At 54.3% G+C, this 57,671-nt stretch carries 49 protein-coding genes (1 of these 49 running past the window's edge); 17 read left to right on the top strand and 32 right to left on the bottom strand.

What is annotated here, in order from left to right:
* Positions 1-925, bottom strand: partial view of an aminotransferase class I/II-fold pyridoxal phosphate-dependent enzyme gene (locus Q1Q75_RS12950; protein WP_300671271.1) — the 5' portion only. It extends 284 nt beyond the left edge of the window; 925 of the gene's 1,209 nt are visible here — the first part of the coding sequence; its start codon is at positions 923-925; its stop codon lies beyond the left edge, outside the window.
* Positions 926-1,020: 95 nt separating this feature from the next.
* Positions 1,021-2,331: a histidinol dehydrogenase gene (hisD, locus tag Q1Q75_RS12945; protein ID WP_300671269.1), complete on the bottom strand. Its 1,311-nt coding sequence runs from the start codon at positions 2,329-2,331 to the stop codon at positions 1,021-1,023.
* Positions 2,332-3,388: 1,057 nt separating this feature from the next.
* Here hisD (Q1Q75_RS12945) and Q1Q75_RS12940 point away from each other — a divergent pair.
* The 7 genes from Q1Q75_RS12940 (at position 3,389) to Q1Q75_RS12910 (ending at position 13,218) form a co-directional block, all read left to right on the top strand.
* A complete protein-coding gene (locus Q1Q75_RS12940) occupies positions 3,389-4,738 on the top strand; it encodes a uroporphyrinogen decarboxylase family protein (protein WP_300671266.1) in 1,350 nt (449 codons plus the stop codon).
* Positions 4,739-4,972: 234 nt separating this feature from the next.
* Complete coding sequence (locus Q1Q75_RS12935) at positions 4,973-6,718, top strand: ASKHA domain-containing protein (protein ID WP_300671264.1); 1,746 nt, start codon at positions 4,973-4,975, stop codon at positions 6,716-6,718.
* A gap of 505 nt (positions 6,719-7,223) precedes the next feature.
* Positions 7,224-8,660, top strand: a complete 1,437-nt coding sequence (locus Q1Q75_RS12930; RefSeq protein ID WP_300671262.1) for a trimethylamine methyltransferase family protein — start codon at positions 7,224-7,226, stop codon at positions 8,658-8,660.
* Positions 8,661-9,174: 514 nt separating this feature from the next.
* On the top strand, positions 9,175-10,545 hold the full coding sequence (locus tag Q1Q75_RS12925) for a monomethylamine:corrinoid methyltransferase (protein WP_300671260.1): 1,371 nt from the start codon (positions 9,175-9,177) through the stop codon (positions 10,543-10,545).
* Positions 10,546-10,692: 147 nt separating this feature from the next.
* On the top strand, positions 10,693-11,346 hold the full coding sequence (locus Q1Q75_RS12920; protein ID WP_300671258.1) for a B12-binding domain-containing protein: 654 nt from the start codon (positions 10,693-10,695) through the stop codon (positions 11,344-11,346).
* 190 nt (positions 11,347-11,536) lie between these two features.
* Positions 11,537-12,430: a GTP-binding protein gene (locus tag Q1Q75_RS12915; protein WP_300671256.1), complete on the top strand. Its 894-nt coding sequence runs from the start codon at positions 11,537-11,539 to the stop codon at positions 12,428-12,430.
* A 35-nt stretch (positions 12,431-12,465) separates the two neighbouring features.
* Positions 12,466-13,218, top strand: a complete 753-nt coding sequence (locus Q1Q75_RS12910; protein WP_300671253.1) for a DUF1638 domain-containing protein — start codon at positions 12,466-12,468, stop codon at positions 13,216-13,218.
* Positions 13,219-13,267: 49 nt separating this feature from the next.
* Here the strand turns inward: Q1Q75_RS12910 and Q1Q75_RS12905 are convergent, their stop codons facing one another.
* The 7 genes from Q1Q75_RS12905 to Q1Q75_RS12875 form a co-directional block, all read right to left on the bottom strand.
* A complete protein-coding gene (locus Q1Q75_RS12905) occupies positions 13,268-13,495 on the bottom strand; it encodes a VF530 family protein (RefSeq protein WP_300671250.1) in 228 nt (75 codons plus the stop codon).
* Between the two features lie 709 nt (positions 13,496-14,204).
* Entirely contained in the window at positions 14,205-15,515 is a 1,311-nt protein-coding gene (hisD, locus tag Q1Q75_RS12900; protein ID WP_300671247.1) for a histidinol dehydrogenase, read from the bottom strand.
* A gap of 395 nt (positions 15,516-15,910) precedes the next feature.
* The gene (locus tag Q1Q75_RS12895; protein WP_300671245.1) at positions 15,911-16,048 is read right to left on the bottom strand and encodes a hypothetical protein; all 138 of its coding nucleotides are present in this window, start codon (positions 16,046-16,048) and stop codon (positions 15,911-15,913) included.
* Positions 16,049-16,178: 130 nt separating this feature from the next.
* Positions 16,179-16,889: a DUF2293 domain-containing protein gene (locus tag Q1Q75_RS12890; protein WP_300671242.1), complete on the bottom strand. Its 711-nt coding sequence runs from the start codon at positions 16,887-16,889 to the stop codon at positions 16,179-16,181.
* Positions 16,890-16,914: 25 nt separating this feature from the next.
* On the bottom strand, positions 16,915-17,745 hold the full coding sequence (locus Q1Q75_RS12885) for a hypothetical protein (protein WP_300671239.1): 831 nt from the start codon (positions 17,743-17,745) through the stop codon (positions 16,915-16,917).
* Between the two features lie 50 nt (positions 17,746-17,795).
* The gene (locus Q1Q75_RS12880; RefSeq protein WP_300671236.1) at positions 17,796-18,623 is read right to left on the bottom strand and encodes a hypothetical protein; all 828 of its coding nucleotides are present in this window, start codon (positions 18,621-18,623) and stop codon (positions 17,796-17,798) included.
* A gap of 216 nt (positions 18,624-18,839) precedes the next feature.
* Positions 18,840-19,607 (bottom strand): hypothetical protein, encoded by a 768-nt coding sequence (locus Q1Q75_RS12875; protein ID WP_300671233.1) that lies wholly within the window; start codon positions 19,605-19,607, stop codon positions 18,840-18,842.
* Between the two features lie 256 nt (positions 19,608-19,863).
* Here Q1Q75_RS12875 and rapA point away from each other — a divergent pair, with 256 nt between their 5' ends.
* The 3 genes from rapA to Q1Q75_RS12860 all read left to right on the top strand — a co-directional run bounded on the left by rapA (position 19,864) and on the right by Q1Q75_RS12860 (position 24,202).
* Positions 19,864-22,656, top strand: a complete 2,793-nt coding sequence (gene rapA, locus Q1Q75_RS12870) for an RNA polymerase-associated protein RapA (protein ID WP_300671231.1) — start codon at positions 19,864-19,866, stop codon at positions 22,654-22,656.
* Between the two features lie 215 nt (positions 22,657-22,871).
* Positions 22,872-23,345, top strand: coding sequence for a hypothetical protein (locus tag Q1Q75_RS12865; RefSeq protein WP_300671228.1), 474 nt, complete (start codon positions 22,872-22,874; stop codon positions 23,343-23,345).
* Positions 23,342-24,202 (top strand): DNA ligase, encoded by an 861-nt coding sequence (locus Q1Q75_RS12860; RefSeq protein WP_300671225.1) that lies wholly within the window; start codon positions 23,342-23,344, stop codon positions 24,200-24,202. The genes Q1Q75_RS12865 and Q1Q75_RS12860 overlap by 4 nt, the downstream gene beginning before the upstream one ends.
* 4 nt (positions 24,203-24,206) lie before the next feature.
* On the opposite strand, the gene Q1Q75_RS12855 is transcribed toward Q1Q75_RS12860, so the two are convergent.
* The 5 genes from Q1Q75_RS12855 to Q1Q75_RS12835 all read right to left on the bottom strand — a co-directional run bounded on the left by Q1Q75_RS12855 (position 24,207) and on the right by Q1Q75_RS12835 (position 29,500).
* Complete coding sequence (locus Q1Q75_RS12855; protein WP_300671223.1) at positions 24,207-24,779, bottom strand: manganese efflux pump MntP family protein; 573 nt, start codon at positions 24,777-24,779, stop codon at positions 24,207-24,209.
* A 188-nt stretch (positions 24,780-24,967) separates the two neighbouring features.
* Positions 24,968-26,452, bottom strand: a complete 1,485-nt coding sequence (locus Q1Q75_RS12850) for a sensor domain-containing diguanylate cyclase (RefSeq protein ID WP_300671220.1) — start codon at positions 26,450-26,452, stop codon at positions 24,968-24,970.
* A 160-nt stretch (positions 26,453-26,612) separates the two neighbouring features.
* The gene (locus Q1Q75_RS12845; RefSeq protein ID WP_300671217.1) at positions 26,613-26,945 is read right to left on the bottom strand and encodes an AzlD domain-containing protein; all 333 of its coding nucleotides are present in this window, start codon (positions 26,943-26,945) and stop codon (positions 26,613-26,615) included.
* Entirely contained in the window at positions 26,942-27,649 is a 708-nt protein-coding gene (locus Q1Q75_RS12840; RefSeq protein WP_300671215.1) for an AzlC family ABC transporter permease, read from the bottom strand. The genes Q1Q75_RS12845 and Q1Q75_RS12840 overlap by 4 nt, the downstream gene beginning before the upstream one ends.
* A gap of 507 nt (positions 27,650-28,156) precedes the next feature.
* Positions 28,157-29,500 carry an outer membrane protein transport protein gene (locus Q1Q75_RS12835; RefSeq protein WP_300671212.1) on the bottom strand — a complete coding sequence of 448 codons (1,344 nt, stop codon included), beginning with the start codon at positions 29,498-29,500 and terminating at the stop codon, positions 28,157-28,159.
* Between Q1Q75_RS12835 and Q1Q75_RS12830 the strand changes: the two genes are divergently transcribed.
* The gene (locus Q1Q75_RS12830) at positions 29,478-29,609 is read left to right on the top strand and encodes a hypothetical protein (RefSeq protein WP_300671210.1); all 132 of its coding nucleotides are present in this window, start codon (positions 29,478-29,480) and stop codon (positions 29,607-29,609) included. The two genes, Q1Q75_RS12835 and Q1Q75_RS12830, sit on opposite strands and share 23 nt — an antisense overlap.
* 341 nt (positions 29,610-29,950) lie before the next feature.
* On the opposite strand, the gene Q1Q75_RS12825 is transcribed toward Q1Q75_RS12830, so the two are convergent.
* The 18 genes from Q1Q75_RS12825 to tmk form a co-directional block, all read right to left on the bottom strand.
* A complete protein-coding gene (locus Q1Q75_RS12825; protein WP_300671207.1) occupies positions 29,951-30,535 on the bottom strand; it encodes a TetR/AcrR family transcriptional regulator in 585 nt (194 codons plus the stop codon).
* A gap of 239 nt (positions 30,536-30,774) precedes the next feature.
* On the bottom strand, positions 30,775-33,396 hold the full coding sequence (locus Q1Q75_RS12820) for a transporter substrate-binding domain-containing protein (RefSeq protein ID WP_300671204.1): 2,622 nt from the start codon (positions 33,394-33,396) through the stop codon (positions 30,775-30,777).
* Positions 33,393-34,343 carry a UbiA family prenyltransferase gene (locus tag Q1Q75_RS12815; protein ID WP_300671202.1) on the bottom strand — a complete coding sequence of 317 codons (951 nt, stop codon included), beginning with the start codon at positions 34,341-34,343 and terminating at the stop codon, positions 33,393-33,395. Before Q1Q75_RS12815 ends, Q1Q75_RS12820 begins: the two co-directional genes overlap by 4 nt.
* Positions 34,336-34,947 carry a cytochrome c oxidase subunit II gene (gene coxB, locus Q1Q75_RS12810; protein WP_300671200.1) on the bottom strand — a complete coding sequence of 204 codons (612 nt, stop codon included), beginning with the start codon at positions 34,945-34,947 and terminating at the stop codon, positions 34,336-34,338. The genes Q1Q75_RS12815 and coxB overlap by 8 nt, the downstream gene beginning before the upstream one ends.
* Before the next feature lie 66 nt (positions 34,948-35,013).
* A complete protein-coding gene (locus tag Q1Q75_RS12805) occupies positions 35,014-35,286 on the bottom strand; it encodes a cytochrome C oxidase subunit IV family protein (protein WP_300671197.1) in 273 nt (90 codons plus the stop codon).
* Between the two features lie 76 nt (positions 35,287-35,362).
* On the bottom strand, positions 35,363-35,959 hold the full coding sequence (locus Q1Q75_RS12800) for a cytochrome c oxidase subunit 3 family protein (RefSeq protein WP_300671195.1): 597 nt from the start codon (positions 35,957-35,959) through the stop codon (positions 35,363-35,365).
* A complete protein-coding gene (locus Q1Q75_RS12795) occupies positions 35,956-37,590 on the bottom strand; it encodes a cbb3-type cytochrome c oxidase subunit I (protein WP_300671192.1) in 1,635 nt (544 codons plus the stop codon). Before Q1Q75_RS12795 ends, Q1Q75_RS12800 begins: the two co-directional genes overlap by 4 nt.
* 12 nt (positions 37,591-37,602) lie before the next feature.
* Positions 37,603-38,442: an SCO family protein gene (locus Q1Q75_RS12790; protein WP_300671189.1), complete on the bottom strand. Its 840-nt coding sequence runs from the start codon at positions 38,440-38,442 to the stop codon at positions 37,603-37,605.
* On the bottom strand, positions 38,439-38,981 hold the full coding sequence (locus Q1Q75_RS12785) for a DOMON domain-containing protein (RefSeq protein WP_300671187.1): 543 nt from the start codon (positions 38,979-38,981) through the stop codon (positions 38,439-38,441). The genes Q1Q75_RS12790 and Q1Q75_RS12785 overlap by 4 nt, the downstream gene beginning before the upstream one ends.
* 11 nt (positions 38,982-38,992) lie before the next feature.
* A complete protein-coding gene (locus tag Q1Q75_RS12780; RefSeq protein ID WP_300671184.1) occupies positions 38,993-39,418 on the bottom strand; it encodes a DUF2231 domain-containing protein in 426 nt (141 codons plus the stop codon).
* A 366-nt stretch (positions 39,419-39,784) separates the two neighbouring features.
* On the bottom strand, positions 39,785-40,441 hold the full coding sequence (locus Q1Q75_RS12775) for a class I SAM-dependent methyltransferase (protein ID WP_300671182.1): 657 nt from the start codon (positions 40,439-40,441) through the stop codon (positions 39,785-39,787).
* Positions 40,442-40,532: 91 nt separating this feature from the next.
* Entirely contained in the window at positions 40,533-42,806 is a 2,274-nt protein-coding gene (locus tag Q1Q75_RS12770) for a DNA translocase FtsK (RefSeq protein WP_300671180.1), read from the bottom strand.
* A gap of 6 nt (positions 42,807-42,812) precedes the next feature.
* On the bottom strand, positions 42,813-44,495 hold the full coding sequence (locus Q1Q75_RS12765; RefSeq protein WP_300671177.1) for a ribonuclease J: 1,683 nt from the start codon (positions 44,493-44,495) through the stop codon (positions 42,813-42,815).
* A gap of 83 nt (positions 44,496-44,578) precedes the next feature.
* On the bottom strand, positions 44,579-44,911 hold the full coding sequence (locus Q1Q75_RS12760; protein ID WP_300671175.1) for a hypothetical protein: 333 nt from the start codon (positions 44,909-44,911) through the stop codon (positions 44,579-44,581).
* A gap of 217 nt (positions 44,912-45,128) precedes the next feature.
* Positions 45,129-45,317, bottom strand: coding sequence for a ferredoxin (locus Q1Q75_RS12755; RefSeq protein WP_300671173.1), 189 nt, complete (start codon positions 45,315-45,317; stop codon positions 45,129-45,131).
* Positions 45,318-45,490: 173 nt separating this feature from the next.
* A complete protein-coding gene (locus Q1Q75_RS12750) occupies positions 45,491-46,411 on the bottom strand; it encodes a hypothetical protein (RefSeq protein WP_300671171.1) in 921 nt (306 codons plus the stop codon).
* A gap of 93 nt (positions 46,412-46,504) precedes the next feature.
* Positions 46,505-48,802, bottom strand: coding sequence for a cysteine synthase (locus Q1Q75_RS12745; protein WP_300671169.1), 2,298 nt, complete (start codon positions 48,800-48,802; stop codon positions 46,505-46,507).
* A 13-nt stretch (positions 48,803-48,815) separates the two neighbouring features.
* The gene (tmk, locus tag Q1Q75_RS12740) at positions 48,816-49,460 is read right to left on the bottom strand and encodes a dTMP kinase (RefSeq protein WP_300671166.1); all 645 of its coding nucleotides are present in this window, start codon (positions 49,458-49,460) and stop codon (positions 48,816-48,818) included.
* Between the two features lie 419 nt (positions 49,461-49,879).
* Between tmk and lptD the strand changes: the two genes are divergently transcribed.
* The 6 genes from lptD (at position 49,880) to metG (ending at position 57,388) form a co-directional block, all read left to right on the top strand.
* Complete coding sequence (gene lptD / locus Q1Q75_RS12735) at positions 49,880-52,150, top strand: LPS assembly protein LptD (protein WP_300671163.1); 2,271 nt, start codon at positions 49,880-49,882, stop codon at positions 52,148-52,150.
* A gap of 50 nt (positions 52,151-52,200) precedes the next feature.
* Positions 52,201-52,719 (top strand): transcription termination/antitermination protein NusG, encoded by a 519-nt coding sequence (locus Q1Q75_RS12730; protein ID WP_300671160.1) that lies wholly within the window; start codon positions 52,201-52,203, stop codon positions 52,717-52,719.
* Between the two features lie 205 nt (positions 52,720-52,924).
* Complete coding sequence (locus tag Q1Q75_RS12725) at positions 52,925-53,200, top strand: HU family DNA-binding protein (protein WP_092211940.1); 276 nt, start codon at positions 52,925-52,927, stop codon at positions 53,198-53,200.
* Between the two features lie 207 nt (positions 53,201-53,407).
* On the top strand, positions 53,408-54,424 hold the full coding sequence (holB, locus tag Q1Q75_RS12720; RefSeq protein ID WP_300671147.1) for a DNA polymerase III subunit delta': 1,017 nt from the start codon (positions 53,408-53,410) through the stop codon (positions 54,422-54,424).
* 144 nt (positions 54,425-54,568) lie between these two features.
* Positions 54,569-55,378, top strand: a complete 810-nt coding sequence (locus Q1Q75_RS12715) for a stage 0 sporulation family protein (RefSeq protein WP_300671144.1) — start codon at positions 54,569-54,571, stop codon at positions 55,376-55,378.
* Between the two features lie 81 nt (positions 55,379-55,459).
* Complete coding sequence (metG, locus tag Q1Q75_RS12710) at positions 55,460-57,388, top strand: methionine--tRNA ligase (RefSeq protein ID WP_300671141.1); 1,929 nt, start codon at positions 55,460-55,462, stop codon at positions 57,386-57,388.
* Positions 57,389-57,671 lie beyond the last annotated feature (283 nt).

The raw sequence follows: 57,671 nt of genomic DNA, 5'->3' as shown, positions 1-57,671 counted from the left end.
TGGAACTGCCCACAAAAACTTCTTTTTCAGGACGCTTGGGACAGGTGATGCCGGGGATCGTGTTGAACCCGGCTTCCAGGACACGGTAACGCTCGTTCCAGCGTTTGCACTGGTTGTCCAAATTGCGAAGCTGAAATCGAAGCAATGAAGCGCGGAGGTTGTCCATGCGGCTGGAGTAGTTGGGGGTAAGCTTTTTGATATTTTCAAACACCTCCATACCGGGCCTTGACGTATGCCCTTCGTAGAGCATGTAGGAACCGGAATGGATAATGGCACGAGCAATGACCTCGGGGTCGTCGGTAGTAAGCAATCCACCTTCACCTGAGTTCATATGTTTATAAGTCTGTGTGCTGAAGCAGCCCACGTTGCCATAGGAACCGGACTTCTTTCCGTCCCAGGTAGCACCCATGGTGTGAGCGCAATCTTCAATCAAAACCAGCCCATGCTTTTCACAGATAGCCATCAAACGATCCATATCGGTCAAATGGCCACGCATGTGAGAAATAAGGAACCATTTCACATCAGGGTCTGCAGCTTTTTTATCGAGGTCTTCCAAGTCAATGGTGTAATCATCGGTGATCTCAACCAGAACAATTTCAGCACCTGCGTTATGGATGGCACCGGGAACCGGGGCCAGCGTATACGCATTGCAGAGAATTTTATCACCGGGCTCAACCCCGACACTTTTCAACGCAAGGTACATGGCCATGCCGCATGACGCGCAGGAGAGACAATACTTTGCGCCCATGTAGGCGGCAAACTCCTCTTCAAGAAGAGCGGCTTCGCCCTTCTCACCGGCACTGACATTGTAACGGTGAAGTTTTCCGGTGCGCATAATTTCAACCGCGCGCTCAATGGACTCTTCACTGATGGCTTCCTGCTGAGTAAATTCCTTGGTAAACCGTTTAACAGATGCGTTTCCCATGCGACCTCCTGAATATCACAAAATCAGGAGTGAGGAGCAACACATCGCTCCCCACCCCATACAATCAACCTTCGGCAATAAACGCCGAGCAGACCCTAGTACTTGGTCTGATTGTACACTTCGAAATCCCACTCTTCGCCAGGATAGAACTTACGCAGACGCCAATCACAGGCGCGGGCGTGACCTTCCATGCCTTCCACGCGGGAAAGACGGGATGCGGCGCCACTGATCACACGGTTGGCTTCGGGTGTGATCTCCTGGTAAGTCATGATCTTGAGGAACTTATGAACGTTCAGGCCACCAGAGGTGTAACCGGCTTTCTTGGTAGGGAGGATATGGTTGGTACCGGAGCACTTGTCACCCTGGGGTACGGTGCTGCCCTCGCCAAGGAAAAGTGAACCGTAATTGGAAAGATTATTCACCCACCAATCCAGATCTTCAGCCATCACCTGGACATGCTCAGATGAGTACTCATCACTCACCTTCACCAGTTCTTCACGGTTTTCACAGAGAACGATCTCTCCGAAATCCCTCCAGGAAGTGGCGGGAGTTTCGGGGTCGGGCATGTCAGCAATCACCTTGGGCATCAGCTCGTTGACTTTCTCGGCCAGCTCGCGGCAATCGGTGTGGAGCCATACAGGAGAATCAAGACCATGTTCTGCCTGAGAAACGAGGTCGACAGCAACGGTCATGGCATCAGCTGTCTTGTCGGCAATCACAGAAGACTCTGTGGGGCCGGCAAACACGTCAATGGCACAGCGGCCGGTACCGGCGAGGATCGCCTTGGCTTCGGCAACATAGGCGTTACCAGGGCCAACAAGGATGTTGGCGGGCTTGCCGGTAAAGAGACCGTAAGCCATGGTAGCAATCGCCTGGACGCCGCCCATTTCGATGATAATATCAGCGCCGGCAATATGCATGGCGTAAACCACGGCAGGTGCGATGCTGTCGCCACGGGGAGGGGAGCAGGCAATGACGGTTTTAACACCGGCTGCCTTGGCAGTGGCCACACTCATGATGGCTGAACAGGCGTGGGCAAAACGACCGCCGGGAACGTAGCAGCCAGCCACTTCCATGGGGAGGACTTTCTGACCGAGACGCACGCCTTTAATGGTCTCTTTTTCAAATTCAACGATGCTCTCACGCTGAGCCTTGGCGAAACCAGACACCTGGTCGAAGGCAAACTGGAGGTCATCCTTGACACTCTGAGGAACCTGATCGATCAGGGCCTGTTTTTTTTCTTCAGAAAGGACGAAATCCCCTTCCCAGTTGTCAAATTTTTTGGCCAGGTCACGAACGGCCTCTTCCCCACGAGTTTCAATGTCCTTGAGGATGCCTTCGACGATCACACGCTTCTGATCGCTCACGTCTTCGAAGCTGAGCTCTGCTTTTTTAATGAATTCCATTGTAAAAAAATCTCCGTAGCTAAATCGCTCTCTATATTTGAAGTCAGAAATTTCCCATTGGTATGGAAGTAAATTTGCCAATCCCAGAGCACATTGTCAATGATTTTATAAAATCTTTTTAAAGATTTTTTTAAACTTTCGTTAAAACATTTTGATCGAAGCCTGGGGCATCGGACCAAATGCCTTGTAAATCAAGAGATATACAGAATAAGACCCAAACATCTATTTTACGATACTGCGGAAATCAGGAAGCGAAACAGTGGTTACCCGCTTCGCGGCCCATTTATTTTCAGCGGTCCTTTTCAATCAACCCCCGTCGTAACCAAAGCGGGAACATCATAACACAAGACCTATCCGCCACACATATTTAAATGGTATAAGTTAAGATTGATCCCATATTATAAAATTTGCTGTAGTTTTTCCCACATAGCTCATGTATTGATGCTTAATCGCAGGCGAAGGGGCCATCTCGGTATGCTTTTTGTATATAAACTCTTTTGAAACGCAATAAGCCTGCGGAAAACGACCTTGCGGTCCGAGCACGTCAGGGGCGTCCCCGAGCGTCACAAACCGTCCACTCCCGTACCTTGCAAAGAAGACAGGCACAAACCAGAACGTAGAGATGATTTTTTCATGAAACATCGAAATGGTAATTATGCGAACAATTCGCAATCGTCCAACAAGCCGGCCACCCGCCCCTTGCCCCCCCGCAGCCACCACCGGGAGGATCGTCGGAACGCCTACCCACTTACCTCAACAAGAACACCTCTCAAAACGGCTGGTTTTTCGAGGATTTCTACAAGTCATTTAGTCATTTTTGCCCCTCTGCCCCACAGCGAGAATGGCACCCAACCCCTCTCAAGATTTGCGTAAAATATTTTATAAAATATGTTTTAACATTTCATTGAATTTTTTTTATAAAAGCGCTTGACGGCATAATAAAAAAGACTCATAAAGTAATTAAAAGCCCCGAAGGAACATTTTCATCAGCCCTGTTTTCATCGGGGCTCAACATGACAATTATAAGCCATGACGCTTAGATTTCAGGAGGTCTATAATGAACGGTAAGTCTCTCATCTTAAAAGCACTCAACCATGAAGAAGTTCCCCGCACACCTTGGGTCCCCTATACTGGAGCCCAGATCGCAAACCTCAAGGGGTATGCTGCGGATGAAATTTTTAAAGATGTCGATAAACTCGTGGAGTGCCTGTTGGAAGCCGATGCACAATACGATCCCGACGGACTGCCCGTCATGTTCGACCTGCAGGTTGAGGCTGAAATCTTAGGGTGTGACCTCAAATGGTATCCCAATACCCCACCCACCGTTTACACACACCCCCTTGCCAGCGACTTCACCATCCCCACGCAGCACCTGACCCGGGAAGATGGACGCATTCCCATTATCCTGGAAGCCACAAGGCGGCTGAAAGAAGCCAAGCCCAACATTGCCCTGTACGGATTGGTTTGCGGCCCCTTCACCCTGGCCTCGCACCTTCGTGGTACCAATATTTTCATGGACATGTACGACCAGCCTGAAAAAGTAAAAGAGCTGATTAATTACTGTGAAGAGGTGGTCAGTGAATATGCAGGCTTTCTGGTTGAAGCAGGGTGCGACGTCATCGGCGCCGTTGACCCCCTCGTCTCCCAGATCTCCCCTGTCTCCTTTGACCAGTTTCTCTCTGAGCCCTTCTCTGCCTTCTTTGATAAAGTGCGCGCACAAAACGTGCCCTCCACCTTCTTTGTCTGCGGCGATGCCACCAAAAACATCCCCGGCATGTGCAAGACCCTTCCGGACGCCATCGCCATTGATGAAAACGTGGACATCGTGGCCGCCAAAAAAGTCACCGATGAACACAATATCCTCATTTCCGGCAACCTTCAGCTCACCATCACCATGCTTTTCGGCACCCAGCAGGACAACCAGCAGGCAGCCATCGAGTTAATGGATGCCCTGGGTCAGAAAAACTTCATCCTCGCCCCCGGCTGCGACATGCCCTTTGGCGTTCCCCCGGAAAACATTGTGGGTGTCAGCATGGCCGTCCACAACAAAGAGGCCGTCCGAAAAGCCCTCGAGACCTATGTAAAAAAAGATGAGCTCCCTGAAATCGAACTGCCCGATTATGACAGCCTGGACCATGTCCTCATCGAGGTTGTGACCATCGACTCTCAGACCTGCGCCGCCTGCGGCTACATGGTGGCCTCCGCCAATGACGCGGCCGCCCCCTTCGGTGACAAGGTGAAGGTGGTGGAACGCTCCATCATGTACCCCGAAAACGTCAGCTTCATGAATAAAATTGGCCTCGCCAATGCGCCAGCCATGCTCGTCCATGGTGAACTCAAACACGTCTCCCTGATCCCCACCAGCGAGACCCTGACGGCTGAAATCAACGCCGCCATGAAAAAGTAAGAGAACCCGGCAGTGGGAATCGCCTGCAGCGTTTCCCACTGCCTTCTCTGATGGCTTCACCACAGACCAACCGGGTGGATTGATAGAAGGACACAACCGATCGTAAACCTCCCTCTTTGACCTATCCCCCCTTAAAATAACGGGCATTCTCCACCGCCTTGTCCTCACCTCGATAGAGGCCACTCCAGACCGAGAATCCCACAATTTTCATTCGTCCACCGCAGGAACATACCCATGACTGTTACCATCACCGTCACCCACGACCAAAAAAAGAGTTCCCTTGTCGTCCCCAAAGACAAACCCATTGTCGGTTCGCTTCGCGAAGCCCGGCTCATCGTGGCGCCCTGCGGCATCGGTAAATGCGGAAAATGCCGAATTTTATGCGAGACGACCCCCTCCGACGAGGAAAAAAGCCACCTGACCCCCATGGAACTTGAGGCCGGAGTACGCCTCGCTTGTTATACATGGCCCTCAGAAGGCATGAACATCACCATCGCAGACAGGCAGGACCTCAAGGTCCTGACCCGGTTCCGCACCTCGGAATATACCCTGGAACCCGCCCTGACCAAAAAATTTTTCCAGGCACCTGCCCCTGCGATCCTCGACCAGGAACCGGACATTGACCGCCTGATGAAGAGCGTCGGCGCAACCGAGAACGCCCTCTCCCTCGACCAACTTCGGAAACTCCCTGATTTCCTTCGTCGCCAGTCCTTTTCAGGGTACGCTCTCCTCTCCAATGAGACCCTTGTGGGCTACAGCGATAAAGCAGACCACCTGGGGTTGATCGTGGACATCGGAACCACCACCGTCGCCGGCATGATCGTGGACCTGACCACAGGTAAAACCCTGGCCGTCAGCGGTTCCCACAATGCCCAGGCGCCTTTCGGTGCCGATGTCATGACCCGCATCCAATACTGCATGGAACACAGCACCGACGCGCTGAATTCTGCCATTATCGATCAGCTGAACTCCATGCTGGCAGGCCTTCTCACCCGCTGCGACGTCAATGACGTCAGCCTGATCGCCCTGGCCGGCAACACCACCATGATGCACCTCCTGTGCGGCATAGACCCTGAGTTCATCAGCAAGGCCCCCTTTATTCCGGCCACCTTGAGCGCCATGCAGATGCCTGCCCGCGACCTGGGTATTCTCTCCGATAGCCGAGCCTTGCTGCTCCCCGGAGTTTCCGCATATATCGGGGCGGACATCGTCGCCTCCCTTCTGGCCACGGGTGCCGTTGGCAAAGACAAAAACTTTCTCATGGCCGACATCGGCACCAACGCTGAGACCGTTCTCTACGCAAACGGGACCTGCTATGCCTGCTCAGCGGCCGCCGGTCCCTGCTTTGAAGGGGCCAACCTCAGCTGTGGTATGCCGGGCCAGCCCGGTGCCATCGACTCCGTCTTCCAGACTGATGAAGGATTTGGGCTCACGGTGATTGACGATCGTCCAAGCACCGGGCTCTGCGGTTCTGGCGTCATCGATGCCATTGCCCTGCTCCTGGATGAAGAGGCCATGGATGCCACCGGGCGTCTTCAGTCACGCGGAACCCTCGCAGACTCCATCGAAGGAGAAAAAAATCAAATCCGGTTCAACCTCACCCCGCGGGTCTTCCTTACCCAAAAGGATATCCGGGAAGTCCAGCTGGCCAAGGCCGCTCTCCGTGCCGGCATCGAAATTCTCATGCAGGAAGCAGGGGTCACCTGCGATGACATCGACACCCTGTACCTTGCCGGAGGCTTTGGTTCTGCCATACACCCGGAAAGCGCTACGCGCATCGGCATGATTCCCCACGGGCTCCTGAACAAAATTTCTGTCCTGGGCAATGCCGCCTCCTTCGGTGCCCTTCGTTATGCCACAGAAAAAAAGGGGATCGAAACGGCAGACACCATTCGCCACCACACGCGGCACATTGAACTGTCCGCCCACAAATCCTTCAGCTCCGAATACATGAACCGCATGATCTTCGCAGAGGATTAGCCTCCTCACGGATAAAACGGGGTCCCGTCTTTTTCTTCAGAAGACCGATCTCCGTCAGTCAAAAATCTGGCATGAATGTTGCTCATTATAAAGTTAAGACATTGAGGGATCTCCGAAGCGCTCACAAGCACAAAGCAACGCGTCGGACAGCCCGGAGGCATAAAAGCCTGCCATTCAAGGTAATCAGGGGAAATCAAACCATTTTCAACCCCTGTTAAGCCACCCCGAGGAGGAGAGATCCTCCCCGCTGAGGGCAGGCCCCAGAAAGAGGGAATTCGATTTTATAGTAGAACTTCGAAACTTTCTAAAACCCCCGCTTACATGCCGCCGGGAACACCCCCAGGGAGACATCGGGAAGACAAAAAAAATAAGCGATTGCCTATGAGGCCGGCCTTTTTGTCACCCGGCTCCGAAATCGAACTTTTATGAAAAAAAGACATTCATCAGTACGTGGTCCCGGTCAACATTCGATGGCCCACACATAACTTGAGGAGGTTGTTTTTAGATGCTGAAATCCAACAGATTCAGACTTGCGGACGATAAGATGCTCGACGAAATCCATGAAGCCACCGTGGAGGTTCTTGAAACCTGCGGCGTGGATTTTGAAGATGAAACCGCCCGTCAGATCATGAAAGATGGTGGGTGCGAGGTAGACGGATGGCGCATCAAAATTCCCCGTGCCATCCTTGAAAAGACCATTGAGTTAGCGCCCAGCTCCTTCATGTTCCACGGCCGCAATGAAGAACAATCTTTTCTGGTGGGTGAAGGTCAGAGCCGCCCCCACACCGACCCCAGCTTTGGCGCCGTTCGAATCAACGACATAGAAACCGGCGACCGCGACTGCACCATGGAAGACATGAAAAACTTCTTCACCCTGATCCAGTCCAGTGACATCTGTGACATTGGTGGCGGATGGCCCGTCGAGCCCACAGACATCCCTGAAAAAAAGGCCCATCTTCATGTCTTCCGCGAGATGGTCCGCCACACCGACAAGCCCCTTCGAAGCTTTGTCGGGACCACCGAAGAGGTCCAGGAATACTTCGAACTCTTTGAAATTGCCAAGGGTGAAAAAGGGTACCTCGATAACCATACCTGTATGTTTGCGAGCATCAACCCGGTCAGCCCCCTGACCTATGCCGCCTTTCCTTTGCAGACCATGATTGAACACGCCAAGAAAAAACAGGCGATTTGTACGCTGACCTGCGCCATGAGCGGTATCTCCTCCCCCATGAGCATGATGGGTGCGGCGGTCATGCAAAATGCCGAAATGCTGGCAGGCAACGTCTTGCTCCAGCTCGTCAACCCCGGCACCCCCTACATCCTGGGTCCTGCATCCTGCCGTCCGGACATGAAGTCCGGACTTTACGCCAACGGATCGCCTGAAGCCAACATGATCAACGGCCTCAGCATCCAGATGGCCGTGGAACGATACAAAATCCCCGTCCGTATCATGGCCGGTATCACCGACGCCAAGGTGGTGGACGCCCAGGCCGGCATGGAGACCATGCAGACCCTCATCCACGCCGTCATGGCCGGTGCCCACTGGATCCATGGCTGCTTCGGATCCCTGGACTCCCTGAACTCCACCTCCTTTGAAAAAATCATGCTCGGCGAGGAGGCCTTCTCCCGCGTGTTGCGCCTGCTTGATGGCATGAGGGACTGGGACAAAGACACCACCGTCTCAGAAATCACCCATGCCGGCCCCCGTGGCACCTACTTCATGGAGCCCACCACGGTCATGAACTTCAGAAACCCCTGGCGCCCCACCGTCTCCACCCAGGAAGCGTATCAAAACTGGGCTGACGCAGGGTCCAAGGATTTCAGAATACTGGCCCGTGAGCGATGGCAAAAAATACTTGCCGACGCGCCGGAGAGCCTACTTTCTGCCGAAAGGGAAAAGGCAGTCACCGCCTTTTTGGAAAGCAAACTAAGCGAAGAATAAACCCGACGCAGTCTCTCAAGGGGCAATGCGGCTCGCACCTGGCCACATTGCCCTCAAAAGGAGACGCGTCGAGGAAGAATCAACGAGGGAAAATAACTTGCGACCAGGTCAAATTTAAGCCAGAGCCACAGTTTTATTTATCCTCATTAGGCATATAAAAAATGTTAAAATATCGAGTACTAAAAAATAATGCTCTTTTGCAGGTAGATAAAAAATAATTCTAATTTACTTTAGCAAAATCCTTGACAAACCAGGCTGTATTATTTTATAAAATAGTTCATAAAATAATACATAATATCTTTCGGTAAAAAAACTGAGTTGAAATCCAGGCACAAACCTGGCGCACTCACCGTTGCGGACACAAGGTATTCGCGGCACCTTTTACCGGACAATTTGGCTGAAAACAATCAACGGCGACCAGGCGACAGTGAAAGTGGTTCACTGCCGTCACAAAACAGGCGGTCCGTCCGTTGCCTGCAAATACACAACACTCTCTTTGGTAGGAGACCGGCGCATGAAAATCATCGACATCTACAGAAGATGCCTTAACGGCGAAGAAATGAACGAGACCGACTTCGATATTAATGTTGTTTTCCCCGGGATCATGCAAGTGGTTCAGAAACACAACATTAAATACAATCCGGCTGATCCCGTCTCGTCCGATGACGATCTGGCTGATCGTGTCTTTGAAGCTGCCCTTGAGTTCTTCATTAATACCGGCATGTATTGCCAGGACACCGGGCGCGTGGTTAAGTTCACCAAAGAAGAGATTCTTTACGCTATCGGTGATTCGGCCCGTCCCCGTTGCATCGGCGGTGAGAAAGAGAGCCGCAGAGAATGGCGCTGCCGCAAGCCCGACGAGAACTCTCGTCCCTGGTGCCATATCGGTTCCGGTATCTACACCAGCACCGATGAGCTCTTCCTCAAGCTGGTGGAAGGCTACGCCCGCATCGACCGCGCCGATTCCATGGCCGTCCCGACCCTGATGAACGATCCCGAGAGCAACTCCGACGTGCCCTTTCACCCCTCGGAAGTCATGGCCTGTATCCACAACATGAAAATGGCCAGAAAGGCCACTGAGAACGCTGGACGTCCCGGCTTCCCTGTCTTCAACGTGGTTCCCGCCTCCGGCGGCCCCGTCAGCACCATTGCGGCCAGCCACCCCAACTGCGGCACCCGCACCTCCGACGGATGGCTCTGCGCCTTCTACCCCGAGTACAAGCTCAAAATGGACACCCTGAACAAAATGTGTTTCCTCCAGGAAATCGGCGGCAACATCGCCGGGGAAGCCAGTACCCTATTAGGCGGCTACTGCGGCGGCCCCGAAGGCATCGCCGTCGGCGTCACAGCCTACGCCATGATGTCCTGCATGCTGGGTGCCACCTACTTCCTGAACTTCCCTGTCACCCTTAAAGGGGCCATCTCCACCACACGCCAGCTCCTCTGGGGCCTCGGGCTCGGTTCACAGGCCATCTCCCGTAACATCTACCTGGCCACCTACAACTCCGGATACTCCGCCGCCGGTGCCGGGACCAAAGAATACTTCTATCAGTCTGCGGCCTACATCCTCACCGGCGTCACCTCAGGGGTCACCACAGGCACCCCCTTCCCCGCTGCTGGCGTAAAAATGGATGGCATGACGCCCCTGGAGCCCAAATTCCACACCGAGATGGCCGACGCGGCCTGCCAGCTCACAAGGGCTCAGGCAAGCCCCATCGTCGTCAAGCTCCTCGAGAAATACGAGCACACCCTGGATACACCCGACCTGGGCATGACCTACCCCGAGCTCTTCGATCTCGACACCAACACACCCAAGGATTTCTACCAGAAAATGTATGAAGAGGTGAAAGCAGAACTCGTTGAAATGGGTGTCCCCATTAAATAGTTCGTTTTTAAAATAAAGCGACAGGGGACAACACGCCAATCAAGCTCACCCCCTGCGCACAGGCTTTACCGGAATGATCCAACCCATTCCGACCCAATATAAAAAAAACAATTGCACCCGATCAGGGGAAATAACAAGGAGTACACCATGTCTCAGATTCATTTTGACAACCTTCGCGATGCCATCACCTCCCTCAACGCCGCCGGCGCAACAGAGATTGCCACCACCGCTATTGCTGACGGTGTTGAACCTGTTGACCTCATCACCTACGGCATCCGCACGGGACTCGATATCATGGGTGAGCGTTTCAGCAACGGCGACTGCTTTCTTCCCGAGCTGATGCTTGCCGGTCGTGCCGCCGACTCTGCGGTTGCCATCATCGAGCCTGCCATGCTTGCCGCCGGCAACGCCGACCAGAAGCTGGGCAAAGTGGTCATCGCCACAGTAAAAGACGACCTCCACGACATCGGCAAAAACATCGTGGCCCTGATGCTCCGTTCTGCTGGATTCGACGTCATTGACCTGGGCAGCGACAAGTCCAAAGAAGAAATCTTCGCAGCAGCCGAAGAAAACAATGCCGACATCGTGGGCCTCTCCACCCTCATGACCACCTGCATGTCCATTGTCCCCGAGTTCGTGGAACTCCTGAAAGCCAAAGGCGTGCGGGACAAATACAAGGTCCTCGTAGGCGGCGCCCCCTTGAACCCCCAGTTCGCCGCAGATGCAGGATGTGACGGCTACGCCGCCGATGCATCCAAGTGTGTGGAAATGGCTAAGGAACTCATGGGCATCGCCGCTTAGTTTTTTTTATCACCCCACGAGACGCACCCTACGCCCCGTGAGGTGATAAACACTCAGTTCGTCCTGATCCATAAAGAGAACCCGCTCCCCACCCGGATACCATCCGAAAAAAGGGGGCGGGTTTCCCTGTTTCCAAACCCGACGGAAAAAGGTATATTTTTCAACCGACAAGCAAACAAGGAGTCTCGCCATGAAAACCCCCATCGTTGTCCTTACCGGCTTCCTCGGAAGCGGAAAAACCACCCTGATGCAGTACCTTCTCCATCAATTTTCGGACAAAAAAGTCGCCGTTCTCGTAAACGACTTTGGCGAGGTCCCTGTGGATGCAGCCGTTCTCTCCGGACACGGCATCCCTGATGACATGCTCTACGAAGTCAACGGCGGGTCCATCTTCTGCGCCTGCCTCAAGGACAGCTTCGCCCTTGGCCTCAAAGCCCTGGTCGAATGCAGCCCTGACCTGATCCTGGTGGAAGCCTCCGGGATGGCCGACCCCTCAGGTATCAGCCCCATGATTCGAAACGCAGGACTCGCCGATGTGTGCGAGCTCATGTGCACCCTCTGCGTCTTTGACGCCATCAAAAGCCTCAAACTGGCCCAAAACCTGACCACCATCGAACGCCAGGTGTCAAACGCCCACTATATCCTTCTCAACAAAATCGATATTGCCCCCCAGAAAGACGTGGACGCCGCCACAGCCTATATTCGAGAGAAAAACAACCGGGCGATCATCTTTCCCACCACCCATTGCCGGTTTGATGTGGACCGCCTGAAAAAAGAGATGGAAAATCCGTTTGCCATGATGCCCAGCCTCAACACCTCGGACAACCGACCCGATGCCTTTACCGTCGAGAGTGTCAACGGACCCATCGACGCCTTTCTCAATGCCCTTGAAAAGGAAGAGGATCTCCTGCGCGTGAAAGGATGCCTGACAGAAAACGGCCGCCATTACTACATTTCAGATACCGGAGCCGCCATCGAAAAAAGAGAAGAGAAAGAGAATCTTACCCCCGTGGTGGTCATCACCATGCAGGACAAAGGGGAAGGGGTCCAAAATCGCCTCAAAGAGGCCGGATTCTTAGCGTAGAGAAGCGCCGGGTGAACGTCACCCGAGGAGGGAGGATGATGAATAGAGCGGTGATCGCCTGCGAAGTGATGCGATATGAAATGGAAAAGCTTTGTGCGGACAGCCAGAAAGAGAAGGCCCCGAGCCTTCACTTTCTTCGCCAGGGACTCCATGACACCCCAAAGCTCCTGAAAGAGGAGCTTCAGGCCAAAATAAATGAAGTGGAGAGCGCAAACCCAACACTCACCCACCTGATTCTGGGCTATGGGCTCTGCGGACAGGGCCTCACCGGCATACGGGCAGAGCGCTGTGAGTTGGTACTCCCACGGGTCCATGACTGCATCCCCCTGCTTATAGGCTCCGTGGCGGCCCATCAGAAAGAACACAGCCGCGAATGCGGCACCTACTGGTTTTCACCGGGATGGCTTACCTGGTCGGTTCTGCCCTACCTGGACAACCAAACGATGCGCCTTGCCCACTACGAGAAGCAATACGGATCAGACAAAGCAAAGCTCCTCATGGAGATGGAAGAGGGGGTTCTTGCCAACTACACCCGGGCCTGCCTCATCGAATGGCCGGGGCTGGGAGAGACCTTCCGTGATAAAGCCGCCGAAGCCGCCAAGCGTTCCCGCCTGCCCCTGTCCACCATGAAGGGTGCCTCCACCTACATCAAGGCGCTTCTCTTCGGCCCATGGGACACCTCCCAATTTGTCCGTATCCCTCCCGGCCAAATCCTCTGCCAGAGCATGGACACCGAGGAGGTGTTCCATGCTGAAAAGCCCGCCCTCCCCCCGAAGGATAACGAATAAAGCCCCTTACAAACCGCCGGGTGATCCCTGGGATTCTTCCGGGGCTCTGTTACCCGGCATTTTTTTTCATGGAGAGATACAATTTTTCTACTTTTTTCCGTGCCCAGGGGGTCTTTCGGAGAAATTTCAGGCTGGATTTTATGGAAGGGTCAAGGATAAAGCATCGGATATCAATGCATTTCCCCAAGGCATCCCATCCGTAATGGGCCACCAGAAGGGTCACCATCTGCTCCAGGGTCACACCATGCAAGGGGTCGTTGGCTTGTTGCTCACTCATAAATAAAAGATCTTCCTTACGTCTTAAAAAATATAAACAGATGCAAAGGCAGCCCTTACCGACCACCGTTTCGCTGGACGGCCCGAACAAATGCCGGGATGTACCGCCAAGACTCACTCTCTTCTTTTACACCAGTCAGCCTCCAAATCACAGCACCTTCCAGGTGTGCCTCACCCATCAAGACCTGAAGCAAACCTCTGTTCACAAAAAAAGGCCGCGACTCTTAAGAATCGCGGCCTTTTCTTCGTTGTGTTTGCTGCACACAGCTTCGCCTTCAAAGGGGGGCTTGCAGAAGGCTTTTCCCAGAAGGCACCTGGAAAGATACCGCCTGTGAAGAAAATTTAAACTGAAAAAGGCCGGAGGCATTAGGGTGCCGCCGGCCTTTTTCAGAATGTAAGGAGAGAAGTCGGCAGCCCGGCAGGAACCGTCCTGTACAACAGGTTCAGCATGCCATATTTTCCGACGTATTCACACGAAGTCAGACTGCCTGGGCATCAAGAAATACCCATATATAAACCCCGGCCAGAAAAAGTGACGCACAGCCTCTGCCAGGGGGAAGAAAATATATGTAAACCCGATGAATCGCACCACAGGAAGAACCGCATCATCCCTGTTACGAAGAACTCCCTGTGTGCGTCGGGATTAAATCACAAGAGCCCCCGAGCCACCCATTAAGGTGACCCGGGGTCGGCCTGAGCCGACAGACCCTTTAGTACTTGGTCTGGTTGTAGACTTCGAAATCCCATACTTCGCTGGGAAAGAACTTACGCAGACGCCAGTCACAGGCGCGAGCGTGGCCTTCCATGCCTTCAACACGGGAGAGGCGGGAAGCCGCACCGCTGACAACCTTGTTGGCTTCAGGCGTAATCTCCTGATAGGTCATGATCTTAAGGAACTTGTGAACGTTCAGACCACCGGAGGTGTAACCGGCTTTCTTGGTGGGGAGGATGTGGTTTGTACCGGAGCACTTGTCACCCTGGGGCACGGTGCTGCCTTCACCCAAGAAAAGAGATCCGTAATTCGTCAGGTTCTTGACCCACCAATCCAGATCTTCGGCCATGACCTGAACGTGCTCGGAAGAGTACTCGTCACTGACCTTCACCAGCTCTTCTCGGCTCTCGCAGAGAACGATTTCACCGAAATCCCTCCAGGAAGTCGCAGGCGTTTCGGGGTCGGGCATGTCGGCAATCACTTTGGGCATCAGTTCGTTGACCTTTTCGGCCAACTCACGGCAGTCGGTATGAAGCCATACAGGAGAATCGAGTCCGTGCTCTGCCTGGGAAACCAGGTCAACAGCCACGGTCATCGCATCGGCGGTCTTGTCAGCGATCACAGAAGACTCTGTGGGGCCGGCAAATACGTCAATGGCGCAGCGGCCGGTGCCAGCAAGGATCGCCTTGGCTTCGGCAACAAAGGCGTTACCGGGACCGACAAGGATGTTGGCGGGCTTGCCAGTGAAGAGACCATAAGCCATGGTAGCGATGGCCTGAACGCCGCCCATCTCGATGATAATATCAGCACCGGCAATATGCATGGCGTAAACCACGGCAGGTGCGATGCTGTCGCCTCGGGGAGGGGAGCAGGCGATGACGGTTTTCACACCGGCAGCCTTGGCAGTCGCAACGCTCATAATGGCAGAACAGGCGTGGGCAAAACGGCCACCGGGAACGTAGCAACCCGCCACTTCCATGGGAATGACCTTCTGACCGAGGCGGACACCTTTGATCGTCTCTTTTTCAAACTCAACGATGCTTTCGCGCTGAGCCTTGGCGAAGCCAAAAACCTGATCGTAGGCAAACTGAAGATCATCCTTAACGGACTGGGGAACCTGATCGATCAGGGCCTGCTTTTTTTCTTCGGAAAGAACAAAATCGCCTTCCCAGTTGTCAAATTTTTTGGCCAGATCACGAACGGCTTCTTCGCCTCGGGTTTCAATGTCCTTGAGAATCCCTTCGACGATGACGCGCTTCTGGTCACTTACTTCTTCAAAGCTAAGCTCTGCCTTCTTGATAAATTCCATTGACACACTCCACATGTATATAAAATCAATCCAAAAAACTGCATTCTCCCCCCACAGTGTGAGGATGAAATATTTATATCCGGGGAACCTTTCCGTGTCAACATCTTTTATAACCTTTTTTCGAACTTATTTTATAAAATAAGTTATACAATCACAAAGAGGTGGGGCGCGCCGTATCTATTCCTCATAAATTAAGGCCATTATACCATCACCTTTTCCCATCGACTGGAAGATGAACCCCTTCGGCTGCTCACCGCAGCCGGCGCGATGCCGGTCCGCCCCCCACACCCCAAAAAAAAGAGGCGCTGATCACTCAGCGCCTCTCCATGGGTCAAGGTATATCGAATCGGCCTGCGCCTTATATAAAGAAGCCGCCCAGCCACTCACACAATCGGTTATCCGGCAACATCGATCCCGAGATCACATCCCGTGGGGTCTTCGCACAGATGGTTGAGGGTTCTCACGTCAATATGACCCTCTTCTCTTTCTTCGTCGGATTCAATGTAATCATGATAGGTTTCAGTAAATTTCATGGTTTATCTCCTCCCCAAAAGGGATGTTTGTTTTATCTGTGGGGGAGAGCCCCCCTTCTTCTTACTTTAAAGATAAGACGCCCATCGCACGTGTCAACAAACTATTTTCGGAAGCCCTAACTTTTTTTTTTCAATCACACCCCTCGACACAGACCCCGTCCCTGTTCGCCTTCGCACACAACGCCTTTTTCAAGGGACACTCTGGGTTTTCTTCGCCATTTCGATACCGCTGGAGAAGCGCCACCGACTCGGCCGCCAGTTTACGCCGGACCTTCCGGCGCTCTCCTTTGATGCGGGCCACCTTCAGGGTATCGTAACCGGTTGTCTGATGACGCAACCAGGCGATGACCGCCGCTTCCGCCCGTTCATTCAGAGGAATACGCTGGGTCCGCGCCACGGTGCCGCTCCCCACGGGAGCGGCCAGTTCGGTAACAGCCTTTGCCAATGCGTCGGCAAGGGACCTGTGACGGGGATGAAAATGAAGGAACGCCAGGACGGCACCCCTGAAATCCTCCACATAGTCCCCCTGCTGTTTTTCCCGACGCTCGCGACCCGAGGCCAGTTTTTTCTTGTAGGCGGGAGTCTCCCGTTCCTTTTCCAGCACCATGCGAATCGATCGGATGGTTTCGACGGGGGCCCAGACCCCTCGCGAAAAGAGTTTCCGGCCTTTTTTCTCTTGCATCTGCCAATACGGCCCGGCTTTCTTGACACGTCTTGTCAACGCCGCATCACCAGGGGACAACAGCTCCCAGTCCACAGGCACCGAGAGCACCGCCCCCGTATCACAGATCACTTCGTTCTTTTGGGTGCCGGGCTTCACAACCCGTACATCTTCCGGCATACCTGTCCTTCATTTCCCTTGATTTTTAAGCCCGATCTTTCCGGGGTCGGTTCAACCAGCGCACGATCAACCCCGCCTGGGCGGGTGGTTCATCCAGAATCGCTTCGTAATACCCGCGCATGATAACGCAATAGCGCGCCCGATTTTCAGAGTCCCGCACATAGATCTCAGGCTCAAAAAAAATACGGATTTCTTCGCCAAACCGTGCATACATCGTCTCATTTACCGAGGTCATCGCCTGGTCATACATCACCTCGGAGGGAAGTTTGTCCCCGCCCACCGAGTGGTCCATCACCTGAATAAACACCTCACGAAAAAGCACCCGGGTCTCTTCCGAGAGTTCACCGCCCTGGGTCACGTCCTCCCCCTCGTCCCAGAGGGATCCATAACAAAAGCCGTCATGGTATTCGGCAAGGTCGGCCATCTCCTGAAGTTTGTAGTCAAGATACCCCACCAGCGCCGAGTCGGAGGCACGATAGAGTGCGGCCTCGAATGTCTGGGTCAAAATTTTATTCACACTGCGCATGACCGCCTGCTCATCCGCATTTTCATACCGAAGGGAATAAAGCAACCTCAGGACCTTATCAAAAGCCTGTTGATTTCTTTTTTTCAAGACCCCGTAAATCAAATCCTGTGAGACCTCCTCCTCCAGTTCTTCCTGGTAGGTGAGCATCCTCGGGATTTTCAACGATGGAATATCCACGATATACCGATCGATAACCGTCACGCTTCCAAAAAAAATAAAAAGAACCAGAACAGCGCGTAAAACACGTCCCAACCCAAATTCCTGATCCAACTCATGGGCCACCACCACACTGACAACCGCGGACCCACACACCCAAAGCCATGGAAACATGATCTATTCCTTACCTCCGAGGGCATGAGCCATGCCTTCGGTCTCTTTATTTATCGATTTGAACACAACCACCGGACAATCGCCCCCACGTCATCGGAGGACTGAAAGGATATCGTCTCGTAATACGCCATAATCAAGCGGCAATAGGTGCTCTTGTCAGCATCGTCTTTGACATACCGTTCCGGGTCGCCAAGGAGTCGAAGTTCATCGCCATAGTTGCCATGAAGCTCCTCCAAAACAGCGGTCATCGACTGGTCATACGCGGCGCGGCTGGCACAGGGATGGCCCCCTTCGGCCGCCGACTCCAGCACCTCAATAAACACATCGATGTACAAAGATCGGATGTCGTCCGTCTCAAAATAAGCCCTGTCAGCTCCGGCGTCCCCTCGAATGCGGGCGGAAAGACAAAAATCTGACTGATCCCACGCCTTCTCCTGCATTTCACGAATCACCGCTTGAAGATAATGAGACAGCGCATCATCAGACGCCCTGGGCAGATGGGTGTGAAAGGATCTGGAAAGAATTCGATTGATTTCACACGAGGCATAGGCCTCCTGCATAAACCCATATTCGGACGAGACCATGCAATCAGCCACCTCCTGGTAGCCTTGCGGATCGCAGACCTTCAGCGCCCTGCAAACCGGGTCCTGCATCAACCGGCTCTTGACCTCTTCTGCCATCGCCACCGGCTTGCGAAAGCTGACCAGAGGAATATCCATCAAATAGATATCAATCAACATGCAGCTTCCAACAAAAAGAAACAGATAGAAAATCCCCGCGCACAGGGTGCCTACCCTCAGGATAGCCCTGAGCTCCAGAGCCAACGGAAAACACAGAACCGCTGAGGCGCCTACCAGCAACCACGGTGTTCCAGACATAACACCACCCTCATCCCCACGTCATCCGGGCACATACATAAACGCCACCGCGTGATGTATAAACCACAAATCATGACTCTATTGTTTATGCTGCATTATCAATGTTTACAAATAACACACAAAAAATACGTTCTCTTTGTATTTGTTCCGTTCATGACAACAGACGCACCACAGCGACCCAGCCAAGGGCCAAGAGTTGAGTCGCATGGCATAAAATCAGGGTATGTCTTCCTCAGAGGGCTCCGATTCGGATCGCCCCGAGACCTTTTCCATGATCTCTTTGTAAAGATCCAGTACGGCCGCGTCCACACCGGTGCCGTCCTCAGCCATCGACATCATGGCCCGCTCGATCAAAAGACGTGCCTCCGGAAGCTCGCCCATGTTCTCATGGGCTTTGGCTTTCATCAAAAACGCTTCATACTGCTTTTCATACATGTCCTGGGCTTCACCCGCCAACACACCCACCCGCTCATCAAGGCCAATGGCCTCGGAAGCCTCGGCAGCGCCAGAGAATGCCTCCGGCTCGCTGGTCTCCTCGTCAAGCTTCAGGTAGAGCTCCAGGGCCTTCTTGTATTCCTGGTTATTTTTTAATGCTTCTGTGACGGAAAAGGCGTCCTCGGGGGTGATCGAAGAAAAAGGGTCGGCCTGATCCATCACACGCTGAATTCTTTCATTGTAGGCATCCATCAACGCATCGGTGGAGCCACTCGGTTGGGTAATCTCCGCATTGGAGGGGGGCTCCTCTTTCTGGTTTCCCGGTCCATTTGCCGCAGGCTCCAGCGCTGTTTCAACGGTCCCTTGCGCGGGGGTGGCCTCCGCCGTTGCCCGACCAGGAAGAGCAAGGGTCAAAGCAACCACCGCCACAACCATGACCACCGCATATCCGATCCCGCCCGCGAAAAATCCGCAAAGCCCGTGTATCATCTGACGCTCCGTCATCGACAAACCCCTGTCGCGAAGCATGGCTTTTCTTCCAGTCCCCATGTTGTCACCTCATTTTTTTGTGGGATAGGCTCGCCCTCTGCCTGTTTTTCCATGGGACCCCAAAACTCCCAACCAGCCCCAAAAACAGTGAACATATCAATCGTTATGATTGCATAAATTCAGACGAAATTTCAACAAAGAGTTCCCCCGGGTGCCATGCATCCAGCAAAATTATCTGGATATCTTAGAGAAAGTCATGTAATTTATCTGACTTTTTGCCATCCTTTTAATAAGAGCAGATAAGGGACATTCATTGATGCATCCATTTGTTGTGGGCCAGCGCTGGGTCAGCGAAACCGAACCGGAGCTGGGGTTGGGGACCGTCTGGTCCGTGGAAACAAGGCGGGTTACCGTGCGTTTTGAAGAGAGCGACTGCACCAGGCAATACGCCGCAGCATCCGCCCCATTGCGACGCGTCACCTTTAAACCCGGAGACTCGGTCACAAGTCGGAAAAAGACCTCCTTTGCGGTGAATACGGTGGAAGAGATCGAAGGGCTCCTCATCTATTGCGGGGAGGGCCGAGAGTTACCCGAATCTGAACTCGCCGACACCTTGAGTTTTTCCACCCCACTGGACCGCCTGACCAGCGGTTTTTCCGATGCATCCGACCTCTTTGATCTCCGCATGGAAGCTCTCTCCCATCACCTCGCGGCCAAGGCATCGCCGGTTCGTGGCTTTCTCGGAGGACGCGTGGACCTCATCGGCCACCAGTTTCATATCGCCCACGAAGTCTCCGGTCGCCATCTTCCCCGCGTCCTCCTGGCCGACGAAGTGGGCCTGGGTAAAACCATTGAGGCCTGCCTCATCCTCCACCGCCTCCTCCTCACCGAGCAGGTGGCCCGGGTCCTGATTCTCGTGCCCGACGCCCTCATACACCAATGGTTTGTCGAGCTATTGCGGCGTTTCAACCTTCATTTTCGTATCGCAAACGAGAACCATTTCAAGGAGATGGAACAAACCGAGCCGGGATGCAACCCCTTTGCCGCGGACCAGCTCTTCCTGGCCCCCATGCCCCTGCTGAAATCCGAGACGCGTCTGCTTCAGGCCCTGGAATCCGGTTTCGACATGGTGGTGGTGGATGAAGCCCACCACATGGAACCGGGAAGTCACCCCTTCCAATGCGTCGAATCCTTGAGCCGCCTCAGCCGCGGGTTGCTTCTTCTCACGGCCACCCCGGAACAAATGGGCCGCAAAAGCCATTTTGCCCAGCTGCGCCTGCTGGATCCCGCCCGTTATCCCAGCTTTAAGCAATACGAAAACGAAACCCTCCGCCACCAGAGCACCGCTGCCCTTGCCGTCAAAATCCTGGATAAAACGGAACTGACGGAACAGGAGCGGGCCGAACTTTCAACCCGACTCGGCACCCCTGTCCCCAGAGAAGCCCTTGAAACCGACCCCTCCTCCATTGTGGATGATCTTCTCGATCGCCACGGACCGGGCCGCGTTATTTTTCGCAACACCCGCAAGGTCATCCAGGGCTTTCCAGACCGGATACCCAACCTCCACAGGCTGGACGCATCCAAGGCGACAATCGCCCGGCATCATGATGAGCTGCACCACGATGCCTCCCCGAAAGCGCCCATGCCCGAGCTGACTGACGACCCCAGAATAAGCTGGTTGGCCGCGCACCTGAAAACCCATCGAGACGAAAAAATGCTGCTTATCTGCAGCAGCCGGGAGAAGGTACAGGCCATTGAAACGGCTCTGCTCCGTGAGCTCTCCATCAAAATCGCGCTCTTCCACGAAGAGATGACCCTTATCCAGCGAGACAGAAACGCCGCCTGGTTTGCCCAAGAAGAGGGCGCGCGTCTTCTCATCTGCTCTGAAATCGGCAGTGAAGGACGAAACTTCCAGTTCGCGCGGCACCTGATCCTCTTTGACCTGCCCCCCAACCCGGAAAAAGTTGAACAGCGCATCGGACGCCTCGACCGCATCGGCCAGAAACACGATATTCAAATCCATGTGCCCTATCTCGCCCGAAGCGCCTCCGAAATTCACGCGCGATGGTACGACACATCAGGCATCTTTTCACGCTGTGTTCCCGGGCTTCACACCCTCGGAGCCACCTTTAAAGAGCCCCTTGAAAACCTCATCAAAGCGACCCTTAATCCAAGCCCATTTCCTGAGGCCGAATTAAACCTCATCCTTTCCGAAACAAAGGATGTCTCAACCCGCCTCTCCCACGAGTTGCAGGCCGGACGGGACCGGCTGCTGGAGCTCACCGCCAACCGCCCCGAGCGCATCGCCGAACTGCTGGGCAAGATCAGGGAAAACGATGAGTCCTCCTCGCTTTCAGGCTTTATCCTGCGGCTCTTTGAGCAGCACGGCATCGAGATCGACAAAATCGGCAAAAAAACCGTTCTTCTGGAATTTAAAGAAGGCGATGAGCCTGCCCTGCCCCTGCCTCCCTTTCGCCGAAATCCGCTGGCCGTCACCTTTGATCGCCCCACCGCCCTCCAGCGCGAAGAGATCGAATTTCTCACCGCCGATCATCCCATGGTCGTTGGCGCCCTGGAATCTTTCCTCGGTTCGGATTCAGGCAACGCCTCGCTGGCAGCCCTCCCTGACACCGGGGACCACGGCCTCCTTGTGGAACTCATCGGCGTGCCCGAGTGCATTGCCCCGGCATCTCTCCGCGTGGATCGGTTTCTCCCCACGGCACCCTTTCGTCTCGTCCTCAACCACAGGGGAGACGAATGCTCAAAAGCCTGGCCATCGGATACCCTGTCCGGCACGCTTCAGGACCTTCCCCCCTCCTGGCTCTCTGAACACCCGACCCTTTGCCGGGAGCTCCTTCCCGGCCTTATCAAAAAGAGCAGCGCTCACATGGAAGACCAGAGCAACGCCGTCACGAAAAAAGCCCTGCACGCCATGAACGCATTTATGGACCATGAGATCAACCGGATGACGGCCCTGAAAGAAACAAATCCCCATGTCACAAACAAAGAAATCGTTGCGCTAAACGCAGAGAAAAAAAACATGGGAAAGGCCCTGACCCAGTGCCGCGTCCGACTCGATGCCATGCGCCTGGTGTGGCTCATGCCCTGATATATCCGCTTCGCTCAAGGCCAAAACAAAGCCCAGAGCGAAGCATTACACTCCTTCTCTTGCCTTTCCCCTTTTACTGTTTGGCTCTTGCTCATTTGTTCAATATAACGTATATCATAGAAATAAATACTCATTCCTACGACGACGCTCACGTCAGCACAAAAGATCCAGTACATTTGCCATACACCCTTACCAATCCCTGATTGGAGACTTGTATGCCTCAATTCCTTTTTGCTCTGCTTCTGACCCTCAGTACGGACACCGCCAATCTCGACACCCGGCAAAATGAACTCACATGGATCCATGGGCGATGGCTTCAAGTCGCCGTCGCTGCCGACACGACCCCGGGCGTGGTGCCCAAGCTACAAAAAAAGCCTGGTAAAAAACATCTTCTGCTTTTTCGCCCCGATGGAGAAGTGCGGAGGTACTCCCCCCGAAAAGGATGGGACCGCCTTCGCCTTGATTTTTTGGTGAGTAAAGACAGCGTAACGCTCAGTCATCAGAACCGGGACCATTTTTCACTTGCTGGAGAAAAAACCGCTGAGGGACTCTTGAAAGTATGCATCCCAAGATACGGGGACTTTTACTACAAAAAGATCCACCCTCAAATTCAAATTGAAGAAATCGACTTTATTCTCCCCCCGACCCACAGCCCCGAACAACCCATAACACAGAGACCTGAACCATGACCGGCCCCAGAGGGTTCCATCGCACCCGGATCCTGGTCCTCGCCTTTTTCTTCCTGGCCCTTTTTCCTTGGGCTCTTATGGCTTCGGCCGAGCCTCCGGCCCTCCAGAAGGCCCAACGCTACACCGGCGAAGAGAACATCACTGGATGGTTCATGAGCGAAAAGCTCGATGGGATCAGAGGCTACTGGACCGGCTCACAGCTTGTCACCCGCAAGGGAAAAATCATCCACGCCCCGGCCTGGTTCACTCAGGCATTCCCTCCTTTTGAACTCGACGGCGAACTCTGGAGCAAAAGGGACGATTTTACCTTCATCCAAAGCACCGTCATGGATAAAAAGCCTTCCGAAGACTGGGCACAGATCACCTACCAGATCTTCGAAGTTCCCAACGCCCCCGGCACCTTCCCCACCCGCCTGGCCAAGGCTACCCGGTGGTTCGACCACCACCCCGGCACTCCAGCCCGGATCATCCCCCAGATCCCCTGCCAGGATCGACGCCATCTTGACCGATACATGACGGACATCACAAAAAATAGCGGAGAAGGCCTCATCATCAAAGACCCGGCGCTTCCCTTCCACACGGGGCGATCTCCCCACGTGTTAAAGGTCAAACAGACGTCGGATATGGAAGGGGTGATCGTCAAGATCAACGAGGGGAAAGGAAAATACAAAGGCATGATGGGAAGCTTGAAACTCAAACTGAAAAGCGGGGTGGAGTTCAACCTCGGAACAGGGTTCTCTGACGCCCTGCGAAAGGCCCCGCCCCAACCCGGCACCGTCGTCACCTTCAGGCACCACGGGTTTACCCCGGCCAAGAAACCCCGGTTTGCGTCTTATCTGAGAGTACGCCAAGACTGAACGCTTAGCCAAACACCCCATGTTCCCAGAGGATATGAAGACCAATGATCAGAAGCACCAGGCCACCCAGAATTTCAGCCCAGCGACCGAGACGGGAAGATGAGGCGAACCGGGTGCCCAGCTGCATGCCCACAAGGGTGAAAAGAGAGGCGGTGACCCCGATAATCACGGCAGGAAAGGCGATGGGCACGGCCAGAACAGACATGGTAAACCCCACGGCCAGGGCATCGATGCTGGTGGCCACGGAAAGAATCACAAGACTCATAGACCGCGTAGGGTCCCGGGGCTCAGCCGTCTCCCCGTCCTCTTCAAAGGCCTCCCAGAGCATCTTTCCGCCCACAAAAGCAAGAAGTCCAAAGGCGATCCAATGATCGAAGCTCTCCACATAGGCGAGGACCTTCACCCCCAGCAGCCATCCGATCACAGGCATCAGGGCCTGAAAAAGGCCAAAATGCCAGGAGAGGCGAAACATCTGTCGTGCATTGACTTTTTTAAGGCTGATGCCAACGGCCACAGCCACAGCAAACGCATCCATGGCCAGGGCCACAGCAAGGAAAATCAAAGGGATTAGTTTCACAGCATCACACAGGTGATGAACTCAAAAAAACGTCAACAGAGACAAGCAACGTCCAGCGTTTCCCGAGATATCAGCAATCAAAGGGTTAAAAAAAGTAATGATTCAGCTCATGCCTCCGATGACAAAGTTCGCGAAGCCTTTTTCCTTCAGAAACTCATGGGGCAGGCTATCATAAAAAGCCCCAAACCTCACGCTTCGTCGCCCTCGGTGTCCCAAAGCGAACAATTGCGCCCGGCCGATTTCGCGCGATAAAGAACCCGGTCTGCCCTGGAAATCAATGCATCAAGCCCTTCCCCAGGAGTAGACTCTGCCCCCCCACAGGTCACCGTCACCGGCAGGCGCTTTTCGACTGGAACCGAAGAGTCCGCGTAAAAATCGGTCTCCTCTATATTTTTGCGAAGCCTCTCACTGAAAATCTGCCCTTCGGCCTCGCCACCCCGGAATAAAATCACAAACTCATCCCCACCCCACCGTGCGAGGACATCGAGACGCCGGATGCTCGCCTCCGAGACCCCTGCCACGGCGCGAATCACCTCATCCCCGAACAAATGCCCGCTCGAGTCATTCACTGCCTTAAAGTGGTCAATATCAAACATCACCAACGAAAAGAGCGTACCGTCACGGGACATGGTATAGGCGAAACGGTGAAAATCATGCTCAAAGGCTCGACGATTCTTAACCTGGGTCAACTTGTCTGTGGTGGCCATCCGCTCCAGCCGGTCCTGAAAATAATTCACCGTCACAATATTGACCCCGATCACCAAAAGGGTCACAAGAAGACCCACCCCAAAATTGATCAGACTGTTCCTGCGGAGATGGTTCAACATCATGGTTTCATCCATCTCCACAATAAGAAACCAATCGAATTCCGGAATGTACCGGGAGGTGATCAGCAGAGTGCTCCGGTCACATGCCACCTCATAGGACGCGCTCGGCTTCCCGCGAACCAACAAATGGGGGGCGACCTCCTTCAACCGGGAGCCCTTGATAATGTTGTCCCTTTCGATGCGCTCCGTCTCCGTGTGCAGTTGTACCGTGCCGTCTGGTGAGACAAAATAAATATTCCGGTTGTATTTCTTCTGATACATATGAACCATCTTATTGATATGGTCCACATTGAGCCCAGCCCCAGTCACCCCGATCAGATGCCCCTCGTAATCCTCAAGCCGGTGATTGATAAAGATGGTGAGGCTGTTATCCGATGCCTGGTCGGTGTCGACATCCAGCGCATACTCCTGATGCTGTTCAAGAAAGCGGTAGTACCAGACATCATGATCATCCTCACGGGAAAGAGTCTTAAGCACCCCGTCGAAATGATAATAGCGCCCGGTCTGCGAAGAGACCACAAAGGTGGAAAAAAAACCGTACTTTGACTTGATCTCGGTAAGGTATTTGGTGATTTTTTCCACTCCCCCTTCCCCATCCAGGAGCCAGTCCTTCAAAAAAGTGTCGTTGGCCATCAGAGAGGAGACAAAGATCGGGCTCATGAGATCCTTCTGGATCTCTGAATAAATGTTGTCACTGGTAAGCGGCAGGGTGTTCTCAATCAGGTTATCCCGAAGCAACTTTCGGGAGCTGTTGTAATGGGTCATGGTGATAATCAGAAAGGCTGCAATGAGAATAAGGCTCAAGCACAAAATCAGACGGGTTCTGATAGAAAAGTAACGCTGCATGTCAACAATCCGATATTGGAGGGTCTTTGTTTCATGGCCCCGATTCCGGGACACCTGATGAGTCTCTGTTTATCGACAAAAAGCAGGAAAACCTGACAACAAAAAATGTTCTTTTAAAAACCTCATATCACGATTCCTGCGCCATCAAAAGGGCCATGAATTACAGCCACCCGCTCACCCACTGGAAAAACCAGAGGGCGGTGAGGCCTGAGACCAGAGTCAGAAAGACACTTCGTTTCCAGAGGGCGATGGCAAGGGCCACGACTCCGGCCAGGAGACGCAGATTGGAAGGGGAAAGGTCCAAGGCCCCATCGGGCATGAAAAGAGCCGGGGTCACCAGGGCGGGGAGCACCGCCGCCGGGACGAGGCGAAGGCCTTTGGCCAGCCGGGGGTGGGGTTCTTTGTCGCTTGGAAAAAGAAGAAAAGCCCCCCGCTCAGAGAAGGTCACGGCCCCGCAAAGCAAGACGACAAAAAAAAACAATCCGTGACTCATGCGGGCCTCCTTTCGGCCTTTGCGTCAAAGAGAAGCCCGCCGCCAACGCCCAACAGGGCGGCAAAGATAATGTTCAACCCATACGGAAGGCCGGAAGCCCCCACAGCCGTGATACCAGAGACCAAAGCCGCCACCAGGGTCGGCCGATCCTGGACCGCCGGGACCAATAGGGCCATAAAGGTCAGAGGGACCCCGAAATCGAGCCCCCAACTCTCCGGCACACCGGCCCCCAGGAGAACCCCCAGGCCGTTAAAGAGATGCCAGACAAAAAAAACAGGCACCCCGGTGCCCAAGGTATAGGCCAAAGGATAACGGCACCCTTCCCGCTGATTGAACTTTGTCAGGGAAAGTGCAAAGGCCTGATCGGAGAGAAGATAGGAGAGCAGGGGACGCCACCGACCCGGCACCTGCCTGAAATGCGGAGCGATAGAGGCGCTGTACATCACAAATCGCAGGTTGATCACCAGCGCAGTCACCACCATCACCATGGCCGGAGCCCCGATCACAAAAAGGTGGGTCACCGCAAGCTGAGCCGCCCCGGCAAAAATCACCAGGGGAATCACCAGCGCCTGCCAGACCGGAAGCCCGGCGTCCATGGATGCAATCCCGCAAATCAGGGCAAAGGGGATCACCCCCAACATCAACGGAAGGGACGCCCTCACCCCTTCCAGGAACGTATCCCGCTCCTCGTCACACCACCTCATCACATCCTCCGATCAAACATTAAATCAATGCGAACTTACTTACAGTAATGGTGGGGGAAAGGGAAAGGGGAAAAAGCAAGCCTCCGGCGGCAAGGTGACGCCACCTTGAAAGCGGGTTTGCGAAGGCGAAACGGCTATCGGTACTTGCAGCACCCCGCGTCCGCATTCGCGTGAAGGGTGATGGGGTGCCTCGTGTGTCGCAAGCGCATAAGTTACCGGTGCTTCCGGATCAACTCATGGGTTGACATTAACCGGAATAACTCCGGCGGCGAGGTGAGCCACCTCGAACGCAGATTTGCGAATGCGAAACGGCTGCCGGTACGCTCAGCACCTCGCGTCCGCATTCGCACGAGGGGTCAGGGAGAGATTCGTACCACGATAGGACATCTGCGATGAGTCGGTGCCTGCCACAAAAAAAGTCCCGCGGGAATTTGACCTCTTCCCCAGGGACTTTTTCATATTCACACAACGGGACGCATCCGGCCATCGGCCCCATGCGTGGATTCTCTAAAAGGTGATATTGGCTCCGATGGCAATGGTGGTGGTGGCGTTTTCGGTTTTGACTTCGATACCCGTATTTTGATCCGTCATGGTTTCATCATCCCAGAGAGTACGGGCCAGAGCCGCGTTGACTTCCACACTCTCGGTAATCTGCCAGGAGATACCCCCGCACACCTGCCAGTTGTCTGAGTAAAGGACCTCGTAAGAGCCCAGGTTAGCGGAATAATAGCCGTCCATGTCGTTCCAGAGAAAATCGGTGTAGACCGTGCCAACACTGGTGGCAATGACGTCCGTCCACTTCCAGGTTCCGGTCACACCGTAGGACTGGGTGTCACCTGCCATCTTGGAGATATCTTTGCCTGCGTCGTTTTTTCCCCAATCCGCGTCCTCCTGAAACCAGTAGCTGTAGTTGGCCTCCACGTAGAGCCTTTGGGAGACATCGTATCCGACGCCCAACCCCAGCATGGAGGGTAAATCACGGGCATTTTTTTCACCCTGTGTAAACAACCCGAGATTGTCCTGGTTTACATCGGCTTTAAAGTCAAGGTCCACCTTAGATTGATATTGAATCCCAACGTTTACTTTTTCCATGGGATTAATATTTACGCCAATAATGAAGCCCACGCCATCGGCACTTTCATCTACATCGACCGTATTATCATTAAATCCACCACCGACAATGACGGCATCATACATCAAGTCACTGGAACCGATCGCTACTTTCCCCTTAATATTATTCTCCGCATCAATGTAACGAAGGCCCAAGGCCACGGAAACCAACTCGTTAATTTTATAGGCCCCCCCCAGAGTAAACGTAAGATACAGGGACTCTGCTTCAAGGCACTCGCCTGAAGTTGAAAGCGTCGCAAACACATCAGGACCTGCAAGCCCCCCACCGATAACCTCAGCAACACCTTCAGAGATGGCCGCAGGGATCAAAATATTGGTTGTAAAAGAACCACCCGGGTAATCCACAACAGCCCCACCCCCCGGGATGTAAAATCCTCCCCAAACGGCCCAGTTATCTTGATTATACGTTGCATAGAGGTTGGGAAGAAAGGGATCGTCACCATCCTGTTCGAAACTTTTCGCCACACCTGCGTTGTAAGAGTGCGTCGGCTCGCGGCGCATGCTCTGGTTGCCGATGTTGATCGCCACGCCATCCGGCAGTTCCGTGATGCCACCGGGGTTGTAAACCACGATATCCGCCCGGTCCGTCGCGGCATTTCGGTTCGCCGTCCGCATCCACTCCACGCTCATGTTGGAGAGATTATCGATGTTGGCCAAAAGATCTGTGGAGACAAAACACACTGAGAGAAGCACTGCAATGAAGAGAACCGATCGTTTCATACCATCCTCCCTGGTCATGAAGATGGTCCTGCCGCCCATGGTGGCCGTGCCCGGCCAAGCGAAGGTCCTGGCCCATGCCTACGGCCCCTTGTGCGTCATTCGCCTGTGATATGGAAGACAAAGCCATCGATGATGAACTGCGCTTCGTGCCGATACAACCCACTGGGTGATGCGTGACTTACAGGATACACGTTGAGGAACTGCGCACATGCAGAAACACATGGCACAGGATGCTTCGATGGGAAACGTGGCTTTTTATGATGATCAACGTTCAGAACTGACGTTAGCGTTATTTTTCGGTTGCTGTCAACCCTTTATGACCGGCCAGCAGCCCTTTAAGCCGCTCTGCCTCTGTCTACTGAAGGGTCCGTTTTTCCCCTCGCCGAAAAAAGCATTCTTTTGCTCTGGAAAAGTTTTTCCAGGGTCAACGCAGGTCACCTTGAACCCAAGCTATCTTTTCAGCAGCCCCGAGGACAAGATATCATGGAGGGTCTCCACGGCCTTCTCTTCGTTGGCCCCTTCAGGGTACTGAAGGAGATGGCTGCAAACACTGTCGATGATTCCGGCCAGAGCCACGGCAGAGAGTTTCAGGTCGATATTTTTGATATACCCCTTCTGCTGCCCCCAGGCGAGCATCTCCGCGATAAACTCAATAAACCGGCCACGAACCCGCTCAATCTCCATAAGGACCGCATCGTCAATCCCGCTTGAGATCTCGTTAAAGATAATATGGGCAAGGTCGCTGTGCTGAAGATAAAGCCGAACAATGGAGGTCACCAGCAGCTGAAAATGTTCAGGAAAAGGAAGGTCCGACACCATTTCCGCCCGAACCTGACGAACAATCGTCTCCATCCCTTCGGTGACCGTGGCGGCAAAGAGCAGGCTTTTGCTTGAGAAATTATAATAAAGCGTCCCCTTGGCCACATGGGCCGCGACGGCGATCTCATCCATGCGTGCCTGATGAAACCCCTTTTGTGAAAAAATGGTGGCGGCGGCATCCAGTATCTTTTTGCGTTTGTTGCTGATTTTTTCCAAACCTCTCATCCTCCCGTCTCTTTCCGCTCTGCGCATGCGTCCCTAATTCAACGCCATGGAAAAACCTTATCCGAGTCGTATCAAAGGTGTCAACATGATAACTGACCGGTCAGTGCAATTTTGTCGCAGTTCCAGAATATTACAGCCCGCCCCCCGACAAAGGCCTTCCCATTTTCCACCGACAGAGCCACGCCCGGCACCGCCACAAGCCCCGGTTAGAAGAGACGTCTGCCACCTGGCTATTCTTTCAATAGACGGCTCAAGATTTCCTTCAGTCTGGACGCAGTATAGGGCTTAACTGCGCACCCCTTAAACCCGTAACTGGTATAATTTGCCATAATTGCACCCTCCCCGTAACCGCTCGACACAATGGCTGTTGCCTGAGGGTCTATCTGAAGTAATCGTTTGATCGTCTCCTCCCCCCCGACCCCACCGGGAATGGTCAAATCCATAATCACGACATCAAAAGAATCTCCTGTTTTCATAGACATCAGATATTGATTGAGCGCATCTTCCCCATCCGCGGCGGTCTCGACCCTGAGCCCCTCTTTCTCCAGCATTTTTCTCACAAGCTTGCGAATCGATGCATCATCATCCATGACAAGGATTTTTCCTCCGCGTTTCATCCCCACGCCTTCAGTCCCGTTCTGCATATTCCCTGAGGTAAGGGGTTCGTCTGTGGCCGGCAAATAAAGGATAAAAGAAGTGCCCTCGCCGACCGTTGACTCCACACGAATATGTCCCCCATGCTTGAGAACAATTGAGTAGGTCGTGGCCAAGCCCAAGCCACTTCCAGTCGCTTTGGTGCTGAAATAAGGATCAAAGATTCGGTCCATGTACTCGGGATCGATGCCAACGCCCTCATCATGAACCACCACTCTGACATACTGACCGGTAGCGAGATTAAATGGATTCCCCTCGAATATCTCGACGTTTTCAAAACCGAGGTAGACATGCCCACCCTCAGGCATGGCCTGCATGGCATTGATCGCAAGATTGGAAAACACCTGCTGCATTTGCCCCTGATTAACCTTTGCCCTCCATAAGTTCGGGGCCTGATCCAACACCACATCCACATTGCTTCCTGAAAGATCAAAACAGGTCACATCCTTTGCAAGTTCGCTGATACAAATATTTTCAGTAACGGGGACCTCTCCCTTGACAAAGGTCATCAGCTGCTTCGTTAACCGAATCGCCCTGTCCATGGAAGACTCTGCCTCTTCAAGCTCACAATACCCCGGGTGCGTTTCGGAAAGTTTACTTTTCGCCATTGAAATATTACCATACAACCCCATCAGAATATTATTAAAATCATGTGCTATCCCCCCCGCTAGGAGCCCCAGGCTTTTCAGTTTCTGCATCTTTTGAAGTTCCTGCTCGGCCCGTTTCACTTCAGTGATATCCCGAATAGCCCCCACGATATTCCGCTTTCCGGTCACAGGGTTTGTAAAAGACGACTTGGTGGTAAATATAATTCTGGTTTCAGAATCAATGGTGAGTTCTTCTTCCTTAAGTTCTGGGGTGTCTTTGGCCATAGCCAGGTTGTCATGCACCCAGAAAACATCCGCTTGTTTTTTGGGAAACAGGTCATAGTCTGTTTTACCGAGGAGTTCTTCCTGACTGTACCCCAACATCCTGCAGAAGGCGGTATTCATGGCGATCCAGCAATGTGCCTCATCCTTCACGAAAATAGGATCCGCGATGCCATTGATGACGCTGTCGAGAAAATTTTTGGTCCGCAGGAGTTGCTTCTCAGCTTCCCGACGGGCTGAGATCTCCTCTTTTAAGAAATTGGCCTGGCTTTCGAGGCTTTTTGTTCGTTGCTGCACCTTTTTCTGCAAACTTCGATTCCACAACAAAATCATAACGATAATGGCAACAATCAGAGCAGATGTCCCCCCTGTAATGACCCAGAACTTCCAGGTCATATAAAAGGGCTGATGCCCCAGGGAGATCCACCGTTTATAAATAGCGTGCCGTTCAGCCGGTGTGATCAGATCCAACCCTTTGTCCAGGATGCTGTTCAAAATCGGCAGATCCTTTCTCGTCGCAAAGGACAGCATATTGGTATAATCGGCATACCCGGCAACCCTGAGATTTGCGATCCCCTTCGTTTCAATGAGAAACGAGGTCACCGCGAGGTTGACGACCGCAGCATCAGCGGTTTTGGTAGAAACAGCCAGGAGGCAATCGAGATCATTGACCTGTGGGATAAGCCGGGCCTCTGCATATTTTTTTTTCATGTGCTCATGGATGGCGTACCCCTGGGTCACAGCAATACGCATTTTATCCATGGTTTCGAGGGACAAAACCCGAGCCTCTTCTTTCCTGACGATAATCGCATTGGGAATGGAAATATAAGGTTTGGTAAAAAGCGCATACTCGCTGCGTACGGAATTCATTTGCAGGTTATTGTTCACATCCACCTCGCCCCTGCGAAACCGCTCCATAAACTGCGCCCAGTTTCCCTTTCTGTCGACTTTAAAAGTAAAATCCAATTTCTTCTCAAGCAATCGCTGATAATCCATGACGATACCGTACAGGTGTCCCTCACTGTCCCGGTCAATGATCGGAGGCCACCCTCCCTCATTATTAATCACCGTTATTTTTCCGTCATGCTCCTGCAGCCACACCCTCTCCTCAGAGGTTAAAGGATCTCTGGTCTCACAACCCGTCAGTACACATCCCCCCAAAAACAAGACGATCATGCCCCGGGAAAAAAAGCGCCCCAGGCCACGGCGGCCAAACCTGCCGGAGACTTGAATAGCCTGTTTCCACATGGCTTTCATCCTGCGGTGCATCGAGAACATGCGATCCTCCTGGAGGTCACTGTGCACATCATCTTCGGCTCCATTTGTCATGCCATCATCAAGGCAACAAAATACACCAGAAGCGACAGGTTCAAAAAAACAAAGGCGAGCCGCGGCTTCTTGAGGACATAGAGGGTGTGGGCAAAAAGTGGGGTCAAAAATCCTGCGTTGGAAAAAAGGAGGAGCATGGCCCAGTCGGAAAATGAAGCCATGAAAATGAGGTGATAAAGGGAGAGGTTATAAAGCATCACCCACATCAGGGTGACAAAGGCAAGGTCGGTGTCTTCAAAGAGTTTGGTGATGGAGGGTTGATCACTCTTTCGCATTTCATCAGCATGTTTAATGTTCTGGATCATGGAGTGAGGGATCTGCCAGATCCCCACCACGAGGGCCGCCGAGAGCGCCTCTTTTTCCATGGGCGAGCCACCGGCAACCATCCAGCCGGCGAGAAGAGCCGACATCCCGCACAAGGAGCCGGGGAGAAGGGCCAGGTGGCTCTTCTTTTTTAACGGGGTATACACCCCGTTGTAAATCAACAGCCCGGTGAGCACCATGGCCGCAGGCCAGAGGCCATCGGAGGCATCCACCACCAGCATCAGCCCCAACACCCCCATCAGGCCCGCCCCCTTCAGCAAAGGCAAAATCCCTTCAGCCTCCAGCGCTTCCCAGCGCCACTGGGTTCGGCTGATCTCCCGGTCCTGAATACGATCCTGGATATTGTTCACCAGGGAACCGGCCATGGCCGCAAGGGTCACTCCCGCCCAGGCCATGCACGCATTTTGGGCTCGGCCCCCCGGATGAAAGAGACAGCCTGCGGCGGCGGCCAGGCCAATATGTACGGACAGGAAAATCTTGGAGAGACGCAAAAAAGAGATCACGCGTCCTTTCGAGGCACTCCGGGAGGAGGGGTCTGTCTGTGCCAGGGCCAGGGTCATCCCAGGCTGAAAGCAACGCCCTCGTTTTTTTTCCACGGGCTTCGAGACAGGTCGATCACTCATCGACCTCCTCCTCAAGAAAGGTTTCGTAAGCGTCCACGGAGACAATGTGTAAGGCCCCATCCATGCTGGAATGACCGGTCCCACAAAACTCCGTGCAGTGAAAGACAAAGTCGCCCACTTTATCGGGGTAAAACCAGGCATAGGTCGTCATGCCTTTCACCGCATCGATTTTCACACGAAACGAGGGCAAATAAAAACTGTGGAGCACATCTTCCGAGGTCAAGGTAATTTTAATGGGTGTTCCCACGGGAACCACCAGCTCATTCTCCGTCTCTTTGTCGTTGGGGTAAACAAAAATCCAGGAGAACATCTGGGCATAGACCTTAATCTCCATGGCTCCGTCCGGCACCGTGCGAAGCCCCGTATACGCCTGCCACCCCGACACAAACATTGCCAGGGCGATGAGGGTGGGGATCACCGTCCAGGCAATCTCCAGCCACACGTTGCCCCGGACGTCGGAAGGCACCGGATTCCGACTCCTTCGATAGCGAATCACAAACCAGATCATCACCGCGGTGATGGCAAAAAGAAAGAGAAAGGAAAACCCGAGGATAAAATAGAAGGCTCGGTCCACCAACTCAACCGGATTGTTCTCCATGGGCATGAGACACTCCTTGGACAATAGAAGATAAAATAGGGCTTGGCTCTTGGTTTATGGATTCACCACACGCTACCCCCGAAACGCCACATCCCAAAAGGTGAAACCGATCATGATGGAAAGAAAAAAAATCGTCCCGAGAAAGGAGAGCACCACCAGACGGCCCTCCACCCCGATGTGCATAAAAAAAATCAGCACCAGGGAAGCCTTGGTGGAGGCGATCGCCAGGGCAACCCAGACATTAAAGGCCCCAAGGTCCACGTATGAAGCGGCCACCGTCACCCCCGTTAACGCGACAAGTGCCACCAGAATCCCCAGCAATCGACCGTAGGATGCAATGTGCATGATTTTTCCTTATTCGCCCCCCACTCCCCCAGAAGGCCCAGCAAGATTCCCGATCGTCACCCCTGAGAGGCGACCGTTACAACACCAGATAAAACAGCGGAAAAATAAAAATCCAGATCAGGTCCACGAGATGCCAGTAGAGCCCGACATTCTCCAGCAGCACGTGATTCTCGGCTGTTACGCGCTCTCGGGCCGTGAGCACCAGTGCCACCGACAAAAGGGTCATGCCGATGACAATATGAAGGCCGTGAAGCCCCGTCATCACATAATAGAGGCCAAAAAAAATATTACGCCCCGGAGCCCCGTATGCCAGGGTCTCGGAACCGGGATAGATGTCGGCATGAATTTTGTGTCCCCACTCAAAATATTTGTTCATTAAAAAAAGCAACCCGCAGCAAATGGCGACGGCAAGACAGAGCAGGCTTCTCTTTTTCTGGGTTTTCTGGACCGCGGTGATAGAGGCCGCCACGGCAAAACTGCTGATCAGAAGAATCAGGGTATTGGCCGCCCCGAAAAGACGACTCAGAGATTTCCCGCCCTCGATAAAATCAGAGGAATACGTCGAGAGATAGACGGCATAGAGCACAAAAAGCCCGCCAAAGAGGACAATCTCCGTATAGAGGAAGAGCCACATGCCGAGACGGGTTCCTTGATGATCTGCTGCCCGCCTCATGACACCTCCACATCGTCACGCCTTGTTTTCAGAACCTGGGTAAAATCGTAGGGATAATCGAGAACCTCCGGTTCCTTGATAAAATTATGCAAGGGCGGCGGTGAGGGAATCGTCCACTCCAGGGTCGTGCCTCCCCAAGGATCTGAGGCGGCGACAGCGCCCTGCCGCAAAGAGACCATCAGGTTCCCCAGCATCAGCACCAGGCCGACGAGCATAAAAGCGGCCCCGAAGCCCGCCACAAAATTGCCTGTTTCAAACTCCGCCACATAGTCGTAATAACGACGCGGCATCCCCTGGAGCCCGATGACAAACATGGGGACATAGTGCAGAAGAAAACCGAAGGTAATGAAGACCGCAGCCCAATAGGCCCTTTTAAAATGATACATCCGCCCGAACATCTTGGGCCACCAGTGATGAAGGGCCGCAAAAAAAGCAAACCCGGTACCCCCGAACATGGTGAAGTGAAAATGGGCCACCACAAAATGGGTATCGTGGACATGGATGTCCGTGCCGGCAGCGCCCAGCACCAGCCCGGTCAGACCTCCCACGGAGAAGAGATAGATAAAGCATAAGGCAAAGAAAAGGGGGGGCGTCATGAGCACCGACCCCTTGTAGAGGGTGGCGACCCAGCTGAACACCTTAATGGCCGACGGAATGGCCACAATAAAGGTCAGAAGGGAGAAGACAAACACCGCCGTATCGCTCATGCCGCTGGTGTACATGTGATGGGCCCAGACAAGGGACCCGGCGATGGCAATGGCGAGACTGGAGAAGACAATGGCCTTGTAGCCAAAGATCGGCTTTCGAGCAAAGACCGGCAAGATCTCAGAGATCACGCCCATTCCGGGCAAAATCATGATGTAAACGGCCGGATGGGAGTACATCCAGAACAGATGCTGATAGAGAATGGGGTCCCCCCCCTTGGCCGGATCAAAGAGCCCCACACCAAGAAACCGCTCCGCGATAATCAGAAGCAGGGTGATGGAGACCACCGGGGTGGCCAGAATCTGAACCCAGCTTGTGGCGTAGAGGCTCCAGGTAAAAAGCGGCATCTGAAACCACCCCATCTTTTCATGTCGCATCCGATGGATGGTGGTGACAAAATTAATCCCGGTCATCATGCTCGCCATCCCCAGAACGAAGGCGGCAAAGACCGCGGTGGAGACGTTGCTGTGGGTCCCCACGCTGAAGGGGACATAAAACGTCCACCCGGTATCCGGAGGACCGCCGATAAAGAGCGTGGCCAGCGCCAGCCCCCCTCCGGCGACGTAGAGATACCAGGAGAAAAGGTTCAACCGGGGAAAAAAGACATCATCCGTCCCAATCTGAATGGGAAGGAAAAAATTCCCGAAGATCGCCGGAATGCCGGGGATGATGAAAAGAAAAATCATGATCACCCCGTGAAGGGTGAAAAGGGCATTGTAGGACGAAGGCCCCATGAGGGTCTCCCCGCGAAACATCAGCTCAAGGCGCATGACCCCACCCAGAAACATGGCCACCACAAACCAGAAGAGGATCACCCACAGATACATCAATCCGATGCGTTTGTGATCCGTGGTAATGAGCCAGGAGAGCACACCGGAATAACGGGGGGGGGACGGGGTGTCAAAAAAGGAAGGAACCTTCTCCATCTCGGATCTCCATCAGTTTTTTCGAACCTTCGGGGCCACCACCAGGTAGAGGAACATCAGCCCCACCAGGGTCAAGGTAACGCTGCCCATGGTTCGATACACATTCAAGACATAGCTCCGGTTCTTGGGATCATAGTCAAAGCAGAACGTAACCACCTTGCGAATGGAGACAGAGGCCACCCCATCGGCGGCCTCCTTCAGCCCTTGTTTCAAATCCGCCGTCAGAAAATTAGGACCGTAAAGGTACCGGATAATTTTGCCACGGGGTGCGACGGCAAGCGCCACATTCGGATGGATATAAGAATGGGGGCCTTTCCTCGTAAAACGATACCCCATGGAGTCACAGAGCCGCTTTACGCTGCGTTCATTTCCGATGAGAAACGGCCAGGCATCTGCCGGATAGCCACGGCCCAAGAGCTTCATGTATTGCGCTTTGGCCCGGGCTGCGTCGTCAGGGGTCTCCTCGTTGGAGATACTCAAGGCCACAACCCGGTACTCCATGGACGGAAAAAGATCCAGATCCCGTACCGCCGTCGCCATAGAGGCCAGGAGAAGGCTGCAGGACCGCGGGCAATTGTAAAAGGCCGGGATCAAAAGGGTTGGCAGGTCCAGGACCTCTTCCAAGGACACCCTCTCCCCCGTCTCGTTCCACCACTGGCCTTCGGTGTCCAGGGTCTCTCCAGCCTTCTCATCCACTCCCACGTCCACGGCCACCTCCCCGGGCATCACGTGGGCCAAAGGCTCGCCCTGAACGGCCTCCACCGGGATCTCGTCCCCGTGCGAATAACAGGGGGCCGCGGCCCCTAAAGTCAGCCCCAGGATAAGAAATCCCCAAGCGATCGCCCGGCTCATTTCACCTTCTCCGAGACACCGGAGGAGAGATTAACCCGATGCACCGATCGGAATTTATGGACCGACCGAAAACTGTCCCGTCCGCTTCCCAGGGCGAGAAGCACCGTGGTCATCGCTTCTGGATCCAACTCTTTATCATTGGGATCCCCACTTTTAAGGGGAAGGGTAAAAAAGATTTCCGTCACCCCTTCTTTTTCGGAACCGGAGGTTCGGGTGAGGTCGTTCCGCCCCCCGACCCGCGTATCGGCCTTGTGGTTTCGCTCACCATTTCCGAAATGGTCCGTCACCTTCACTTTTCCGTCTTTTACATACCCCATGATGAAGTCGGCTCCCTTCATCATCTTGTCCGGATTGAAACCCACGGCCACCCACCCGGTGGTCTTCCCCGTGAGTTTCACCCGAAGCGCCCCGTCACCCACCGTCCAGCTGAAAACCAGGGGACCGTCAACAAGGGTATGATCAAGCGCCTCCTCCCCGGCCAGAGAGACACCGGCTGCGCTGATCCACAAACACATCGCTGCGACCATCAGATATTTCATATCGTCCTCCTTCACCCGTAAATGAGTTCTCCCCCGGAAAAACCCAAGCCAATGGCGTTGAGTAACCCAAGAAAATAAAGCAGACTTCGCAGATCCGGCTTCGGTGTCTCCGGGTCGTCCAAGGCAACGATCAGAATAAGAATCACCAGCAGGGTCAGGGCCAGGACCATTTTCAGTCCGATGAGAAACTCCCACTCGCCCCCATACCGGTGCTGCCAGTCCATCCACCCCAGAATCGCCGTGGGAGGCAGCCCGAGCAACCCCACCACGGCACAACGGTACCCGGTTCGTGCCAGGTCTTTCATGGAAGTAAACACAGCCGCCATACGAAAAATAAGCGCACCCATCACCAACCCCATGGGAATATGGGTGGCCGCCGGATGCAGGGGATGGAGAAAACCGACGTTCTCCAGAAGTCCGTAGATAAACTCAACCATCTCGTGTACCTCGCAGGTTAGGATCTATTGACGTGAGGGCACCCACCGGTTGCGATGGACAGCCAAAGACACTGGCGGGTCAAAATATGAGTGCGGCAGGGATCATTTTGATAGAAAACCAAAAAAACAGGAACGGCGAGTCAAGACGAAGGCCCTGGAAGGAAAGTGAAAGCGGTCGCAGAGGCAATGGCCTGACCTTTGAAAGCGAACTACTTTTGTGAGGAAAAACGTGCAGATAGTTTATCAGAGAGTGCTCAGGGGATCAACACCCTTGCACCCGGAGAAGGATATTCCCCGGGCAATAAAAAGGACTCAACCATGGCAACCCCCCGGTAAACGGAACGAAAACCGGGGGAAACGGACCCATTAATAATCCTTTTCCGGAAGCTCGGGAGGAAGGGTACCGCAAGGATAGCGCCGGAGGACACCCAACGACCCAGTGCGCTCCAGGACCTCGAACTGCCCGGAGGCCACGGCCATCTTGTAGATATGATGGGGAGCCTGGCCCCCCTCGTCGATGGAGTCATAAATATCGTGAATCAAGAGATAACCCCCGGGCATCACATGCCGACCCCAGCAGGCGTAATCGTTGTAGGCCGCCTCATAGGTGTGCCCGCCATCAATAAAGACAAGGCTCAGGGGAGTGGCCCAGAAACGCCCCGCCACCGACGATTTTGACACCAGGGGCACCACGGTGTCATTGAGATCGGCCCGATCCAGAGTCCTGCGAAACACCGTGAAGGTATCCACTTTCTCTTCGGTGTCGTCCCAGAGGTCTGCATCAAAAAACATCTCCCCTTTCTGCTGCTCTTCCGAGCCCCGGTGATGATCAACGGCAAAGAGAACACTTCCCGCCTCCCGACACGCCTCTCCGATCCAGAGCGTCGATTTTCCGCAATAGCTGCCGATTTCAAGGCAGGGTCCCCGTTGCGAGGCCTCCGCTGTTAGGGTATAAAGGCGCGTGCCCTCATCATGGCTTAAAAAGCCTTTTACACTGTCGATCAATGATCTGTTTAAAGCCATACAACACCATCTTTCCTGAAATGTCAGATAAAAAAACGGGGCGCCCTGCCGGGACGTCCCGATCACATCAAAAGAAATAAAAAGGGAACTATTACTCGTCGTACGAGGCCACCAGGACCTCCCGGGATTTCGCCCCATCTGCGGGTCCGATCACCCCATCGCGTTCCATGGCCTCAATGATGCGGGCGGCCCGGTTGTAGCCGATACGAAGATGGCGCTGAACGCTGGAAATGGAGGCCTGACGGGTTCGGGTCACGAGAGCCACGGCCTCGTCATACTTCTCATCATAGTCGGCGTCCCCTCCTTCAGCAGCCGCCACCTCGGGTGGGGTGTCGAGAATAGAGGTGTCGTACCCTGGGCCCTGTTGCTCCTTCCAGAAACTGATGAGCTCACTGAGCTCCTCATCGGAGATAAAAGCCCCGTGGATTCGCATCAACTTGGCGGTACCTGGCGGCAGGTAGAGCATGTCCCCCATACCCAGCAGGTTTTCGGCACCGTTGGAGTCAATAATGGTGCGCGAATCGGTCTTAGATGAGACCTGAAAAGAGATACGCGTGGGAAAGTTGGCCTTGATAATACCGGTCAACACGTCCACGCTGGGCCGCTGGGTGGCCAAAACGATATGGATACCTGAAGCACGGGCCATCTGAGCGAGACGGGTCAGAGCCACCTCCACATCCCGGGAGGCCACCATCATCAGGTCGGCCAGCTCGTCGATAATAATCACAATAAAGGGGAGTTTCTCCAGCGGCTCTGAGCTCTCCTCGTTTTCAGGCGTCTCCGTTGTCCCCGCTGCAGGCTGAGGCACCTTTTTCTTCGCCCCGCCTTTCTTCGACTCCTGATCGTATTTTTCCACCATCTTATTAAACTGATCGATATTTCGGGCTTTGTGTTCCGCCAGAAGCTCGTAGCGCCGTTCCATCTCCCGGACAGCCCAGAAAAGGGCATTGGTGGCCTTCTTCATATCCGTCACCACCGGGGTAATCAAATGGGGAATCCCGTTGTAAACGGAGAGCTCGATGCGCTTGGGATCAATCATAATCATCCGCACATCTTCCGGGGTAGATTTAAAAAGGAGGCTGGAAATCATCACGTTAAGGCCCACACTCTTACCCGCTCCGGTGGCACCGGCGATGAGAAGGTGGGGCATCTTGTTGAGCTCTGCGACCATGGGATTGCCCACGATATCATGGCCCAGACAGATACACAGGGGAGATTTGGACTTGATGAAGCTGCTGGAGGTGACGATCTCTTTGAACCACACCTTGCTCCGGACATCGTTGGGCACCTCGATGCCGATGGCGTCTTTACCGGGAATGGGGGCCACAATGCGGATACTGATGGCCCGAAGGGCCAAAGCCAGATCGTCGGCCAGGTTCACGATCTTGTTAATCTTTACGCCAGGGGCCGGTTTGTATTCGAAGGTGGTGATCACAGGTCCGGGAGAGACCTCCGACACCTTGCCCATCACCCCGAAGTCCTCGAGTTTTTTTTCAAGCAGCACCGAGAGCATCCGCAAACTGTCGTTGTCGACGACGGCGCCCTCCTCTTCCTCGGGATCATTCAGAAAAGAGATGGTCGGCAGCCGGTAGCCTTGGGCGGCCCCGGCCGGGGTCATGAAGCTGAACTCCTCCTGCTGAGCCACGGTGGCGGTGTGCGCTTTTTTGGGCTTAACGCTCTTGATTTTCACCTCGGTCACTTCGGCCGGGGTGCGCTTGGCCAGCTTGCGATTGGCCTTACGTTCTTTGCCCTGCGCTGTTTTGAGGCTCTTTTCGAGTTCTTTTTTCACTCGGCGCTCGGCGCGTTTACCCCGATGCTCGGCGCGTTTCTCCCGACTCTTTTTCAACCCGCTGCGCATGAACTGATAAAGGGCGATAAAGGAGAACCCGGTGGAAAGAATCAGGCCGATACAAATGGCCACGCCGATGATAATCAAACCACCGGTGAGGTTGGTATATTTTAAAAGCGCCCCTTTAAGAAGGGTTCCCACCAGCCCCCCTGCGGGAAATCGATTTTCAAAAAGAATGTAATAATCGAGGCCAGACACCATGGCCAACAGCGCGCCGGTGGAAAAGACCAGAATGACCCCACCCCCGGTGATATAATAGAGACTGTTCCCTTTTCGATTGCTCAGAAAATGAACGCTGGCGATGAGCAGCAGGACGGGAATCCAGAAGGCCCCCATCCCGGCAAGGCCAATAAGAAATCCGGCAATATGAGCGCCCAGTAATCCGAAGAGATTTTTCACATGGGCAGAGGCGCCGACATGGTTGATGGAGGGATCGGTCCAGTTGTACGAAACAAGGCTGATCAGAGTCAACACGACAAGAAAAAACAGAAGCGTACCGGTGATCTCTTTTCTCATCCGAATCTATAGCTCCATGATAACGGGAACGATGATGGGTCGGCGCTTGATGGTGAAATTGAAATACTGCCGCAATGCCTTTTGAATTTTGGTGCGTATCACGTCAGTGCGGTTGGGCGCATCCATGCCGATCTCTTCGACCACTTCCAGAATCACGCACTGGGCGTCGTCCAGAAGATGTCCGGTGGCCGTCCAGAAGACAAACCCCCGCGAAACGATCTCCGGGCCGTAAACAATGACCCCGGTCTCCTCATCAAAGACGATGGTCACCACCACCAGGCCGTCTTTCGCCAGCATCTGACGCTCTTTCAAGACGCTGCGTCCGACATCTCCCACCCCTTTGCCATCCACCAGAACGCGGCCGGTGGGCACCTTGCCGCCCAGATGGGCCCCGTTGTCGTCAAAGGTGATGATGTCCCCGTTTTCGGCCAGCATCACATTCTCCTCGGGGATCCCGGCAGATTGGGCCAGGCGTGAGTGATTTACCAGGTGCCGATACTCGCCGTGGATAGGGATAAAATACCGGGGCCGGGTCAGGTGCATCATCGTCTTGAGTTCTTCCTGATAGGCATGGCCGGAGACATGCACCGGCGCCGTCTTTTCATACACCACCGTGGCCCCCAGCCGATAGATGGTATTGATAATACCGGCGATGGCTTTTTCATTGCCTGGAATAATCTTGGATGAGAAGACGATGGTGTCGTCTTTGCGGATCTTGATATGCTTATGGTTCCCGGCGGCCATACGGGCCAGAGCGCTCATGGGCTCTCCCTGACTCCCCGTGGTAACCAGGATCAGGCGATTGGCGGCAAAATCATTGATGCGCCGGATATCGAGCTCCATCCCTGCAGGAATCTGAAGGTAACCCAGCTCGCGGGCGATCTTAACCGTCATCTCCACGGAACGCCCGCAGAAGACCAGCTTGCACTTTTTCATCTCTGCGATATCGACAATCTGCTGGATGCGGGCCACATTCGAGGCAAACAGCGCCACAACGATCCGCCCCTCGGCATCGAAGGCGATGCGCTTTAAGGAGTCAGCGACCTCGCTGTCGGAGATGGTATACCCACGTTTCTCGACGTTTGTGGAGTCCGACAAGAGGGCCAAAACCCCCTTTTCGCCATACAGAGCAAAGCTGTTGACGTCGGTCATGGTGGACTCTTTGCCCGAGAGGTTGATCTTGAAGTCGCCGGTATGAACCACGACCCCCCGAGGCGTACGGATAGCCAGCCCGACACCGTCCACCGTGGAATGGCTCACCCGAATGGGATCCACTTCAAAAGGCCCGATACGCAGCAGGTCTCGGGCATGAAAAACGTTCAACGAGGCGGAACTCAGCCCTGCCTGCTCTTCAAGTTTCCTGCGGACCACCCCCAGGGTAAACGGGGTGCCATACACCGGGACATCCACCTCACGCAGGAGGTATGGAAGGGCACCGATATGATCTTCGTGGGCATGGGTAAGAATCACGGCCAGAATGTTCGAGGCATTTTGTTTGATGTAATCCATGGAGGGAATCACGATGTCGATCCCGAGCATGTAATCTTCCGGGAACATCAGCCCTGCATCGATAATAATGGCTTCCTTGCCGTACTCAATCACCATCATATTGAGCCCGATCTCCCCAAGGCCTCCCAACGGGATGATTCTCAGAGCTTTTTCGCTTTCCGGTGGCACTGTGTGTTCCATCTATTCACCCAATTCTCATCCGTTCAATTGACGCCTGGATTCTCAAAATTCACCGGCACTGCGCCTCGCTCCCAAACAGTCTTTCAGGAGAGAACTCCCGCAGCTTCAAACAGGCTATCCATTCGGCGGACCAGCCAGAGGAACTGGCGATCTGTGGCATAGCCGATGCACTGACAGGTCACCCGTTTCCTTGTCCGAACAAGCAATTCACACGAAAGGCGCCCGGGGCTCAAGTCCAATGCAAAAACATGGGGGCCACACGCTGCATGGGCCTTCTGCTCTTCACTCAGGATCTCGCTGTCCAGGGGAAGCCAGTAGAGATCTCCCAGCGGAGAGGGTTCAAGATGAGCATCAAGCCAGGCTTTAATCTTTTCTTGATCCTCGAGTCTCAGTTCATCGATGACATACTGTTTCATAAATCTGACAATTCCACTTTTATATAGAGATATATTAAGCAACGACGTATCACAAATTGCTGCCTCAGGCAAGGTAGTTGTTCCACCGGAACATGGACTTGAAAGCACGAAAGTATGTGTATTCAAAAGAGGATTTGAAAGGTGAGTCTGAATGAGGCGGGCAAAAAAATCCCCGATCGCATCGATGTACGTCGGGGATTCATGAAGAAAGCGTCAGCTAGTTTTCTTCAACTGTAATCGCATCAGATTCGCAAACTTCAACGCAGCTTTCGCAGCCAAGGCACTCTTCAGCATTTGCAGGGTTGGACTTGCCGTCCTTCATCTCAAATACCTCGGTGGGGCATACGTCTACACATTCTTCGCAACCGGTACACTTGGCAACATCTACTTTAGGTTCGAAACCCATCTTAAAGCCTCCTTAAAAAATATTCAGTTATATTCTCACCCAAACTAAATCAGGCGTGAAAACGCCTAAAAATAATCTGTCCTGTCGAAGTCAGGTATATTCATTATATATTTTTCAGGGGCTGTCAACATGGTTTTTAAAAAAAGCTTCGCGATGAAAAACCCCTCCGCACATCACTGCCTCGGTGTAATTCCCTCCAACAATAAAAATAAAACATTACCATTAATCTCAGAGGGTTGAGCGGTATAATTCGCAGAGAAAACATTTGTCCCGGAAATAAACTTGTTAAAGACATTATACGGGTGTTCACGACGAGTGATAAATATCCTGACCGTAACGGTTCCATCAGGCGCAACGGTGCCCCTTTGAGCCACCCCATCACCTCCTAGAATATTCTCCAGAAAGCCGCTCCCCAGCTGCTCGCCCCGGAAGCGTCCAAGCTCCTCAAGGGGAGCCCCATACTCTTCCACCAGCTCAAGGGCCTCCCGGCTCTCCGTCACAAAAACACAGTCCGGGCAGGCCGCCGCCTCCCCCACAAACAGAGTGGCCCAGGCGGAAAGGCGTTTGAGCATCCTCACATCCCCGCCCTCGTCCCCCAGCACGGCCTGTTCGGGGAAATCGGGCACCTCGCCTTTCAAGTCACCCAACAAATCCTGCTGCTTCTTGTCAATCCGCGCCAGGTCGAGGTTAAGTTCCCGGTGACGCAGATCGTATTCAGCGGCAAGGCTCAACAGGGCCCGGGCAACCGTGAGGGGATCTGCCTCTGGATCCACCTTCGCCCCCCCTTTGACCTGACGTTGCAGCTCGCTTTTAATTTGAGAGGTGAGCAGGTCATCGAGAGGCTCAACCCGGCGTCCCCGCCCCAGGGCGTAGGTGACCAGCGCCTCCTGATGCAGCCCGCCGAACTGCCTCCAGACGGCGAGCAGCCCTTTGAACTTTTCCGTTTCGTCCGGGGTCGGCACCAGGGCCGTCAGCCCCTCGGGGACCGGATCCTCGTTAGAGGGTACGATGACGGCCACCTCATCAAACAGGCGCCTTAACACATCGGAGGTGGCATCGGAAACATGGGTATGGGGAAAAAATCTTACGCGCATTGAGAGCTCCCTGTCATATAGTAAGGTGTGTTTTCCGAAGGGTTGTCGTCTGCCCTGGGGCTGCAAAAAAAGGAGGGGGTCCCTCCTGATTCCTCATGGGTTCCGTACCGCGCGGGCATCGTGAACACTGACGCCCAGCGCCTCAAGGCGAACCCGGAGGGCGTCGGCCCTCTCCCACTCGCCCCTTTTTCTGGCCGCAGCTCTCTCGGCAAGGAGAGCCTCCACCCCGCCAGAAGGATGAATGTCCTTTTCTGAGAAATGGAAAATCCCCAGCACCTGATCCACGTCTCTAAAAATTTTAAGCAGTTCCCGTGCCCCGTCGGGATCAATCCAGCCCTCACCCATCAGGGCATTAATACGCCGAATCGCCCGGAAAATGACGGCCAGGGTACGGGAAAGGTTGAGATCGTCATCCATGGCGTCGATGAGGCCCTTCCGAATATCGTAGACCACCTGATCTATATCGGCATAAGGGAGCCCCTCCTCTCGCATCACCAGGGCTTTCATGCATGCGTCGATTTTCGACAGGGCCTTGGCGGCCTCCTCCAGACGTTTGGGAGAATAATTAAGCGGTTTTCGATAATGGCCTGAAAGAAGCCAGTACCGCAGAACCCGGCCATCAAACCCCAGGGCCTCGATCTCCTCTAAGGTGATACGCGATCCGGTGCTGTCCAATTTCCGTCCATGGGCCAGGACCCGATCGCAATGGAGCCAGAAACGCGCCAGAGGGCCACCGCTCAGGGCACGGGCAATGGCCTCTTCGTTTTCATGGTGGGGAAACAAGAGCTCCCGGCTGCTGGTATGAATATCAAAACCGGCCCCCAGAAAGGCCATGGAGATGGCCGCACACTGCACATGAAGTGAGGGACGGACTCGCCCCCAGCGCGTGGCGATGCTCACCCCCATCTCCCGTTCCTGACTGCGGGTTCGCTTAAACAATGTGAAATCCCGAGGATTTTCTTTTTCGTATTCGTCCAGGTCCACGGTGGCGCCAAGACGGATCTTTTCGAGATCCACCCCGGACATGGCCCCATACTGAGCCACACGGGAGATATCGAAATAAACAGAGCGTAATTTCTCGTAAGCGACCCCTTTTTTCAACAGCTCCTCGGTCACGGCAACCATCTTATCCACATGCTCGCTGACCTTAGGGCAGGCTTCGGGGGACTTGATGGCAAGCGCGGCAAGATCTCTGTGAAAAAGATCGATCCAGTGCGCGGTAAACTCAGCCAGAGGAACCCCTTTCTCTGCGGCTCCGGCAATGGTCTTATCATCAAGATCGGTAATATTAATGATGTGCCGGACGGAAAACCCGCGAAAGCTCAAGTAACGGCTCAGCAGATCTGAAAAGAGAAACCGGCGCATCAGGGAAAGGTCCATGCGCTGATGGACGGTGGGGCCGCAGGTGTACAGGGTGACCACCCCCGGCTCCTTCGGGGCAAACATCTCACGACGCCCCGTGCGGGTGTTGTAAAGCATCGGACCGGGCTTGTCCTTGACCGAGAAGAGATGGGTAGAGAGATAGCGTTCCCCGCCATCAGGCAGAATCACCACCACGGTTCCCGTGTCCATGGTTTCAGCCTCCTTCACCGCAGCGACCATGGCCGCCCCGCTGCTCATCCCCACAAAAAGCCCCTCGTCCGAGGCCAGCCTGCGGGTCATCTCAAAGGCTTCGTCATCTTCTACGTTGACCTTGGCATCCAGGCGGCGACGCTCATAGATCGCAGGTTCATGGGCTTCTTTCATGTTCTTAAGGCCTTGAATACCGTGTCCTAGATACGGTTCGACCCCAACAATGCGGATCTCATCACGATACTCCTTCATTCGGCGGGAGAGCCCCATCAACGTCCCCGTGGTCCCCATGGAGGCCACCACACAATCCACCTGGCCGTCGCATTGATCCCAAATTTCTGTTGCCGTCCCGTTGTAATGGGCCATCCAGTTGGCCGGAGAGCTGTACTGGTTGCTGCGGTAATACATGTCGGGATGCTCCGCCACCAACCGGGTCACCTCTTCAATGGCCCCATCGGTGCCGAGGTGACCGGGGGTGAGGACAATTTCAGCCCCCCGGGCCCGCAAAATTTTCTGACGCTCTTCGCTCACCGCGTCGCTCATGGCAAGCTTAAGGCGATAGCCCTTCACCGAGCATACCAGGGCCAGACCGATCCCGGTGTTTCCGCTGGTGGCCTCAATGACCGTCTTGTCCTGGGTCAACTCTCCATTTTTTTCCCCATACTCGATCATGGAAAGAGCAGCCCGGTCTTTAATCGAGCCACCTGGGTTCACATACTCCAACTTGGCAAAAATACGCACCTGGGGGTTCGGGTTCAATCGCGTCACCTCCACAAGGGGGGTGTTGCCGATGGCGTCCAATATCGTATGGGTCTTCATTCTATGACTCTTTTCATCCATTGATCCGGGCCAATCGGTCGTCGATAGCCCGTAAAATTTCTTCCGTCACCTCATCGGCAGAGAGGGTGGCGTCAATCACCTCAAACCGTTCCGGCTCCCGGTCGGCAAGGGTCAGATAGCCCTTTCTCACCTTCTCGTGGAAGGCCAGGGCCTCCTGCTCAAAACGGGATTCATCCACGGTGCGATCTCCGGCCTCAAGGGCAGAGATGGCCCGTTTTAAGCCCACCTCGGGAGGCAGATCCAGAAGCAGGGTCAAATCAGGCCGAAGCCCCTTGAGCACCAGGGTATGGATCGTTTCAATCACCTCAAGATCCAACCCCCGGGCATACCCCTGATACGCGGTGGTCGCATCAAAGAACCGATCGCTCACCACCACATCTCCGGCCGCCAGACAGGGAAGCACCCGCTCCCCCAGGTGCTGGGCACGGTCGGCGGCATAAAGAAAGAGTTCCGCCAGGGAGGTGAGCCCGCAGCTCTCCGGATCCAGAAGTATCGCCCTGATCTTTTTCCCGATCGGCGTGTCTCCGGGCTCCCGGGTGATGACACACCGCTTCCCTTTTTTTTCCAAATGGGCCGTTATCCGTTTCATCTGAGTGCTCTTTCCAGAGCCCTCGATCCCCTCAAGGGTAATCAGCATAATCTTTCCTTAACTCGTTTTCGATGGCTGCGTATTCACGCACGACGGTTCCTGACCACCCACGCGACCCATGTTCAACTTGACTTTTCAAGGCATTCAGGGTTTAAAACTTGGTGGCATCGCTCAACACCGGCCCTGCAAACACACATGCGCACATGGCCGCAGGGGCCGGACCCGGTCAGAACGGGTACCGATGAGGTTTCCTCAATAAGAGGCCCAACGGTTCCCGGCCTTTCGACCTGTGGTCGGCATCATACGTGATGGTCGGGCAAAAATCAAAATCAAAGCCGCACCCGTTCTCCGATGCCTCGTCTCCTCCGGCCACCCCAGGTGGCAGGCAAGACAGCAGAGGCCCAGCGGCCGGAGAGCTCAACCTCCCCCCACTCGTGGGGTGACAGACGACACAGGCACGTCCCATCATGGTCTTTTCGTACAGATTCACAGGGCTCCTTCTGCTCTGCCTTCTTTCGCTCTTTCCCGCTGTCGCCATCGCCGCCCTCCCGACGCCGGGCAGCGCCCCAGTCAACATCACTGCAGACAGCCTGGCCCATGATTCGGCCAAAGGGGTCTACATCGCAGAGGGCAACGTGGTGATCACGGACGGCGCCGTCACCCTGCACGCCGATCATGTTACCTACCACCTGGAGCAGGGGACCGCCGAAGCAACCGGCCATGTAAATCTTCTCTCTGAGGATGAAGAGATCTCCGCAGACTCCGTCTCCTACACCATGGACAGCCAGGAAGGCACCATCACCAACGGAACCGTCTTTATCAAAAGCCGCAACCTCTGGATCCGGGGTGAAACACTCGAAAAACGAGGCGAAAACCGCTACACCGCCGATCGGGTCCGCATCACGACCTGCGACGGCGAGGACCCCGCCTGGGCCATCACCGGACGCAAGTTCGATCTCACCATCGAAGGCTACGGCACGGCACGGCACGTGATGCTGGAGACCGGCGGGGTTCCGGTGGTCTACACCCCCTTTCTCCTGTTTCCCGTAAAAATCAAACGCCAGACAGGCCTGCTCGCCCCCATCCTCAGCTACTCCTCACGCAAAGGGTTCGAAGCCATCCAGCCCCTGTTCATCACCTTGGGAGACAGCATGGACGCCACCGTCTATACCCACTATATGGACAAGCGGGGCACCAAAGCGGGGGCCGAGTTCCGTTACATGGCCAGCCCCCTCTCCAAGGGGCTCTTTTTTGCCGAAGGATTCAATGACCGGCAAATTGACGACGGCACCAGCGAAAACTCCGATTTCGGATACAGCGGCACCCCGAACCGCACCAACACCGACCGATATTGGTTTCGCGCCAAGGCCGATCAAAAGCTGCCCGGTGGCTTCTCCGCCAAACTCGATATAGACTGGGTGAGCGACCAGGATTACCTGAGAGAGTTCAAAGAGGGCCCCGGTGGATTCACCGACACCCAGAGCGGCATGGAAGAGTTCATGGGACGAACCATCGAAGACCGGACCGACACGGTGCGAACCAACAAGGTTTCTGTGGTCAAAAGCACCCACGCCTTCACCGCCAGCATGTCTGGCATCTGGAATGATAACGTCGTGGCCCGTTCCCAGGATACCAACGACACCACGCTCCAGCAGCTCCCCACCCTGACGGTCAGCCAATCCCGAAGCACCCTCGGAAAAACACCCCTGCAGTTTGCCATGGAAGGAGGAGCCGCCAGCTTTTATCGCCAGGACCTCACAAGCACTCTCTATGACGGCGAACGCACCTACATCCTGCCCAAAGTTTACATGCCCTTCACCGTCGGTGCCTTCTCCGTCGACCCGAACGTCGGGCTCCGTGGCCTCTGGTGGGACATCAACACCTTAAATGACGCCACCCCCCTTTCCGGTACGAACTCAACGGCCGTCCCCGAATTCACCACGGACATCTCCACAGAGTTTTATCGTATTTTCGAAACGGAGTCCGGTTGGGCCGACAAGGTGCGCCACCGAATCAAGCCCACCCTTACCTATGCCTGGCAGGAACACTTGAACGACACCCTCTACCCGACCTTTGACACCGTGGACGACCTGGACGGCAAAAACCAGCTGACCCTGAAGTTGAACTCCTTTCTGACCTCAAAAAAAGAGACGGAAAACCTCCCTGTCTACCGGGACGTCCTGACAGGGACCCTCTCCCAGACCTGGGACATCCAGGAGGATCGGGAGACCCAGCAGGCCGACTGGCGCAACGGACTCACGAAACAGCCCTTCCGGCCCTTCTATGCAGAGCTGGCCTTTCACCCGGCCAGCCAGCTGGCGTTTACACTCGACGGGACTTGGAGCTGGTATGAATCCGAGATTCTGACGCAGAACACCTCCCTTGTTATCGGCAGCATCCCGGGAAACCGATTCACGGTCAGCCATCGAAAGAAACGGGACCCCTTGGAGAGCATCCATCAGCATCTCGGCATGGCAGCGGCCGCCAGCTACGAATCGTCCGAGAGCGTGGTGACGAAGCTGGACCTGGGGCTGGGGCAAAGCGTTGACCTCAATCTCGAATATGAACGTGACCTTCTGGAAAACGAAGACATCATCAAAGCCGTCGGTCTCACCTACAAAGCCTCCTGCTGGTCCCTTTTCACCCGATTTGAAGAGTCCACCGACGATACAAAAATCACCGTTGGTGTCGAACTCACAGGACTTGGCGGCTTTGACAGCAGCTACAAGCCAGACTAAAATGAAGGGTTGAGGCCCTAATCTAAGTGACCCCTTTTAAGGATCTTCGCATGACCATTATCACCCCGACTGAAAGCTCATGGTATGCACTTCACACGCGAAGTCGATTTGAAAATGTGGTTTTCGACAACCTGACAAAAAAATCTTTTGAGACCTTTCTTCCCAAAATGAAAAAACAAAGCCGGAGAAAAGACCGTCGGGTGGTCCTCGATGTTCCCTTCTTCCCCGGATATGTTTTTGTCAAAGCCGGCCTGACACCGGAAAATCACATCTCCATCTTAAAAACCCTGGGCGTGGTCCGGGTCCTGGGAAGCGCCCAAGGCCCTGTGCCTATCCCCGAAGAGGCCCTCGACTCCCTTCGGATCATGGTCACGACGGGTGAGGAGATTATGACCTCTGTCGCCTTTACCAAAGGCGAACGGGTCCTCGTCATCCGAGGGCCATTTGAGGGAATTACCGGCATTTTCACCCAAGCCCTCGGCCAGGGAAGGGTCATCGTTAACATCGATATCCTGGGCCAATCGGCTGCGGTCCACGTCTCCGAATCGGACATCGAAAGTATCCCATAAATCGAAATTCACAGGGCTAAGGTCTGAAACATTTCGGCACGCGGATCGGTTTACGATGGGCTGAGATTTCACTTTTTTACGCAATCCCACCAAAACTTCATCATAACCCCTTGACTTGCTATGGATTTACATCTATTTAAGAGCGATGAAACGCCTTGCAGGCGTCAAGTTTGAAAGATAAGTCTTAGTATTCTAAGGAGGATGTATGAATAAGCTGGAGCTGATCTCCACACTGAAAAACGAAGCCAATATCTCCAAAGCGGAAGCTGCGGAGGTTGTTCAAATCTTTTTCGACTCAATGACCGATGCCCTCACACGAGGTGACCGCGTGGAAATTCGCGGCCTCTGTTCATTTTACGTTAAAGAGTACAAGAGTTACACCGGCAGAAACCCAAAAACCGGTGACAAGGTTCTTATCAGCCCCAAGAAGTTGCCTTTCTTCAAGTGCGGCAAAGAACTCAAGGAACGCGTCGACTACTAACGCCTTCCAACGGGTAAGACACCGTTCACCTCCAAAGGGTCAGCGGTGTCCCTGACAACCAGTCGGGACAATCAAGGCACTGCCGGGGCGGCAGACCAAGGGTCAGTACCCTTATAAACCGTCCCGAGTCACGTGCCATTTTTTTTAAAAAAAGGCGTTCCCCACTCTGGACACCTCGCGTCATCATCCACACAGGTGGCAACATCTATGCTTGAGCATTTTCGAGAACAGGACGAAAGCCTCTCCATCCTCCTGTCCATGGCACAGCACAAAACCCTCCCCCACGCCCTGTGCTTTACCGGTCCCGCCGGGACAGGAAAAGCCGAAGCGGCACTGATTCTTGCACAGATCCTTAACTGCCAGATCCCCCCGGCGCCGCCGGAGCCCTGCCCTACCCCCTTTTTCTTCCATCGCTGCGGCTCCTGCCGGAGCTGCCGAAAAATCGACGCCGGAACCCACCCGGACATCCGTGTTATCGAGCCGGAAGGCAGTCATATCAAGATTGCGCAGATCCGTGATCTATGCAATACTCTGCTTGCAAAACCACTGGAGGCGACCCATCGAGTCATCCTGATCAAAGACGCAGGCCGCATGAACCGCGAGGCAGCAAACGCCCTTTTAAAGGTTCTTGAAGAACCCCCGGCCGGAACGTTTTTTATCCTGACCTCACATCAGCCCTCAGAGCTTCTGCCCACGGTGCTTTCACGCTGTCAGGTCATCCGATTCCGGCCCCTCGCCCAAGAGACGGTCATACGCGGCCTGATGACAGAAGCCAACCTGCAGAAGCCACAAGCCGAGGCCGTAGCCGCCCTCTGTCAGGGCAGCTTCGCCACCGCGCGCGAGATGGTCTCCGGCAAGGGCGGCGTGGACGCCTGGTTTGCACAGCGTAACTGGATCTTTACGGCCCTTCCCCTGCCGGGAAGGGGCGATCTTTCACACGCCCTGGCCTTCGCTGAAGTGCTGGGGCGGGATAAGGAGAAGGCCCTCCGGTCCCTCTCCCTTATCGGGCACTACCTTCACGACCTGATGGTCTGTCGGATAGATCCGAAATGTGTGGTAAACCACGATCTCATGCCGCAGCTGGAAGCCGATGCGGCCCGGTTTACCTTGCCACGCCTCGCAGCTATGGCCGAAACGGTTCGTGACACCCTTGTACGCCTTGAGGGAAACACCGTCCTCCGGCATACCTTGGAGGTTATGGCGTTAAAGCTGATGCAGAGCTGATCCTGCGGCTTCCCTTTGTCGTGCTCCTTATCTTACGGCAGACCCCTTAAAGGGTCTATCCAAGACAAAGGGGCATTGGTGCTTTCGCGTATAGACACCCGTGACAAGCAACCCCTTTACACCCAAGCAGTGTGGCACAACGCTATGGAAAAAGTAGTCGGCATTCGGTTTAAACCCGCCGGAAAAATATACGATTTCAACAGTGGTCCCTATGTCCTCAATGTGGGAGACAAGGTGATCGTCACCACCGAGCAGGGGCTCGGATTCGGGGTGGTTGCCACCCCACCGGAACCCCTGGACAAAAAAGAGTCCAGCAGCCCCTTGAAAAAGGTGTTTCGCCTGGCCACAGACGACGATGTGGTGCAAAGAAAGAAGAACATTCTTCTCGAAACCGAAGCCCACGATTTCTGCCAGGTTGAGGTTGAAAAATTAAAACTCGAGATGAATCTCTTTGCCGTGGAAAGCACCTTTGACGCCAGCAAGCTCACCTTTTTCTTCACCGCCGACGGCCGTGTGGACTTCCGTGAGCTTGTGAAGATTCTCGTCCGCCAGTTCCGCCTCCGCATTGAAATGCGTCAGGTGGGCATCCGCAACCAGGCGAAGATGTGCGGGGGACTGGGACGGTGCGGCCGCGAAATCTGCTGTTCCTCTTTCATTGAAAAATTCGAGCCCGTCTCCATTAAAATGGCCAAGGAGCAGGGACTCTCCCTGAACCCCACCAAAATATCCGGACTGTGCGGGCGACTCATGTGCTGCCTGACCTTTGAAGACGGCACGTACAAGAAACTCAAAGAGCGCTATCCCAAGGTGGGCAAATTCGTGATGACGGAAAAAGGCCGCGGAAAAGTAATCCGTCATAACGTCATCTGCAGTCGCCTCACCGTGAGACTCGATGAGGGAGGCGAACACGAAGCCGACGTGGCCGACGTTCAGCAGGAGAAACCCAAAGGGTAACGATCGCCGTTACGTCGATACGAGAAGACACCCCTGACCGGTCAGAAATGACACCACCAGAGAAGCAAAGAGATGAGATCCATGAATCAGACTGATCCTTTTTATATTACGACGCCCATTTACTATGTAAACGCCAAGCCCCATCTGGGTCATGCCTACACGACCATCGCAGCCGATGTTGTGAGCCGATTCTATAAAATGCTCGGCGCACCGACCTACTTCCTTACCGGCACGGATGAGCATGGAGACAAAATTGCTGAAGCCGCTGAGGCCAACGCATGCAGCCCCAAAGAGTACGCCGATGAAATCAGCGCTCTCTTTAAAAACCTCTGGCCCAAACTTTCCATCGCCAACGACCATTTTATCCGCACCACCGACGAAAGTCACAAAAAGGTCGTGGCCGACATCCTCCAGAAAATCTACGACAACGGCGACATCTACTACTCAGAGTATGAAGGGCTTTACTGTGTGGGATGCGAGCGGTTTTATCTGGAACGTGAGCTGGTGGACGGCAAATGCCCGGACCATAAAAAAGAGCCCAAGCGGATCAAGGAGTCCAACTACTTCTTTCGCATGAGCAAATACCAGCAGTGGCTCATCGACCACATTGAGGCCAACCCCGATTTTATTCGGCCCAAGCAGTACCGGAACGAGATGCTCTCCTTTTTAAAGGAGCCCCTGGAAGATCTCTGCATCTCACGCCCCAAGACCCGTCTCACCTGGGGCATCACCCTGCCCTTTGATGACAACTACGTCACCTATGTCTGGTTTGACGCGCTGCTGAACTACGTCTCGGCCCTCGGTTACCCCGACGATGAAAAATTCACCACCTTCTGGCCCAAGGTCCAGCACATTGTCGCCAAAGACATCCTCAAGACCCACGGTATTTACTGGCCCACCATGCTGAAAGCCGCAGGTATCCCGATCTACAACACCCTTAATGTCCACGGTTTCTGGAACATGGGGGACGCAAAAATGTCCAAGAGCCTGGGCAACGTCGCCAGCCCCGAAGCCCTTCTGGACAAGTACGGGGTAGACGCCTACCGTTTCTTCCTGATGCGCGACATGTCTTTCGGCCACGACTCCAATTTTTCCGAAGAGTCCATCGTCAAACGCATCAACTACGATCTGGCCAACGACCTGGGAAACCTCTTTTCTCGCGTGATCGCCATGAGTTTTAAGTATTTCAACGGGGTGGTCCCCGAGCCCGACGCCACCCTCATGGAGGAGCTCTCCCTGGCCGGCGACGCGACGACAGCCTTAGACATCTTCAGCACCGAGATGCCCCTCTTCGCCTTTGATCGAGCCCTGAAAGGGGTCTGGGGATTTATCAGCCGCATGAACAAATATGTGGACGAAACCGCCCCTTGGGATCTCGCCAAAGACGAGGCCCTGACGCCTCGACTCAAAACGGTGATGTACAACCTCCTGGAAGGCCTCCGTGTGGTGGCAGGCCTGATCTCTCCCGTCATGCCGGGCACTGCGAAAATCATGCTTGAGCATCTGGGGATGGCTGAAACCCCCATGGTTCTTTCCTCTTTTAATCAATGGGGCGCCCTTCCGGCAGGCGGAAGCATTACCAAGGTCAAGGCCCTCTTCCCCCGCATCGATCTGAAAGCCCTCGAAGCCACAAAGGAGAAGGCCGCGCCCGTCAAAAAAGAGCTGTCGACCCCCTTAAAGCCTGAAATCAGCTTTGACGACTTCCAGAACCTGGACCTGCGTGTGGGCACGGTTCTGGATGCGGAACCCATTGCCAAGGCCAACAAACTTCTCAAGGTCACCGTCGATCTGGGTGAAGGGACCCCTCGAACCATCGTCGCCGGCATTGCGAAAAGCTACACCCCGGAAGAGCTCAAGGGTGCCCAGGTGGTGGTGGTGGCCAACCTCGCCCCGGCCTCCCTCATGGGCGTGGAATCCCAGGGCATGCTCCTTGCCGCCACCAAGCGTAAAAATGCCACCCTGGCCACCTTTGCCGTGGACGGATTGAAGCCGGGAACACCCGTCAAATAACCTTTCCGCCCCTTTTGTGGAAGAAAGGATGACCCACTTGCGCCACCTCACCCGAGGGAGACCCCTCGGGCGAGTGGCAACCCGGCAGGCAGACCCCATATCATCCCCCTGACCGGGTCTCATCATGGACGTCGCGTTCGCCCCCCGGGGCCGAATGCTGTGAACATCACGACACCTCCGACGAGATCTATGCGACAGCAAAAACAGGACTGGCGAGCTTATCAGCACAGCTTAAAGCAGCGCCAAAAAAAAAGTGACCGAACCCATACCCTTAAAAAGGGTG

Origin of the sequence: Desulfoluna sp., from assembly GCF_030145185.1 — a bacterium.
Taxonomy (GTDB): Bacteria; Desulfobacterota; Desulfobacteria; order Desulfobacterales; family Desulfolunaceae; genus Desulfoluna.
This window is presented reverse-complemented; position numbering and strand designations above follow the sequence as displayed.

Excerpts from the sequence above, each read along its gene's own strand:
- hisD (WP_300671269.1), bottom strand. The coding sequence starts at position 2,331 with ATGGAATTCATTAAAAAAGCAGAGCTCAGCTTCGAAGACGTGAGCGAT.
- Q1Q75_RS12940 (WP_300671266.1), top strand. The coding sequence starts at position 3,389 with ATGAACGGTAAGTCTCTCATCTTAAAAGCACTCAACCATGAAGAAGTT.
- Q1Q75_RS12935 (WP_300671264.1), top strand. The coding sequence starts at position 4,973 with ATGACTGTTACCATCACCGTCACCCACGACCAAAAAAAGAGTTCCCTT.
- Q1Q75_RS12930 (WP_300671262.1), top strand. The coding sequence starts at position 7,224 with ATGCTGAAATCCAACAGATTCAGACTTGCGGACGATAAGATGCTCGAC.
- Q1Q75_RS12925 (WP_300671260.1), top strand. The coding sequence starts at position 9,175 with ATGAAAATCATCGACATCTACAGAAGATGCCTTAACGGCGAAGAAATG.
- Q1Q75_RS12920 (WP_300671258.1), top strand. The coding sequence starts at position 10,693 with ATGTCTCAGATTCATTTTGACAACCTTCGCGATGCCATCACCTCCCTC.
- Q1Q75_RS12915 (WP_300671256.1), top strand. The coding sequence starts at position 11,537 with ATGAAAACCCCCATCGTTGTCCTTACCGGCTTCCTCGGAAGCGGAAAA.
- Q1Q75_RS12910 (WP_300671253.1), top strand. The coding sequence starts at position 12,466 with ATGATGAATAGAGCGGTGATCGCCTGCGAAGTGATGCGATATGAAATG.
- Q1Q75_RS12905 (WP_300671250.1), bottom strand. The coding sequence starts at position 13,495 with ATGAGTGAGCAACAAGCCAACGACCCCTTGCATGGTGTGACCCTGGAG.
- hisD (WP_300671247.1), bottom strand. The coding sequence starts at position 15,515 with ATGGAATTTATCAAGAAGGCAGAGCTTAGCTTTGAAGAAGTAAGTGAC.
- Q1Q75_RS12895 (WP_300671245.1), bottom strand. The coding sequence starts at position 16,048 with ATGAAATTTACTGAAACCTATCATGATTACATTGAATCCGACGAAGAA.
- Q1Q75_RS12890 (WP_300671242.1), bottom strand. The coding sequence starts at position 16,889 with ATGCCGGAAGATGTACGGGTTGTGAAGCCCGGCACCCAAAAGAACGAA.
- Q1Q75_RS12885 (WP_300671239.1), bottom strand. The coding sequence starts at position 17,745 with ATGTTTCCATGGCTTTGGGTGTGTGGGTCCGCGGTTGTCAGTGTGGTG.
- Q1Q75_RS12880 (WP_300671236.1), bottom strand. The coding sequence starts at position 18,623 with ATGTCTGGAACACCGTGGTTGCTGGTAGGCGCCTCAGCGGTTCTGTGT.
- Q1Q75_RS12875 (WP_300671233.1), bottom strand. The coding sequence starts at position 19,607 with ATGGGGACTGGAAGAAAAGCCATGCTTCGCGACAGGGGTTTGTCGATG.
- rapA (WP_300671231.1), top strand. The coding sequence starts at position 19,864 with ATGCATCCATTTGTTGTGGGCCAGCGCTGGGTCAGCGAAACCGAACCG.
- Q1Q75_RS12865 (WP_300671228.1), top strand. The coding sequence starts at position 22,872 with ATGCCTCAATTCCTTTTTGCTCTGCTTCTGACCCTCAGTACGGACACC.
- Q1Q75_RS12860 (WP_300671225.1), top strand. The coding sequence starts at position 23,342 with ATGACCGGCCCCAGAGGGTTCCATCGCACCCGGATCCTGGTCCTCGCC.
- Q1Q75_RS12850 (WP_300671220.1), bottom strand. The coding sequence starts at position 26,452 with ATGCAGCGTTACTTTTCTATCAGAACCCGTCTGATTTTGTGCTTGAGC.
- Q1Q75_RS12845 (WP_300671217.1), bottom strand. The coding sequence starts at position 26,945 with ATGAGTCACGGATTGTTTTTTTTTGTCGTCTTGCTTTGCGGGGCCGTG.
- Q1Q75_RS12840 (WP_300671215.1), bottom strand. The coding sequence starts at position 27,649 with ATGAGGTGGTGTGACGAGGAGCGGGATACGTTCCTGGAAGGGGTGAGG.
- Q1Q75_RS12830 (WP_300671210.1), top strand. The coding sequence starts at position 29,478 with ATGAAGAGAACCGATCGTTTCATACCATCCTCCCTGGTCATGAAGATG.
- Q1Q75_RS12835 (WP_300671212.1), bottom strand. The coding sequence starts at position 29,500 with ATGAAACGATCGGTTCTCTTCATTGCAGTGCTTCTCTCAGTGTGTTTT.
- Q1Q75_RS12820 (WP_300671204.1), bottom strand. The coding sequence starts at position 33,396 with ATGACAAATGGAGCCGAAGATGATGTGCACAGTGACCTCCAGGAGGAT.
- Q1Q75_RS12815 (WP_300671202.1), bottom strand. The coding sequence starts at position 34,343 with ATGAGTGATCGACCTGTCTCGAAGCCCGTGGAAAAAAAACGAGGGCGT.
- coxB (WP_300671200.1), bottom strand. The coding sequence starts at position 34,947 with ATGCCCATGGAGAACAATCCGGTTGAGTTGGTGGACCGAGCCTTCTAT.
- Q1Q75_RS12805 (WP_300671197.1), bottom strand. The coding sequence starts at position 35,286 with ATGCACATTGCATCCTACGGTCGATTGCTGGGGATTCTGGTGGCACTT.
- Q1Q75_RS12800 (WP_300671195.1), bottom strand. The coding sequence starts at position 35,959 with ATGAGGCGGGCAGCAGATCATCAAGGAACCCGTCTCGGCATGTGGCTC.
- Q1Q75_RS12795 (WP_300671192.1), bottom strand. The coding sequence starts at position 37,590 with ATGGAGAAGGTTCCTTCCTTTTTTGACACCCCGTCCCCCCCCCGTTAT.
- Q1Q75_RS12790 (WP_300671189.1), bottom strand. The coding sequence starts at position 38,442 with ATGAGCCGGGCGATCGCTTGGGGATTTCTTATCCTGGGGCTGACTTTA.
- Q1Q75_RS12785 (WP_300671187.1), bottom strand. The coding sequence starts at position 38,981 with ATGAAATATCTGATGGTCGCAGCGATGTGTTTGTGGATCAGCGCAGCC.
- Q1Q75_RS12780 (WP_300671184.1), bottom strand. The coding sequence starts at position 39,418 with ATGGTTGAGTTTATCTACGGACTTCTGGAGAACGTCGGTTTTCTCCAT.
- Q1Q75_RS12775 (WP_300671182.1), bottom strand. The coding sequence starts at position 40,441 with ATGGCTTTAAACAGATCATTGATCGACAGTGTAAAAGGCTTTTTAAGC.
- Q1Q75_RS12770 (WP_300671180.1), bottom strand. The coding sequence starts at position 42,806 with ATGAGAAAAGAGATCACCGGTACGCTTCTGTTTTTTCTTGTCGTGTTG.
- Q1Q75_RS12765 (WP_300671177.1), bottom strand. The coding sequence starts at position 44,495 with ATGGAACACACAGTGCCACCGGAAAGCGAAAAAGCTCTGAGAATCATC.
- Q1Q75_RS12760 (WP_300671175.1), bottom strand. The coding sequence starts at position 44,911 with ATGAAACAGTATGTCATCGATGAACTGAGACTCGAGGATCAAGAAAAG.
- Q1Q75_RS12755 (WP_300671173.1), bottom strand. The coding sequence starts at position 45,317 with ATGGGTTTCGAACCTAAAGTAGATGTTGCCAAGTGTACCGGTTGCGAA.
- Q1Q75_RS12750 (WP_300671171.1), bottom strand. The coding sequence starts at position 46,411 with ATGCGCGTAAGATTTTTTCCCCATACCCATGTTTCCGATGCCACCTCC.
- Q1Q75_RS12745 (WP_300671169.1), bottom strand. The coding sequence starts at position 48,802 with ATGAAGACCCATACGATATTGGACGCCATCGGCAACACCCCCCTTGTG.
- tmk (WP_300671166.1), bottom strand. The coding sequence starts at position 49,460 with ATGCTGATTACCCTTGAGGGGATCGAGGGCTCTGGAAAGAGCACTCAG.
- lptD (WP_300671163.1), top strand. The coding sequence starts at position 49,880 with ATGGTCTTTTCGTACAGATTCACAGGGCTCCTTCTGCTCTGCCTTCTT.
- Q1Q75_RS12730 (WP_300671160.1), top strand. The coding sequence starts at position 52,201 with ATGACCATTATCACCCCGACTGAAAGCTCATGGTATGCACTTCACACG.
- Q1Q75_RS12725 (WP_092211940.1), top strand. The coding sequence starts at position 52,925 with ATGAATAAGCTGGAGCTGATCTCCACACTGAAAAACGAAGCCAATATC.
- holB (WP_300671147.1), top strand. The coding sequence starts at position 53,408 with ATGCTTGAGCATTTTCGAGAACAGGACGAAAGCCTCTCCATCCTCCTG.
- Q1Q75_RS12715 (WP_300671144.1), top strand. The coding sequence starts at position 54,569 with ATGGAAAAAGTAGTCGGCATTCGGTTTAAACCCGCCGGAAAAATATAC.
- metG (WP_300671141.1), top strand. The coding sequence starts at position 55,460 with ATGAATCAGACTGATCCTTTTTATATTACGACGCCCATTTACTATGTA.